The following is a 57671-nucleotide window of genomic DNA, read 5'->3' as shown; positions in this document are numbered from 1 at the left end:
GGCCGCGCTCGGCCCCGAGGTCGAGGTCGCCGCGCTGGCCCTGCCGGGCCGGGAGCGCCGCCTCGGTGAGCCCGCGGCCGTCGACGTGGAGCGGATCGCCGAGGCCGTCGCGGCCACCGCCGACCGCCCGTACGCGCTGTTCGGCCACTCGATGGGCGGCCTGCTGGCCTTCGAGGTGGTCCGGTGGCTGCGCCGGTCCGGGGCCGAACTGCCCGTCCACCTCTTCGTGTCGGGCTGCCCGCGGCCCGACCTGCCGCGGGGCGACGACATCTTCGACGGCCTGTCGGCACTGCCGGACGACGCCATGCTCCAGCGGCTGGTGCGCGGCGGTGGCCTGCCCGCCTTCGTGCTGGACGAGCCGGAACTGCTGGAACTCGTCCTGCCCGTCTGCCGGGCCGACTTCGGCTGGTTGGACGCCTACGACTGCGGTGACGAACCGCCGGTGCCGGTACCGATCACCGCCTTCGTCGGCAACGAGGACGCCTCGGCCCGGCCCGAGGACGCGGCCGGCTGGGCCGCGCACACCACCGGACCGTTCGCCCAACACGTCCTGCCGGGCGGTCACTTCTTCCTCGACGACAACCTGGACGCGATCAGCCGGGCCGTTCGTGCCGGGATCGGGAGCCCCGTGGCGTGATGCCGCGGGCCCCGGCAGGGGCCCCGAGACAGGCAGGCCCCAGTCCGCGACGGTTGGAACGACGAGGTCAGGAACTGCGATGGCGGATGGAACCACCGGGTCGGCCGGGCCCGGGGCGGAGGGGGCGCGGATCGCCCGGGCGGCCCACGGCCAGGAACTGGTCTGGCGGACCGGCCGGCGCTCCGGGGGCCTGCTGCTCCAGCACGTGGCCGACACCTTCCGGTTGGACGCCGCGGTCGACGGGGAGCAGGTCCGTTCGGCGCTGGCCGCGCTGACCGCCCGGCACACCGCGCTGCGGACCTCGGTACGGGTGCTGGACGGCGAGCTGCGGCAGGTGGTCCACCCGGGGATCGAGCTGCCGGTGGAGTTCACCGACCTCAGCGGTCCGGACGACGGCAAGCGCGCCGAGCGGCTCGCCGAGATCGCCGACCAGGCCGCCGTGCTGCCCTTCGACCCGGCCCGGGCGCCGCTGTGGCGGGCCGTCGCCGTCCGGCTCGGTGAGGCGGACTGGGCGGTGGTCCTGGTCGCCCACCAACTGGTCTGCGACCCGGCCTCGTTGTTCCTGCTGAACGCCGAACTCGCCGAACTGTGCGCCGCCGAGGAGCAGGGCCGGGCCCCGGTGCTGCCGGACCGGCTGCTGGACTTCGCCGACCACGCGGACCGGCAGCACGGGCGGGACCGGTACGAGCGGGCGCGCCGGCGCGGGCGGGACCGGCGGTACGAACAGGGCCGGCAGTACGACCAGGACCGGCCGGAACCCCACGCGGACACGGCCGAGTTCTGGCGCTCCCGGCTGGCCGGACGGCCGTCCGGGCACGGCCTCCCGCTGGACCGGCCCCGCCCGGCCGTCCGCGCCTTCGCGGGCGCCGAGGTCCGCGCCGAGTTCCCGTCCGGCCTGGCGGCCGCGCTGCGGGCGGGCGCCCGCCGGCTCGGCGGGTCGCCGGCCCCGGTGCTGCTGGCCGGTTACGCGGCGCTGCTGCACCACCGCTCCGGCCGGACCGACCACCTGATCGGCGTGCCCGTCTCGGGCCGGCGCGGCCCCGAGACGCTGTCGCTGGTCGGGGCGCTGGCCGGCCAGGTGGTGCTGCGGCTGGACACCTCCGGCGACCCGTCCTTCGCCGCGCTGGTGGAGCGCGTCCGGGACGTCGCCTCGGCCGCCTGGCAGCACCAGGAGCTGTCCGTCGCGGACCTGCAGGACGTGGCGGACCCGGCGGAGCCGTCCGCCGGGCAGCCGCCGGGCGCGCCCGTCCACCAGCTGGCGTTCACCCTCGCCGAGGGCGAGCTCGGCGCCCCCTGCGGGTACGCCGAGGACGACCTGCTGCTCGAAGTGGCCGACCGCGCCGCCCGGTTGGTGTACGACACCGAGCTGTTCGCCCCCGCCACCGCGCGCGCCCTGCTCGACGACTACCTGGCGCTGCTCGCCGCCGGTCTCGCCGAGCCGGCCGCCCCGCTGTCCGGCCTGCCCGCGGCCGCCGCCGACCGGACACCTGCTGCCCGCCCGGCACCCGCCATCGGCCCGGCACCCGCCACCGGTCGGACCCCCGCCGCCCGCCCGGCACCCGGCGCGGGCGGGGACGGCCGGGCCGAGAGTTTCCCCACCGGCAGCCCCGGACCGGCCGGGCCGGAGGGTCCGGGCGAGGGCCGGTCCGCCCCATCGGTTCTTCTGAGGAGCACGCAATGACGGTGACCGGTCGGATCGTCGGCATCCCGAGCGAGGTGTGGCACGAGGAGGTGCTGGCACCCCAGTTCGCCTACGAGGCCGAGCACCTGCTGCGGCACTACGTGGCGATCGAGAAGGTGCTGCTGCTGGAGTACCGGCGGATGGAGCTGGTCGACGGCCCCGGCACCGCCGCGATCGCCGCCCGCCTGGACACCGTCGACCAGGACGGCATCCGGGCGAACCCGAGCGAGAACATGTCGGACATCTCCTTCGCCCTGGAACGGCACGTCGCGGCCGGCCCGGTCCCGCCGTTCGCCGCCTGGCACGCCGACCGCAGCCGCAACGACCTCCAGGTCTGCGCCCAGCTGCTGTCCGCCCGCGAGCAGGTCCGGGCGCTGGCCGCCGACCTGCTGGCCTTCGACGCGGCCGTCCGGGCGCTCGCCGCGGGCGCCGTCGAGGTGCCGATGCCCGGCTACACCCACGCCCAGGCCGCCCAGGTGATCAGCCCCGGCTTCTACCTGGCCGCGCTGTCCAGCGAGACGCTGACCGCCGTGCGCCGACTGCTGGCCGCGTACGACGAGATCGACGCCTGCCCGCTGGGCGCGGGCAGCATGGCCGGGCAGGAACTCGACTGGGACCGCTCCCGGATGGCCGGGCTGCTCGGCTTCGCCCGGCCCCAGCCGCACGCCCTGGTCGCCGTCGCCTCGCGCGGCTGGGCGCTGGCGATCGCGGCCGAGGCGGCGAACTTCGCCGTCGCGCTGAGCCGCTTCACCACCGACCTGATGGCCTGGGGCGGCAGCGCCCACGGCTTCCTCGACCTCCCGGACGAGCTGTCCGGGATCTCCGCCGCGATGCCGCAGAAGAAGAACTTCCCCGTGCTGGAGCGGATCCGCGGCCGCTGCGCGCTGGTCGCGGGCAGCGCGGCCGAACTGGCGGCGGCCCAGCGCAACACCCCGTACACCAACACCGTCGAGGTGTCCAAGGAGGCCGGCGCCCACCTGCGGGTGCAGACCGAGGCGCTGCGCTCGACCCTGCGGCTGGCGCACGCCGTGGTCACCGGGCTGGTGTTCCGCACCGACCGGATGCGGGCGGCCTGCGAGGGCGAGTTCCTCGGCGGCTTCACCCTGGCCAACCGGCTGACCCTGGACGAGGGCGTGCCCTGGCGGACGGCGCAGATCATCGCCGGGCGCTACATCAAGGCCGCGCTGGACAAGGGCCTGGCCCCGGCCGACGGGGACGCGGCGCTGCTGGCGGCGGTCGCGGAGGAGGCCGGGCACCGGCTGGCCGGGCCGAAGGCGCTGCTGGCGGCCTCGCTGAGCGTCGAGGCGGGCCTGCGCGCCAAGACCTCGGTCGGCTCGACCCACCCCGACCAGGTCCGCGCCACCCTCGCCGAACTCGACGCCGAGCAGGAGCGGTTGACCGAGTGCTGGGCGGAGCGGACCGCGGTCGCGGGGGCGGCCGCGGACGAGGTCACGGCGCTGCTCGCGGCCCCGGCGGACTCCCCGGCGCAGCGGTGACCCCGCCCTCCGCCGCGCGCCCGGCCCCGGCGGCGGCCCCGTCCGCCGGCGCCGTCCCGCCGCCGCGCCGGCCGTCCTTCGCCTCCCCCCGCCCCGGCGTCGACCTGCGCACCGGTTCGGCCCGCGCCTTCGGCACCTTCGGCGAGCTGCTCCAGGGTGCCCTGCCCGGCGGCCAGGAGTTCCTGGTGACGCTGCCGGTGGACCGCTGGGCGCGGGCCCGCTTCCGGCTCGACCCGGGCGGCCCGCTGCGGGTGTTCCCCTCGCACAAGACCAAGACCCGGCGGGTGGCCGAGGCGATGCTCGCGGCCTGCGGGCGCCCGGCCGGCGGGGTGCTGCTGCTGGACGGCGACCTGCCGGTCGGCAAGGGCATGGCCAGCTCCTCGGCCGACCTGGTGGCCACCGTGCGGGCGGTCGGCGCCGCGGTGGGCCTGGACACCTCGCCCGCCGAGGTGGAGCGCTGGCTGCGCCCGATCGAGCCGACCGACGGGGTGATGCACCCCGAGGTGGTGGCCTTCGAGCACCGCGAGGTGCGGCTGCGCGAGCGCCTGGGCGGCCTGCCGGCGGCGACCGTGGTCGCGGTGGACGAGGGCGGGCTGCTGGACACGGTGGCGTTCAACCGGGTGCCGAAGGTGTTCTCCCCGGCGCAGCGCGCCGAGTACGCGGAGCTGCTGGCGGAGCTGGGTGCGGCGCTGCGGGCCGGGGACCTCGCGCGGGTGGGGGCGGTGACCACCCGCAGCGCGGTGCTGAACCAGCGCCTGGCGCCCAAGCGCAACCTGGACGCGGTGCTGGCGATCGCCGAACGGGTCGGCGCCGCCGGGGTGGTGTGCGCGCACAGCGGCACCCTGCTGGGCGTCCTGCTGGACGAGAACGACGCCGACCACGGGCCCCGGCTCGCCGCCGCCCTGGCGGCCTGTTCGACCCTGCCCGGCACCACCACCACGGTCCGGGCCCTCACCCTTCAGGACATGGAGCTTGCTGATGCGGCATGAATCGATCGTCGACGCCATCGGCCACACGCCACTGGTCCGGCTGCGGGTGCCCGCGCCGGAGGGCGTCGAGGTGTACGCGAAGCTGGAGCTGGCGAACACCTTCGCGATGAAGGACCGGGTGGCCCGGCAGGTCGTCACCGAGGCCCGCCGCTCCGGGGCCCTGCGGCCCGGGGCGCCGATCGTGGAGAGCTCCTCGGGGACGATGGCGCTCGGCCTGGCGCTGGTGGGCACCCACCTCGGGCACCCGGTGCACATCGTCACCGACCCGCGGATCGACCCGATCACCCTGGCCAAGCTGCGCACCCTGGGCTGCGAGGTGCACGTGGTGTCGGCGATGGGCGACCAGGGCTGGCAGTCGGCCCGGCTGGACCTGCTGGCCGAGCTGATGACCGGTCTGCCGGGCGCGTTCTGGCCGCAGCAGTACTCCAACCCGCAGAACCCGGCGGCCTACCGGGGCCTGGCCGAGGAGCTGGTGGCCGACCTCGGCACGGTGGACGTGGTGGTGGGCTCGGTGGGCAGCGGCGGTTCGCTGTGCGGGACGTCCCGGGCCCTGCTGGAACGTTTCCCCGAGCTGACGGTGGTCGGCGTGGACGCCGTCGGCAGCGTGCTGTTCGGCCAGCCCGACGTACCGACCCGGCGCCAGTCCGGCCTCGGCAACAGCCTCTACCCGGACAACATCGACTACCGGCTGATCGACGAGGTGCACTGGCTCTCCGACGACGAGGCCTTCGACGCGACCCGGGCGCTGGCCCGGGAGCAGAAGATCTTCGCCGGGAACACCTCCGGCTCGGTCTACCGGGTGCTGACCCACCTGGCGGCGCACGCCGAGCCCGGCACCAAGCTGGTCGGCATCATGCCGGACCGCGGCGACCGCTACGTGGAGACGGTGTACGCCGCCGACGCCGCGGTGTCCGGTTCCGCCGCGGAGGCCGGCGCCGACCGGACCCCCGTGATCGCCACCGAGCCCACCCCCGTCCGCTACGGCGAGCTGGTCAGCACCTGGTCGTACGCGCGGATATCCCGCCGGGAGCGCCCACTGCTGTTCTTCGTGGAGTCCAACACCACCGGCACCGGCATGCTCGCGCTGACCACGGCGGTGCGGCTCGGCCTGGAGCCGGTGCTGTTCGTGGTGGACCCGGCCCGCTACCAGGGCCTGGCCGAGACCGGCGCCCGGGTGGTGGTCTGCGACACCGACGACCCGGAGGCGCTGCGCAAGGCCGCCGAGGTGGCCGCCGGCGACCGCGAGGTGGCGGGCGTGACCACGACCAGCGAGTACTACCTGGTCCAGTCGGCCGCACTGGCCGAGGGGCTGGGCGTGGCGGCCAACCCGGCGGCGGCGCTGGCCGCCTGCCGGGACAAGTCGGCGACCCGGCGCACCCTGCTGGCGCACGGGGTGCGCCAGCCCCGGTTCGCCGAGGTGCGCGACCCGGCCGAGGTCGAGGCGGCGGTCGCGGCGGTGGGCCTGCCCTGCGTGGTGAAGCCGGTGGACGAGTCCGGCTCGCACGAGGTGCTCTGGTGCGAGGACGCCGCCACCGTCGCCGAGCAGGCCCGCAAGCTGCTGGCCGTCACCCGCAACGTGCGCGGCCAGGCCAGCGCCGGGACGGTGCTGGTGGAGGAGTACCTGACCGGGCCGGAGTTCAGCGCCGAGATGTTCCGGGCGGACGGCGGGACCTCCTGCGTCGGCATCACCCAGCGCACCGTCAGCGAGCTGCCGTACTTCGTGGAGACCGGGCACCTGTTCCCGGCGGTGCTGCCCGAGGAGACGGCGGCGGCGATGGCCGACACCGCCCGGCGCGCCCTGGAGGCGGTCGGCCTGGAGCGCGGCCCGGCGCACGTCGAACTGCGGCTGACCGCCGACGGGCCGGCCGTGATCGAGATCAACGCCCGGCTGGCCGGCGGCATGATCCCGGAGCTGATCCGGCCCGCGACCGGCATCGACCTGCTGGACCAGCAGATCCGGGCCGCCGCCGGGCTGCCGCTGAACCTGACCCCGGAACGGTCCCGTTCGGCCGGGATCCGCTTCCTGATCGCCGCCGGGGAGGGCCGGCTGACGGCCGTCGAGGGCGTCGAGCGGGCGGCCGCGGTCGCCGGGGTGGAGCGGGTCACCGTGACGGCGGCCGCCGGGCGCGCGGTGCGGCCGGTCCGCGAGGCGTACGACCGGCTGGGGCACGTGATCGCGGTCGGGGACGGCCCCGAGGAGGTGGGCGAGGCGCTGGACGCCGCGCTGGCCGAGCTGACGGTCGTGGTCGAGGCCGAGTAGCCGGAGTACGAGTAGCCGGAGTACGAGTAGCCGGAGTACGAGGAATCGGGGTACGAGGAATCGGAGTACGAGGGAGGGCCGGCGGACCGCTCAGCGGCCGCCGGCCCTCCCGTCGTGGTTCAGGCCCCGGGCGTGGGCCGCGGGCCCGGGCGGCGCCGGCGCACCACGGCCGGCTCCTCGGCGGCGTCCGGCTTCGGCGTCCGGTCGACCAGGGCCGCCAGCGCCGCGATCGTCGGGTGCTCGAAGCAGGCGCTCAGCGGCAGTTCGACCCCGAGGTCGCGGTGGATCTCGGCGAGCATCCGGATCGCCGCCAGCGAGTGGCCGCCGAGGACGAAGAAGTCGTCCTCGATCCCGATCCGCCCGGTCTCGAACAGCTGCTGCCAGATCGCGGCCAGCGCCCGTTCGGTGGCGGTGCCCGGCGGGGTGCGGTGGCCCTCGGCGCCCTCCTCCGGCGGGACCCGCAGCGCCTTGCGGTCGGTCTTGCCGGAGGGCAGCGTGGGCATCGCGCCGAGCACCACGAACCGGGCCGGCGTCAGGGCCCGGGGCAGCGAGCGGGTGCAGTGCGCCCGCAGTTCGGCCGGGGTGGGCCGGGCGGCCGGGTCGGCCGGGTCCGCCGGGGAGACGAAGGCGACCAGACGCGGCCCGGAGACCGCCGAACGGTCCACCACCACGGCCGCGTTGGCCACCTTGCGGTGCGCCCCGAGGACGGACTCGATCTCGCCGAGCTCGATCCGCACTCCGCGGATCTTCACCTGCCCGTCGCCGCGGCCCAGGTAGTGCAGCTCGCCGTCGGCCGTCCACCGGGCCAGGTCGCCGGTGCGGTACATCCGCTCGCCGGGCGCGCCGTACGGGCAGGGCAGGAAGCGGTCCGCGGTGAGGTCGGGGCGGCCCAGGTAGCCGCGGGCCAGGCTCGCCCCGGCGAGGTACAGCTCGCCGGTGACGCCCGGCGGGACGGGGCGCAGCTCCGCGTCCAGGACGAACAGCCGGGAGTCGGTGATCGGTTCGCCGAGCGGCGGCGCGGCCTCCGGGCGCAGCGGGCCGGACAGGGTGCCGAGCACGGTGGTCTCGGTCGGCCCGTAGGCGTTGTGCAGCCGGTGCTCGCGCCCCCACTGGGCCACCAGCTCGGGGCCGATCGCCTCGCCGCCGCTGACGATCGCGCGCAGCGCTGGGTAGTCGCGGGCGGGCAGGGCGGCCAGCGCCGTCGGGGTCAGCACGGCGTGGCTGATCCGCCGCTGTCCGAGCAGGACGGCCAGCTCCTCGCCGAGCACCGGGTGCGGGGGCGCCACCACCAGGACGGCCCGGGACCGGAAGGCCATCAGGAGTTCCATCACGTACATGTCGAAGGTGGGGGACACCTGCTGGAGCATCCGGGGCTGCTCGCCGCCCGCCGCCGCGGCGGCCGTCTCGGGCAGCAGGACGGCGCGGTGCAGCTGCTCGGCGAGCGGGGCCAGCCCGGCGTGGGTGACCACGACGCCCTTGGGCTGCCCGGTGGACCCGGAGGTGTACAGCACGTACGCGGCGTTCGCCGGGTGCACCGGAGCGGTGGCCGGGCGCCCGCCGGAGCGCTCGCCGAGCGCGTCCAGCAGGTCGGGGTCGTCCAGCAGCAGGGCCGGCGGGGCGTCGGCCGGCAGTGCGGCGGCGCCGTCCTCGTCGGTGACCACCAGCGCGGCCCCGGCGTTCGCGAGGATGAAGGACAGCCGCTCGACCGGGAACCGGACGTCCAGCGGCAGGAAGGCGCCGCCCGCCTTGGCGACCGCCAGCACGGCGAGCACCAGCTCCCCGCTGCGGGGCAGCGCGAGGGCGACGGTGCTCTCCGGTCCGACGCCGCGGGTGAGCAGTTCGGCGGCCAGCCGGTTGGCCTGCTCGTCCAGCTCGGCGTAGCTCAGGGTGAGGTCGTCGGTCTCCAACGCGGGGGCGTCCGGCGCGGCCGCCACCGCCTGCTCGAACAGCTCGGCGAAGGTGGCCGCGCCGGGCCCGGGCAGGCCGGTGCTCCAGCTGCCGAGGACGGCCTCGCGCTCGCCGGGGAGCAGCAGCTCCCAGTGCGAGAGCGGCAGGTCGGGCTGCGCGGTGGCGGTCTCCAGGGCGAGCAGCAGCCGCTGGGCCAGGGCGGCCCCGGCGGCCTCGTCGAAGAGGTCGGCGCTGACCGTGAGCACGCCGCCGATGGTCGCGCGGGCGCGGTCCTCGGTCAGTTCCACGGTGATGTCGAACGGGGTGGCAGGGGTGCCGAGGTCGAAGGGCTCGGTGGGCAGCCCGCCGAGCGCCGGGACCGGCTCGGGCTCGCCGTTGAGGCTGGCCATCACCTGGAACAGCGGGTTGCGGCCGTGCCGGCGGGGCGGGTTGAGGGCGGTGACGATCTCGTCGAAAGGCAGGTCCATGTGGTCGTGCGCGGCCAGGTTGGTCTCCCGCACCCGGGCGATCAGGGTGCGGAAGCTCGGGTCGCCGGAGGTGTCGGCGCGCAGCACGGCGGTGTTGATGAAGCAGCCGATCAGGTCGTCCAGCGCCTGGTCGGAGCGCCCCGCGGTGGGGGTGCCGAGCGGGATGTCGGTGCCGGCGCCGAGGTGGGTGAGCATCGCGGCGAGCGCGGCCTGGAGCACGATGAAGACGCTGGCGCCGTGCTCGTGGGCGGCGGCGGTGATCCGCCGGTACAGCTCGGGGCCGGCCTCCACCCGGGTGGGCAGGCCGCGGAAGGTCGGCGCGGCCGGGCGCGGGCGCGCCCCGGGCAGGGCGAGCTCCTCGGGGAGCCCGGCCAGGGTCTTGGTCCAGAACTCCAGGCTCCGGCCGAAGGGGCTGCCCGGATCCTCGGCCCGGCCCAGCTGCTGCGCCTGCCAGAGCGCGAAGTCCGCGTACTGGATCGGGAGTTCGTGCCAGCCGGGGGCCCGGCCGGCGGCCCGGGCGGTGTAGGCGGTGGCCAGGTCGCGGCAGAGCGGGGCGAGCGAGAGGCCGTCGCAGGCGATGTGGTGGACGTCCACCAGCAGCACGTGGGAGCGCGGGCCGGTGCTGAACACGTGCAGCCGCAGCGGGACTTCGGTGGTCAGGTCGAACGGGGTCTCCAGGGCGTCCCGCAGGGCCTGCTGGAGGCCGTTGGGGTGGATGGCGCTCGCCCGGACCACCTCGGCGACGGCCTCGGGCGGCTGCACCGACTGGCGCGGCGCGCCCGCGTCGGCGGGGAAGACCGTCCGCAGGATCTCGTGCCGGCGGCCGAGGTCCGCGGCGGCGGCGGCGAGCACGGCGAGGTCCAGCTCGCCCTCGATCCGCACCGCCAACGGCATGTGGTAGAAGGCCTGTTGCTGCCCCAGCCGGTTGACGATCCAGATCCCGCGCTGGGCCATCGACAGCGGCAGCAGCTCGGGCCGGGGCCCGGTGGCGGCCGGGATCGCACTGCGGGCGGAGGTCTCGGCGGGGGCGGCGGCGGCCTCGTCCAGCAGCTTGGCCAGGTCGGCGAGGACCGGGGTCTTGAGGACGTGGCGGACGGACAGCTTGACCGACCACTGCCGGCGGATCCGGGCGACCAGCCGGGTGGCCAGCAACGAGTCCCCGCCGTCGCGCAGGAAGTCGGTGTCCCGGCCGACCTGCTCGGTGCCCAGCAGTCGGGACCAGATCGCGGCCAGCGCCCGCTCGGTGGCGGTCGCGGGGGCGGCGGAGCCGTCGGTGGCCGGCCGGGCGCCCGCGGCCCGCTGCGGCGCCTCGACGGCGTCCTCGATCCGGCCGTCGGCCAGCACCCGGGCCCGGCGCCCGCTCGGCTCACCGGCCAGCAGCAGCTCGCCGTACACCCCGGTGGGCGCCCGGTTGCCGTAGCGGTCGCGGACCTCCGCCTCGGCGCCGTCCGCCTCGGCGGGGCCGTGGGCGCCCAGCGCCACCGCGCCGACGCTCGCCGCGCCCTCGGCCAGGAAGGCCTCCAGCAGGACCAGGTAGTCGGCGGCGAGCCGCTCCACCGTCTCCCGCTCGAACAGGTCGGTGGCGTAGTCGAAGGCGAAGCCGACCTCGTCCGCGGTGTAGCTCACCGCGAGCTCCAGGTCGAACTTGGCGGAGTCGTTGCGCATCTCGACGATCTCCACCGCCAGGCCCGGCAGCTGCGGCGGCGGCACCACCTGGTTGACGCTGCACATCACCTGGAACACCGGGTTGCGGGACGGGTCCCGGACCACGCCGAGCGCCTCCACCACCCGGTCGAACGGCACGTTCTGGTTCGACAGCGCCTCCGCCGCCACCGTCCGCACCTGGCCGAGCAGTTGGCGCAGGGTCGGATCGCCGGCGAGGTCCACCGGCACGGCCAGGGTGTTGGCGAAGTAGCCGATCACCGGCTCCCACTCGGCCTGCGGCCGGTTGGCCACCGGCACCCCGACGACCACCCGCTCCTCGCCGTTGTAGCGGTGCAGCAGCGCGGCGAGCACCGTCACCGCGGTGGCGAACAGCGAGGCCTCGTGCCCGGCGCCCCAGGCGGCCAGCCGCTGCTGGAGGTCGGCCGGGACGGGCACCGTGACGCTGGCGCCCTCGCCGCTGAGCAGCACCGGCCTCGGCAGGTCGGCCGGGATCCCGGCCTCCTCCGGCAGCCGGGCCAACTGCTCGCGCCAGAAGGCCAGCTGGCCGCGGTAGAGCTCCACCGTGGCCGGCTCGGCCTCCCAGGCCGAGTAGTCGGCGTAGCGCACCGGCAGCGGCGCCAGGCCGGCCGCCGGGCCGCCGACCCGTTCGGTGTAGCAGGCGCCCAGCTCCTGGAAGAACAGCCCCTCCGACCAGCCGTCGGTGATCGCGTGGTGCATGGTGACGGCGAGGTGGTGGACCGGCGCCGCCCCTTCCGTACCGGAGCGGATCAGCTTCGCCCGGAACAGCGGCCGGCCGGCCAGGGCGAACGGGAGCCGGCTCTCCTCCTCGATCAGCGCGACCACGGCCGGTTCGCCGAGCTCGGTCAGGTCCCGCTGCTCCCACGGCAGTTCGTCCGGATCGAGGAGCAGCTGGAAGACCTCGTCCTCGTCGCCGGCGAAGGTGGTGCGCAGCCCCTCGTGCCGGGCCACCAGGTCGCCGACGGCCAGCCGCAGCGCCCCGGTGTCGAGCTCGCCGACCAGCCGGAGCCGGAACGGGACGTTGTAGGTGCTGTTGGGGCCGTTCAGCTGCTCCAGGAACCAGAGCCGCTTCTGCGCCAGCGACGCGGGCTCCCGCCCGTCGCCCTGGCGGGGGGCCGGGACGGCGGCGGTCGCGGGGGCGGCGGCCGCGGAGCCCGCCTCCTCCGCCAGCGCCTGGGCGAAGACGGCGTCCAGCGTGGCGCGGCCGACCGCGTCGGTGTCGTTCACGAGACCTTCCTGGCCTTCCTGGTCGTGGGGGCGTACGGGTGCCGGGCACTGCGGTCCGACGGGGGGTCAGGCGGCGGCGGGGGCCGGGGCGGGGAGCTCGGTGGGGATGCCGGTGGCCCTGCGGACCGGGGAGAGCGCCAGCAGGACGGCGGCGATGCCGATGCCGCCGGCGCAGACCACGATCGCCCACTGGGTGCCCAGCCAGGTGCCGAGCCCGCCGCCGGCCATGGCGCCGAACGGCGTGCCGGCCATCACGATCATCCGGGTGGAGGCGTTCATCCGGCCCTGCATGGCGTCCGGGGTGATCGCCGAGCGGTAGCTGCGGATGTTGACGGCGCTGGCGATCACCAGCACGGCGTAGGCGACCTGGACGAACATCAGCATCGCGAAGGCGACGGCGGTGGGCATCACCGTCGCGGCGGGGATGACCAGTTCGACGCCGGTCATCGCCACGGTGCACCAGACCACCATCCGGCCGAAGGGCAGCAGCTTGCCCAGCCGGGCCGCGAACAGGGCGCCCATCAGCGAGCCCACGCCGGTGCCGGCCAGCAGTGCGCCGACCAGGATGCCGGGCAGGTCCAGGGTGCGGGTGATGAACACCAGGAACACCGGGTCGATCGCGATGGCGGAGAAGTTGATCAGGAAGGTGACCAGCACCAGGGTGCGCAGGGTCGCGTTGCCGAAGATGAAGGAGAGGCCCTCGCCGATCTCCTTCCACATCGAGGACGGCGGGCCGTCGGCCGGGCGCTCCGGCACCGGCTCCTTCTTGCGGATGCGCAGGGTGCAGGCCGCCGCCAGCCCGAAGGCGAAGACGTTGACCATGATGACCACCGGGCCGGTGAGCAGCTGCACCAGCAGGCCGCCGAAGGTCCGGCCGCCGATGTTGGAGACCGAACTGCTCATCTCCAGCTTGCTGTTGCCCTCGACCAGGTCCTCGCGCTCGACCAGGGCGGGCAGGATGGAGGCGTTGCCGATGTCCGAGACGGTGCTGCAGGCGCCGGTGCCGAACACCACCACCAGCAGCAGCGGGACGCTCAGCAGGTCCGCCCAGGACAGCAGCGGGACGGAGAGCAGGATCAGCGAGCGGACGGCGTCCGCCGCCACGATGATCATCTTCTTCGGCCGCCGGTCCAGCCAGACCCCGACGAACAGGCTGATCAGGAGGTAGGGCAGGAACTCGGTGGCCAGCAGCAGGCCCATCTGGAACACCGAGGCGCCCAGGCTGACCGCGGCGATCAGCGGGACGGCCACCGCCACCATGTTGGTGCCCAGCATGGAGAGCGTCTGGCCGGCCCAGAGTCTGCGGAAGTCCGCGTGGTCCCACAGTCCGTTGAGCTTCATGCCGCGGGTCCTTCCGAGGTCATCGCGCGGCCCATCAGGTCCAGCAGCGGTTGCGGGGCGGCGAGGAAGGCGTGGTGGCCGCCGTCCAGGAGGTGTGCGTGGTGCCGGGCCGCCGGGACGTACCGGCTCCAGCCGCCGAGCTGGTCCGGGCGGATCTCCACGTCGTGCTGCCAGCCGACCGCGTGCACGGCGCAGCCGAGCGGCTCGGGGGCGTCCAGCCGGTAGCGGCGCTGGGCGGCGAGGTCCTCCTCCAGCACGTCCAGGGCCACGTCGAGGAAGTCCGGGTCCATCCTGGTCCCGGCCGCCTCGGCGAGGACGTTCAGCTCGACCGCGAGGTCGTCCCGCTCCAGCCACAGCCAGCGGCCGAACGGGGCCTCGTCGGGGGCGAGTTGGGAGGACATGAAGAGCGCGGTCAGCTCCTTGCCGTGGACCCGCTCCAGTTCGAGCGCGGTGGCGAAGGCGGAGAGCGCGCCGCCGCAGTGCCCGAAGAAGCCGGTCGGGCGGTCCACCAGCGGGGCCAGCGCCGCGGCGGCGGCGGTGGCCAGGTTCTGGTAGGTGACCGGGTGCGGCTCGCGCAGGCGGTTCTCCCGCGCGGGCAGCTGCACCAGGCACACCTCGACCTCGCCGATCCGCTCGGGCCAGGCGCGGTACATCGACGCGCCGGTGCCCGAGTACGGGAAGAGGAAGATCCGTGCCGGGGCGTCCTCGGATGGGGGGCGGAACAGCCATTTGCCCGCGTCGGTCTGCATGGCGCCGTGAACTCCTTGTTCCCGTCGATTCGGTGGTGGGGCGGTGGTGCCGGGGGTGGTGCCGGTCAGCCGCCGAGCGCGGCGGCGCCGAGGACGTCCGCGACGGCCCGTACGTGCGGCTGCCGGACCAGGCCGTAGTGGTCGGTGTCGAGGCGGTGCAGCCGGAACCCGCCGGCCACCACCGCGCGCCAGGCCTCGGCGCTGCCCAGGGCCCGGCCGTCCCGGCTCTCCAGGTAGACCACGTCGCCGGGGTGGCGGCGCGGCCGGTAGGCGTGGTGCGCCCGCAGGTTGGCGGCGAAGACGCGGTGGCGCGCCTGCCAGGCCTCGCTGCCGGACTCGTCCGGCGGGGCGCCGGTGAGGGCCAGGGTGTCCTGGAGCAGCGCCTCGGTGGTCCGGTCGTCGTCCAGTGCGTCGAGCTGTCCGGGCGCGGGGAAGGCGGCGTCGACCATGCAGAGCGTCACCTCCCGCCCGGCCGCGGTCAGCAGGCCCGCGGCCTCGAAGGCCAGCACCGCGCCGAAGGACCAGCCCGCCAGGTGGACCGGCCCGGCCGGGTGGTCCCGGACGATCCGGGCCACGGCGGCCGCGGCCATCTCCTCGACGGTGCTCCCGACCGGCTCGGCGCAGTCCAGCCCGGACACGGCCAGCTGCGGGTCGAGGGCGCCGGCCAGGGCCAGGTAGCCCAGCGCGCTGCCGCCGACCGGGGGGAACAGCCACAGCGGCTCGGCGGGGCCGGGGCGCAGCGCCAGCACCTCCCAGCCGTTCCCGGCCGCGGCCGGTGCGGGCGCGGTCAGCAGGGCCGCCAGGCGTTCCACCGTGTCGTGGGTGAACAGCTCGGCGACGCCCAGCCGGCGGTCGAAGTCCCGGCGCAGCCGCCCGATCAGCCGGACGGCGGCCAGCGAGTGCCCGCCGACCTGGAAGAAGCCCTCGTCGGCGCCGAAGTCCGCGGTGCCCAGCACGTCCGTCCAGGCGGCCGCGACCAGGGCCTCGGCCGGGTCGAGCGGACGGGCGGGCGCGGCGCTGCGGGCGGCCCGGCCGGGGGCCGGCAGCCGCTTGCGGTCGACCTTGCCGCTGACGGTCAGCGGCAGCTCGGCGAGCGGCTCCCAGAGCGCGGGCACCATGTGCCCGGGCAGCAGGCGCTCGGCGTGCCGGCGCAGCTCCCCGGCCGGCAGCCCGGCGCCGGGCCGGGCGGTGTAGTAGCCGATCAGCCGCTCGCCGTCGAAGGTGACCGCGGCCGAGCCGCAGTCCGGGTGCGCGGACAGCACGGCCTCGACCTCGCCGGGCTCGACCCGCATGCCGCGGACCTTCACCTGGGCGTCGCCGCGCCCCAGGTACTCGATCGCGCCGTCCGGGCGGCGCCGGGCGAGGTCGCCGGTGCGGTAGAGGCGTTCGGCGGTGCCGTCCGGCCAGGTGTGCTCGACGAAGCGCTCGGCGGTGAGGTCCGGGCGGCCGTGGTAGCCGTCGGCCAGGCCGACACCGCCGATGTGCAGCTCGCCGGTGACGCCGACCGGGACGGGGTGGCCGGCCGGGTCGAGCAGGTGGATCCGGGTGTTGGCGATCGGCCGGCCGATCGGCACGGTGTCCGCGTCCTCGCGCACGCAGTGCCAGTACGTCACGTCGACGGCCGCCTCGGTGGGGCCGTACAGGTTCGCCAGGGCGGCCTTGGAGCGGTCCAGGAAGTCCCGCTGGAGCTCGGCCGGCAGCGCCTCGCCGCTGCACACGACCTGGCGCAGCGCGGTGGCGGCGGAGAGGTCGGCGGCGTCCAGGAAGGCCCGCAGCATCGAGGGGACGAAGTGCGCCACGGTGACGGACTGCCGGGCCAGCACCTGTTCGAGGTAGCCCGGGTCCCAGTGGCCGCCGGGCTCGGCGACGACCAGCGCGGCGCCCTCGCGCAGCGGCCAGAAGAACTCCCAGACCGAGACGTCGAAGGTGTACGGCGTCTTCTGCAGCACCCGGTCCTCGGCGGTGAGCCGGAACTCCTCCTGCATCCAGTCCAGCCGGTTGGCGATCGCCCGGTGGGAGACCACCACGGCCTTGGGGCGGCCGGTGGAGCCGGAGGTGTGGATGACGTACGCCGGGTCGCCGGGCCGCACCTCGACCTCGGGGGGAGCGGCGCCGGGCGCGAGGTCCTCCGGGACGAACTCGACCCGGACGTCGGGCAGTTCGAAGCCCTCGGTGCCGGCGGCGGTGAGCACCACCCGGCAGCCGGACCCGGCCAGCAGGGCCGCGGTGCGCCCGGCCGGGTCGGCCGGGTCCAGCGGGACGTAGGCCCCGCCGGCCTTGAGCACGGCGAGCAGCGAGACCACCAGCTCCGGGGAGCGCTCCTGGACGATCCCGACGTGGTCGCCGGGCCGGACGCCGAGGGCGGCCAGCCGGTGCGCCAGGGCGTCGGCCCGGCCGTCCAGTTCGGCGTAGTCCAGCACCCGGTCGCGGAACAGCACAGCGGGGGCCTCGGGCCGCTCGGCGGCCCGGCGGGTGATCGCCTCGTGCAGCAGGTGCGGGCCGGGGCGGTCGCGCTCCGTCCGGTTCCACCCGTCCAGTTCGGCGAGTTCGGCCGGGGCCAGCAGCGGGGCGGCGGTGGGGGAGGCGGCCGGGTCGGCCAGCATGGCCCGGAGCACGGCCACGTGGTAGCCGAAGTACCGGTCGGCGTCGGCCGCGGCGATCCGGTCGGCGTCGTAGCGCAGGCCGAGCCCGATCAGGTCGGTCGAGGTGTCGCGGTAGAACTCCGAGCCGAGCAGGAAGTCGGTGGGGGTGTGGCTGTACTCGTCCAGCACCTCCACCCCGTCGGTCGGGACGTCCGACTCGTTGCGGAAGTGGGTGTAGTTGAAGAAGGTCTCGAAGGAGGCCGCGCCGGCCACCCGGCCGCGCAGCTCCGGCATCGGGAAGCGGCGGTGCGGCTGGATCGCGAGGTCCGTCGCGGCGACCTGCCGGATCAGCGCGGACCAGCTCTCGGCGGCCACCCGGCAGCGCACCGGGAGGGTGTTCAGGAACAGCCCGACCACCCGGTCCCCGTCCGGCTCGGCGATCCGGCCGTTGTAGACCGCGCCGGAGACCACGTCCTCGGCGCCGGTCAGCAGCGCGATCACCCGCAGGTGCGCGGTGAGCAGCACGATCCGCACCGGGACCTGCAAGCGGGCGGCCAGCACGCCGAGCCCGGCGGACAGTTCGGCGGGCAGCTCGCGCGGCACCACCGTCATGTCCGGTACGCCGGTGCCCGGGGCGGCCGGCACGGAGCCGAGCGCCAGGCCGTCCAGCTGCGCCTGCCAGAAGGCGAGTTGCTGCAGGTCGCGGACGGCGGCGCGCTCCAGGGCGACGAAGGAGCGGTAGTGGGCGCGGGGCGGCGGCGGCAGGGCGGCCGGGCCGTCGGCGAGCGCGGCGAGGTAGAGCGAGAGCAGCTCGCCGAACAGGATCCGCTCGCTCCAGCCGTCGATCACGGCGTGGTGGACCACCGTCCACAGCTGGACCTCGTCCTCGGCCAGCCGGGCGAGGTGGTAGCGGATCAGCGGCGGGCGCTCCCAGTCGAAGAGGTCGCGGCCCTCCCAGTCGGTGCGCTGGTCGATCAGGGCCCGCTGCTCCGCCTCCGGCAGCCCGCGCAGGTCCTCGAAGCTGACCGGCGGGTGGGCGATCCGGGCGTGCACCACCTGGAGCGGTTCGGTGAAGCCGCCGGGCGCGAAGGAGGTGCGCAACAGCTCGTGGCGCTCCAGCAGTTGGGCGACGGCGGTACGCCAGGCCGCGGCGGAGAAGGCCACCCGCAGCCGGCTCACCAGCACGTCGTGGTACATCGCGGTGTGTGCCTGCTGGCCGCTGCGGTAGAGCATGCCGGACTGCAGGGCGGTCAGCGGGTACGCGGCGACGGCGTCGGCGGGCAGCCGGGGCCGGTCCTCGGCCGCCACCAGGTCGAACGGTCCGGTGGCGGGCGTGCCGGCGCCGGCGGGCTCGGTGGCCCGCACCAGCGGGGCCAGCTCGCGCACGGTCTGGTTGCGGAGCAGGTCGCGGACCCGGAAGCCGAGGCCGCGGGCGCCGGCCCGGGCGACGATCTGCACGCTGCTGATGGAGTCGCCGCCGAGCTCGAAGAAGTTGTCGTCGATGCCGACGGCGGGGCGGCCCAGCACCTCGGCCCAGACCTCGGTGAGCACCCGCTCGGTCTCGTCGCGCGGGGCGGTGTCGGCGGGGGCGGCCTCGGGCTGAGCGGAGGCGGCCTCGGCCTCGGTGTTGATCTCGGTGTTGGTCTCGGTGAAATCGCTTGCGGAAGAGGCGAGTTCGGCGGCAGTCGACGCGGTGTCGGAGCCGAGGAAGTCGGTCAGCGGGCGGTCCGGCTGCTCGGCGGCCAGCTCCAGCACCCGGGCGTAGCGGGCGCCGAAGTCGGCGATCCACCCGGGCGAGAAGCGGTCGGCCCGGTACTCGAACTCGGCGACCGCGCCGTCCGGGGTGCGGTTGACCTGGAGGGCGAGCTGGTACTTGGCGGTGACCGACGGCACCTCGACCGGCCGGAACTCCAACTCCCCGGCCCGGACCGGCTCGAAGAAGTCCTCGCCGACGGTGAAGGCGACCTGGAAGACCGGCGAGTGGTCCTGGTGCCGGGTCGGCCGGACGTCCTTGACCACCGTCTCGAAGGGCACCGCCTGGAGGTCCTGGGCGCGCAGCACGGCGGTGCGCACCCGTTCCACCAACTCGCGGAAGGTGCGCGGGCCGTCGAGGTCGGTGCGGACCGCGATCATGTTGACGAAGCAGCCGACGGTCCGCTGGAACTCGGTCCGGCTGCGGTTGAGCGCGGGGGTGCCCACGATGACGTCGCGCAGGCCGGTGCGGTCGGCGAGCAGCAGGTCGTAGGCCGCCAGCAGGACGGTGAACAGCGTGGTGCGCTGCTCGGTCGCGAGCGCGGCGAGCCGTTCGACGGCCGGGCCGGGCAGCGGGAGGTCGGCGGTGCCGCCGGGGGCGGTGGCGGCGGCCTCCGGGTCGGCGGCGGTGGTGCGGCCGGTGGTGCGGCCGGTGGCGCGGTGGGTCGGCCGGACGTCCCCCGGCAGTTCCAGCACGGGGAGTTCGCCGGCGAGCAGTTCGACCCAGGCGCGCCGGGCGCGTTCGCCGGCCGGGCTCTCCAGCCACTCGTCGTGCCAGAGCGAGTAGTCGCCGTACTGGTACTCGACCTCGGGCAGGTCGGGCTCGGTGCCGGTGGTGAACGCCCGGTAGTGGGCGATCAGTTCGTCGCGCACCAGCTTGGCCGACCAGCCGTCGAAGACGGCGTGGTGGCAGCAGAGCGCCACCACGTGGCTGCCGTCGGCGCAGCTGAGCACACCGGCCCGGACCAGCGGGCCGCGTTCCAGGTCGAAGGGGGCGCGGGCGGCGTGCGCCATCCGCTGTTCGCGCTCCTCCGCGTCCCGGCAGGTGGCCAGGCGCCATTCCAGCCTGGGTTCCGGATGGACGACCTGGAGGAGTCCCTGTTCGTGAATGCGGAAAGTGGTGCGCAGTGCCTCGTGCCGTGCGAGCACGGCGGTCACGGCATTCCGGAGTGCACGGATGTCGACCGGTCCCCGGACTTCCCAGAAGCACGGGATGTGAAAGGTCGGTGCGTCACCCACGGTCTGCTGTGCGAGGAAGAGTTGCTCCTGGACCTTCGACGCCGGGAACGGATCCTCGTCCGCGGCGTCCGATTGGGCGGGGAACTCGCTGTCCACGGCTCGTAGACGCCCTTTCCTCCTGGGTATGGAGACACCTCCGCGTCCCCCAGGAACGTCAGCATACAGGCGGGAAATGGCTCGGCAAGGGGCAAGATCTTGCCTCGCCCGTAAGGGATTTGACCTCTGTCATGATCGCATCGAGTAGGGTAGTCTCGCGGCATCTTGCAGTGATGAGAGCGGGGGATCAACCCATGCCCGAGCGTGTCGTTCCGATCTCGCCGCAACAGCGCAGGCTGTGGCTCCTGCACAGCCTGCATCCGCGGCTCCCGCTCTACAACGGCCCGGTGGCGCACGAGATCAGGGGGGGACTCGATGTCCCCGCACTGGAACAGTCAATCCGTGCACTGATATCCCGGCACGCCGCGCTGCGGACCGGATTTTCCGTGGTCGACGACCAGCCCGTGCAAGTGGTCGTGGACCACCTGGAGTTCAGCCTTCCCGTGCACGACCTGAGGGGGGATCCCGATTCCCTCCGGGCCCGGGTGCGGGAGGCCGCCGCGGAGCCGTTCGACCTGGAGCGCCCCGGAGTCTTCGACTTCCGGCTGTTCCGGTCGGCGGACGCGGAGTGGACGCTGCTCCTGAACCTGCATCACATCGTCACCGACGGCTGGTCGAACGCGGTGATCGCCGCCGAGATCGGCCGCGGCTACGCGGAGGTGCTGGCCGGGCGCCCGCCGGTCGCGGGGGAGGCCGGGCACGACTACGCCGAGTACGGCGCCGCGCTGGCCCGGCGGCTCGCCGACGGCCTGGCGGAGCGCCAACTCTCCTACTGGGCCGAGCACCTGGCCGGCGCCCCCGACCTGCTGCGACTCCCGCTGGACCGGCCCCGGCCGGCCCGCCAGCGGTTCCGCGGCGAACTGCTGGACTTCGCGCTGGACGCCGGCCTCGCCGAGCGGGTGCGGCAGACCGCGGCCCGGCACCGCACCACCGACTACGTGGTGCTGCTGGCCGCCTTCACCCTGCTGATGCACGCCTACAGCGGGGAGCGCGACGTGGTGGTGGGCGCGCCCGTCACCAACCGGGACGACTCCGACCTCGACGAGACGATCGGATTCTTCGTCAACATCCTTCCGTTGCGCAGCCGGAGCCGGCGCGGGGAGAGCTTCTCGGAGTATCTCCAGCGCTGCCGTGCCACCTTCATCGGGGGATTCCGCAACCAGTCGGTGCCTTTCGACGAAATCGTCAAGGTGACGGACAGTCAGGGTGCGGTCAGCCACTCGCCGCTGGTTCAGGCGGTATTCGGATACCACCAGGAGTCCCCGGCCCCCCTCCCGCTGGAGGGCCTGCGGACGAGCCGCTGGAACGTCCCGACCGGATTCGTCCAGACCGACCTGGAGTTCGACCTCGCACGAGCCGCGGACGGTTCCGTGGCCGGTGTCATCGCCTATGACAGCGACCTGTTCGACGAAGCGACCGTCGCCCGGCTCGGTGCGAATTACCGCGCCCTGCTGGAGGGGGCGTTGGCCGATCCGCAGGCACCGCTGGCCCGTATCGAACTGCGTTCCGCGGCGGAAATCCGGCTCGACCGGGAGGTGAACGGAACCACCGCCGAGTTCCCGGCCGACGTCTGCCTGCACGAGCTGTTCGAGGCGCAGGCGGCGCGCACCCCGGACGACGTCGCGGTGGTCTCCGAAACGGCCCGGCTCAGCTACCGCGAGCTGGACGAGCGGGCCGAGGCGCTCGCCCGGGAGCTGCGGGCGCGCGGCGTCGGCCCCGAGCACGCGGTCGGCATCTGCCTGGAGCGCTCGGCGGAGATGGTGGTGGGGCTGCTCGGCATCCTCAAGGCCGGCGGCGCCTACCTGCCGCTGGACCCGGCCAGCCCGCCGGCCCGGATCCGGCAGATCCTGGCCGACGCGGGCGCTCCGGTGCTGCTGGCGGCGCGGGCCCTGGCGGAGGAGGTCGACGCGGCCTCGGTCGGCGCGGTGACCGTCGACCCGGTGGACCTCGACCTCGCGGACCTCGACCCGGCGGACCTCGACCCCGCGGCGGTGCCCGGCGCCCCGGCCGGAGGCCCCCGTCCGCACCCCGAGAACCTGGTCTCCGTCTACTACACCTCCGGCTCCACCGGCATGCCCAAGGGCGTGGCCAGCCGGCACCGCGGCTGGGTCAACCGGATGGTCTGGATGCAGCGCAAGCACCGGCTGGCCCCGGGCGAGACGGTGCTCCACAAGACCACGCTGACCTTCGACGACGCCGCCCTGGAGATCTTCTGGCCGCTCTCGGTCGGCGGCCGGGTGGCCGTGCTCGAACCGGGCCGCCACCGGGACCCGGTGGCGGTGCTGGAGGCCGCCACCCGGTACGAGTCGGTGTACCTCCAGGTCGTCCCGAGCATGCTGAACGCGGTGCTCGACCTGGTGGAGCAGGTGCCCGAGCGGGTGCCGCCGCTGCTGCGCAACACCACCTCCAGCGGGGAGGCGCTCACCCCGTCGACGGTCGAGCGCTTCCACCGGCTGATGCCGGGCGCGCTGCACAACACCTGGGGCGCCACCGAGGTGTCCATCGACTCGACCTGCCACACCTGCGGCCCGGCCGACGGCAGCGCCACCGGAGCGGTCAACCTGGGCCGCCCGTTCGACAACAACACCGTGCACGTGCTGGACGACGAACTGCGGCCGGTACCGGTCGGCGTGGTCGGCGACCTCTACATCGGCGGCCTCGGCCTGGCCCGCGGCTACCTCAACGACCCGGCCCGCACCGCCGGCGCCTTCCTGCCCGACCCGTTCCGCCCCGGAGAGCGGCTCTACCGCACCGGCGACCAGGGCCTGCTGCACCCCGACGGCGGCTTCCGCTTCGTCGGGCGCAGCGACCACCAGGTCAAGATCCGCGGCATGCGGGTCGAACTCGGCGAGATCGAGACGGCGCTGCTCGGCCACCCGCAGGTGAAGGAGGCCGTGGTGGTGATCGCGGCGCAGGGCCCGGCGCAGCGGCTGGTGGCCTTCGTCACCGCCGTCGACCCGGCCGACCCGCCGACCCTCGACGCGGTCCGCGAACACGCCAAGGAGTGGCTGCCGCAGTACATGATCCCCGCTCAGTTGGTGGTCGAGCGGGCCTTCCCGCTGAACGCCAACGGCAAGGTGGACCGCAAGGCGCTCACGGTGCCCGAGCCGCCGGCCGGTTCGCAGGCCTCCGGCGGCGAGGCGCCGCGCACGCCCTCCGAGCAGTTCGTCGCCGGGGTGTGGCGGGAACTGCTCGGGGTGGAGCGGATCGGCGCCGAGGACGGCTTCTTCATGCTCGGCGGGCACTCGCTGATCGCCACCCGGTTCACCGCGCGGGTGCGCCAACGGCTCGGCGTGGAGTTCCCGCTGGTCACGCTCTACTCGGAGCCGACGGTCCGGGCCACGGCGCGGACGCTGGAGGAGCTGGTCGCGGAGAAGCTGGCCGCCGCCCAGGCGCAGCCGCCCACGGAGGCGCAGGCGCAGTCCGCCGGGGCCGAGCGGTGAGCGGCGGCTGGGACGCCGTGGTGGTGGGCGCCCGGGTCGCGGGCGCCGCCACCGCCCTGCTGCTGGCCCGGGCCGGCCGCAAGGTGCTGCTGATCGACCGGGCCGCCTTCCCCTCGGACACCATGTCCACCCTGTTCATCCACCAGCCGGGCGTGGCCAAGCTCTCCGAATGGGGCGTCCTCCCGGCACTGCTGGACTCCGGCTGCCCGGTGCTGGACACCATCAGCTACGAGGTCGGCGGCGTCCGGCTGGCCGCCCCGGCGCCGGTGATGCCGGGCGCCCCGGCCGCCTTCGCCCCGCGCCGCCAGGTGCTGGACCAGCTGCTGGTCGACGCGGCCGTCAAGGCGGGCGTCGAGTTCGTCGACCGGGCCAACCTCCAGGAGCTGGTGCACTCCGACGGCCGGGTCACCGGCGTCCGCTTCCGTACCGCCACCGGTGTGCGCACCGAGTACGCCCGGCTGGTGGTCGGGGCCGACGGGATGCGCTCCCGGGTGGCCCAACTCGTGGACGCGCCACTGGAGGTGAGCGACCCGCGGGCCAGCTGCGTCTACTACACCGCCTGGACGGGCATCACCACCGGCTTCGGCTTCCACGAGAGCCCCGGCAACTGGATCGTCCGGATCCCCACCCACGACGACATCACCCTGATCTCCACCTACTTCCCGCAGGACCGCTTCGCCGAGGTCAAGCAGGACCCGTTCCGCCACCACCTGGCGGCCGTCCGCTCCACCGCGCCCGAGCTGTACCAGCAGGTCGCCGAGGCCGACCAGGTCGAGGCGATCATCGGCACCGGCGACCAGCAGAACTACTTCCGCCGCGGGCACGGCCCCGGCTGGGTGCTGGTCGGCGACGCCGGGCACCACCTGGACACCATCAGCGCCCGCGGCATCACCAACGCCCTGCTCCAGGCCGCCTTCCTGGCCGAGGAGCTGGCGGTGGGGACGGCCGACCCGGTCCGGCTGGACGCCGCGCTCGCCCGGTTCACCCGCCGCCGGGACGAGGAGCTGACCGAGCCGTACCAGAGCACCCTGGAGCTGGCCAGGCTCACCGTGACGCCGTCCCGGCTGGAGATGCTGCGCACCATCGCGGCCTCGCCCGAGCTGACCGGGCGCTACTTCACCGTCGTCGCGGGCATGCTCGGCATCGACGAACTCTTCGACGACGACGCGCTGTTCGACGACCTCGACGACCTCGACGACCTCGACGACGAAGACCAGTTCTGACCCCCTTTATCAGGAGGAACCGCATGAGTCCCGCTCCACTCTCGCTCTGGGGCGGCGAGTCCCACCCGCCCTGCCTGCTGGCCGCGTTCGAGGAGCAGGCCCTCGCCACGCCCGGCGCGACCGCCGTGGTCGACGGCGAGCTCAGCCTCACCTACGGCGAGCTGCTGGCCCGGGTCAAGGGCATCGCCGACGGCCTGGCCGCCGCCGGGATCGGCCCGGAGGACCGGGTCGCCGTCACCGGCCGGCGCAGCGCCGCCGTGGTGGCCGCGCTGCTGGGCACCATGTGGGCGGGCGCCACCTACCTCCCGCTGGACAGCGAGTACCCGGCGGCGCGGCTGGCCCACATGCTCAAGGACAGCGGCGCCGGCCTGGTGCTGTACGCGGACGCGCCGCCGGAGTTCGAGGTGCCGGTGCCCGCCCTGCCGATCGCCGGCCTGCCGACCGCCGGCACGGCCGCGAAGGTGGACTGCCGCCCCGAGCTGTGGACGTACATCATCTACACCTCCGGCTCCACCGGCCTGCCCAAGGGCGTGTCCGTGCCGCACAGCTGCCTGGACGTGATGGCCGACTGGCAGCGCAGCCACTCCGTCCGCCGGGACCTGCGCACCGGCCAGTTCGCCCCGCTCAACTTCGACGTCTCCTTCCAGGAGGTGCTCGGCACCCTGTGCGGCGGCGGCACGCTCGTGGTGGTGCCGGAGGAGCTGCGGCAGGACCCCTTCGAGCTGCTGGAGTGGCTGGGGGAGAACCGGATCGAGCGGCTCTTCCTGCCGTACGTCGCCCTGCAGATGCTCGCCGTGGCGGCGGCCGAGGAGGAGTCGCTGGAGCACCTGGCGCTCGCCGAGGTCAACGCGGCCGGCGAGCAGCTGGTCTGCACCCCGGACATCCGCGAGCTGTTCGCCCGGCTGCCGGGGTGCCGGCTGAACAACCACTACGGGCAGAGCGAGTCCGCGATGGTGACGGCCCACACCCTGACCGGCCCCAGCGCCTCCTGGCCCGCGCTGCCGCCGATCGGCGTGCCGCTGCCGGGCTGCGAGCTGCTGATCGACCCGCTGGACGCGGCCGAGCCGAACGTCGGCGAACTGCTGGTGGCCGGCGCGCCCTTGTCGCCCGGCTACCTCAACCAGCCGGAGCTGAACGCCAAGCGCTTCGTCACCGTCGACCCGACCCCGCAGGGGCACACCGCGGCCTTCCGCACCGGCGACCTGGTCCGGCTGGAGGACGGCGCCGTGACCTTCCTGGCCCGCCGGGACAAGGACGTCAAGATCCGCGGCTACCGGGTCAACCTGCTGGAGATCGAGGTACGCCTGCTGGACCTGCCGACCGTCTCCGCCGCAGTCTGCGTCGCCCTGGACGACGGCCAGGGCTCCCGCTCCCTCCACTGCGCGGTGACTGTCGACGCGGGCGCCGCCCCGCTGGACCCGGCCCTGGCGGCGGACGAACTCCGCCGCCACCTCCCGGACCCGTACATCCCCCGCACCTTCACCACCGTCGCCACCCTGCCCCGCACCCACAGCGGCAAGGTCGACCGCGACGCGGTGGCCCGCACGCTCGCCGAGCGGCACTGAACGTCCGACCGAAAGGAGGGGCCGTCCTGCCCTGGACGGCCCCTCCCCGGTGCCGTGACACGAGTTCCCTCAGCGGCGGGGTCTCAGCCCGCGCACCTCGGCCACGTGATGGCCTGGCCCTCCGGCGTGACGAGGATCCCGAAGGCCTCCAGCCCCGGGGACCCGTCGGTCAGCCACCGTGTCAGGTGCTCCTCGATGTCGTCCCAGAGCCGGGCCGGCCCTCCCTGGCGGACGGTCCACCGGTTCCCCTCCCGGGTGAGAGCGGCCCATGCACCGGCCTCGACATCGATGATGACGGGCCGCTCCTGGCCGCCGCCGACGCCGAGCATGACCCTCTGAGCTCGGGGAGCCGCGATCTGGGAGACGAAGCGGGCCGTCCAGTCGCCCAGGACGTCGGGCCCGTGGACGGCGGCGCGCTCGTCCCCGGCGTCCAGGTCGGGCAGCATGCCGAGTCGCGGCGGCAGTTGGGGGCGGGCGAGCATGAACGAGATCTGCCCCCCGAGGAAGCCGCCGTGTGCGGTGCCGTCCTCGCTCACGGTGAGCCGGGCGAGCTCCGAGGAGTACATCCAGCCGCACACGGTGGCCAGGATGATCCCGCCCGGTCGGGTCTGCTCGATCCAGGCGGGCGGGATCGTGAGGACACCGCAGGTGGAGATGACCCGGTCGAACCGATGGCCTCCGGCGACGCCGGCCAGGGCGTCGCCGACGACGAGCTCGGGGAAGAACCCGCAAGCTCCCAACGACACGCCGGCCCGTGCGGACACCTCCGGATCGACCTCGACGGAGACGATCTTCTCCTCGCCCAGCCGGTGGCAGCCCAGCGCGGTCGAGTAGCCGGTGCCGGTGCCCGCTTCGAGAACCCGGTGGCCGTCCTCGACCCGGAGCTCCTCCCACATGCGCACCACCAGGTTCGGCATGGTGCTGGAGGACGTCGGGGTCCGCATGATCTCGCCCCGCAGGTCGCCGGGCACGATCGTCCCGGCGACCTGGGTGACCAGGGACTCGTCCCGGTAGCACTGTTCGAGCCAGCCCGGTGCGTCCGGCATGACGGGACGCCAGGCGGTCGGCGCGGAGCCGGGGACGGCGTCGAACCATCCGCCGCGCAGGAACGCCTCACGGGGCACGGCCTCCACGGCCTCGCGCCACGGCCCGGTCCTCAGGGCCCCGAGCTCGGCCAGGCTGTCGGCGAGCGCCCGGCGCAAGGGGGCGCTGTCGCCGGCGGTCCGGGTCATCCGGTCCTCCTCTCCAACAGGTCGGCCATCGCCGCGAGCATCGGCAGGCCGGTCTCGGGCTCCAGCCAGTACCACTGGCCGGACGGATTGCACTCCAGGAACCACCATCGACCCTGCCGGTCCACCGCGAAGTCGAAAGCACCGAAGACCAGCCCGAAGCGAGCGAGGTAGGCGTGCAGGGCCTCGCCGATACCGGAAGGCAGCGCGACGACGGAGTAGGTGAGCCTGCTGTAGTCGGTCCGCCAGTCCAGCAGGTCACAGTCGATCCGCACGGGAAAGACCTGGTCGCCGATGACGGTGACGCGGACGTCCGCCTGCTTGTCGATGCGCTGCTGGAACAGATGGGCGGTGCCGGCCACCGAGCCGTCGATCTCGTCCGCGGCGACCTCCGCCACCTCGACGGTGCACGAGACACCACCGACGCGGTAGAGCGGCGCGGACAACGGCTTGTGGATCACCGCACCGTGGCGCCTGATGAACTCCCTCGCGGCATCGGGCTCCGAGGTGACCAGCGTCGGTGGGACCCGGAAGTCTGCGGCGGCTGCTGCGGCGAGCCCGGAGGGCTTGAACTCGGCGTCGCCGATCCGGTGGGGGTGGTTGACGTACAGACAGCCGGGCAGGGACGCCAGGACACCGCCAAGGCCGTATCGGGCCTGGGCGACGGCGAAGCGGGCGTCCTGCCCGTCCAGCGGGAACGTGAATCCGGACGGACGCCTGTAGTACAGCGACCGGACCGCCGACAGGTCGGCGGTCCGGGAGGGCGTCGTGATCGAGCCCTCGACGCCGGCGGAGGTGATCGTGGCCGCGACCGACAAGGCATGGGGGAAGTCCCCGGAGTCGAGCCGCACGACCGGGACACCCCGGTCGTGCAGCTCGACGATCACCAAGTCGGCCGTGGGGTCGTCCTTGACGGTGACGACCAACACCGGGCCGACGGCGGTCACTGGTCTCCGTCGTTCCCCGTGTCCTGGTCGCCACCACCGGCTCCGCCGCCGCTGGAACCGTCGGACGGGTTGCCGGTGTTGGTGGGCGGGTTGGTGCCGGTGCTGGTGCCGTGGCCGGGCATGTCCATCACGGCCCCGGTGGCGTCGAAGTAGCGGCCGGCCTGGGTGGCCGGGTCGATCTCGACCCGGGCGTACCCGGGCGAGAACGCCGGGTACGGTGCCATCCTGCGCACGCCCCACGGCACGGGGGTGGCGACGCCGACAGGCAGCGGACGTCCGGTGGGAAGCCGGTCGGAGTGAGCGAACATCAGGCTGTACCTCCTCGTAGATGATGCTGATGGCCGTGCTGGTGGCGCCGGGCCTCCCGACCGGCTCCGGAACGATCACCTCGGCGGGCTCCGTCGTCATGGTCACAGTCCCGGTGGGTATCGAAGCGGTGACGTTGTGTCATTTCGACTGTAGGGCGGACCAGACGGAGGTAGGACTGACTGGCAGTACGTATTGGGTGCCGTCCGGAAGGAGTGCACGCTGTGACCGGAACCCTCGCCGGGTTCGTGCTGCGCCTCTGCCGGGAGTCCGCCGGGCACACACAGAGTGGGATGGCTGAGATTCTGGGCGTGGATCTGGCGACAGTTCAGGGCTGGGAGTCGGGCCGTCGGCCGCTGGCGAACATGAAGGCGGGGGCCCTTCTGGAACTGCGGCGCAAACTGCCCGTACTCGGTGCGGATACCGTGCTGGTGGCGCTGCTGGACCCGGCGATGGACGCGGACCGGATCATCGCCGCTGCGCTCGATCCCCCGCGTGACGCTCTGCTTCACCCGCTCGCCGGATGGGTGCACGATCGGGCCGTGGCACACATGATCGGCTGGGCGATACAGGGAACACCACCTCCGGTGGTTTCTGCTCGGCCGCTTGCTTCTCGGCGCGGCGCGGCGCCGAAGTCCCCGATGCTGACGGCCGTGGATCGGCAGCAGCTTTTCGCTCACCTGCGTCAGGTTGCCGAGGAGTCACATCGGGCCGGGACGGCAGCGCCCCTGCTACGGCGCCAGGCCCTCTACCTCACCAGCTACGACCGGACGCCGGAGGCCCGGGCCTGGACCGCGCACACCCTCTACCGGGGTCGGGGAGTGCTGGGACTACGGGGTTGGTCGGAACGGTGGGCGGAGGCCCGGTCCATGGCGACCGCGCTGGCGAGGCAGGGCGACCAGCAACCACTGATCGACTTCATCGAACGAGCGCTCGTCGACGACGACGAGGGCGAGGTCGCGAACCTCAACTACTGGGCGCACTGGCTCGGCGCGGGCAGCGGACAGCAGGCGGACGACCGGTTCATGGCCGATCGCAACCTGTCCGGTCTGGACCCGGTGCGCCTGTTCCGGCTGCTGGTGCGCGGCGTTGACGAGGCCCCGACCTACGCCGAGCTGTATGCGCACACCCTGTGGGCGCTGTTGCGCCTCCATCCGTGGCTGCCGCTGGCGGCTCCGGACACCGCCGGTTTGCTGGCCTCGCAGTCGGAAAGGCTGCTCGATGGCGCCGGCCCGGTCCTATCCTCAAGATCTCGGCGGGAGTTCGCCGCTGTGCACGAGCAATCCGTACGAAGGAGTACCTGATGGCAGAGGACATCACCGCCGAGGCCGCGGCCGGTACGGCGACCTTTGTGGCGGAGATGGGGGTGCTCAAGCGGGTGCGCCGTACTGGCTGGTGGCACGCGGGGGTGCGGGATCCGGAGTCGATCGCTGAGCACTCCTGGCGCACGTCGGTGATCGCGGCGGTGCTGGCGATGATGGAGGGCGCCGACCCGGCGAAGGCATCACTGCTTGCGACGTTCCACGACAGCCAGGAGACCCGGATCGGGGACATTCCGCACATCGGTCGGCGGTATCTCTCGGCCTCCCCCAACGAGACGGTCACCGCGGACCAGGTGGCGACCGCGCATCCGGCGGTGCGGGCAGGTGTGCAGCGGATCGTGGAGGAGTACGAGCAGGGTGACAGCCTGGAGGTGATCTGCGCCCACGACGCGGACAAGCTGGAGTGCCTGGTGCAGGCCGTGGAGTACCGGGAGTCCGGGTACCCCCATGTTCAGCCGTGGATCGACTCCAGCCTGGCCAAGTTGAAGACGGCGTCCGCGCAGGCCTTGGCGGAGGCGGCGTTGACCATGACGACGCTGGAGTGGCGGGAGACCTACCTGCGCTGATTCAGACAGGAGGGAGGCCCGCCCCGGCGAGGCGGGCCTCCGTCATCAGCGCAGGGAGGGGCGCTTGCTGGTGCCGCGGCGTTGGGTGACGATGGCGGCGACTGCGGCTACGGTGTCCGCCGTGATCAGGTCGGCGACCTTCAGTGCGGTGCCGAAGCGGCGGTTCAACCGGCCGACGACCTGGATGGCGGCGAGGGAGTTGCCGCCGAGGTCGATGAACGAGGCTGTGGCGCCGGGGAGTTCGGGCAGGCCCAGTACCTCGTGCCAGGTTTCGCCGACGGCGGTGCGGATGGCCGGGTCGGATTCGGGGACCGGGGCGGCGGCCTCGGCGGCGAGGCGTTCGAGCTCCGGGCGGGCGATCTTGCCGTTCTGGTTGACCGGGAGCTCGGCGAGGGCGAAGACCCGGGCCGGGACCATGCTTTCCGGCAGCCGCTCGCGCAGGTGGGCGCGGAGCTGCTCGACGGAGGCCTCGCCGGTCACGGACACGTAGGCGGCCAGCGACTGGGCGATGCCCGCCGAGTCGCGCACCGGCACCACGACGGCGTCCGCCACCGCCGGGTGCTCGCGCAGGCAGGACTGGATCTCGCCGAGCTCGATCCGTACCCCGCCGATCTTCACCTGGTGGTCGACCCGGCCGATCAGCTCCAGTTCGCCGTCCGCGCGCAGCCGGGCCAGGTCGCCGGTGCGGTAGAGCCGGGCGCCGGGGACGGTGGAGAACGGGTCGGGCAGGAAGCGCTCGGCGGTGAAGGCGGGCCGGTCCTGGTAGCCCCAGCCGACGCCGAGCCCGCCGAGGAACAGTTCGCCGAGCTGGTCCACGGCCGCCGGTGCGCCGAAGGCGTCCAGCACGTGGGCGCTCTGGTTGGTCATCGGCCGCCCGTACGGGACGGAGCGCCAGCGCGGGTCGACGGCGGCCACGTCGTAGTAGGTGCTGTCCACGGAGACCTCGGTGGCGCCGCCCAGGCTGATGAACCGGGCCTGCGGGAAGGCCGCGCGGACGGTGTCGGGCTGGGCCAGCGGGATCCAGTCCCCGCCCAGCAGGAAGGCCCGCAGTGCGCCGGTGCGGCCGGTGCCCCAGGTGCGCAGGAACTGGGCCAGCGAGGACGGGACGGAGTGCCAGACGGTGATCCCGGCGTGCTCGACCAGCTCGGCCCAGTGTTCGACGTCGTTCTCCCGGCCGCGTTCCGGCAGGACGAGCGTGGCGCCGGTCATCAGCGCGGCGAACACGTCGTACACCGTCATGTCGAAGCTCGGCGAGGAGACGCCGAGGATCCGGTCGCCGGGGCCCAGCTCGTAGCGGGCGCTGAGGTCCAGGATCATGCTGGTCCGGCCGACGTGGTCGAGCAGGGCGCCCTTGGGCTCGCCGGAGGAGCCGGAGGTGAAGATCACGTAGGCGAGGTCGCGGCCGGTCACCGGCACCGACGGCAGCGAACCGGCCGGGGCGGCCGGCAGTTCCTCGACCGGCCCGAGGACGATCAGCGGCACCCCCGTGCTGCTGTCGGCGCCGTTCGCGGCGCCCAGGGCGTCGGCGACCACCACGTCGACCCGGCCGAGGCGGTGCAGCACCTCGCGGCGGTGGGCGGGCAGCATCGGGTCCAGCGGGACGAAGGCGGCTCCGGTCTTCAAGGCCGCGTACGCCGCCACCACCAGCTCCGCGCTGCGGGTCGCGGCCACCCCGACCCGCCCGCCGACCCCCACGCCGAGGGCGGCGATCCGGGCGGCCAGGGCCTCGGCCTTGGCGTCCAGTTCGCCGTAGGTCAGGCTGAGCCCGCCCTGCACCACGGCGATCCGCTCGGGGGCCTCGGCGACCCGCCGGGCCACCCGCTGGTGCAGGCAGACCGGTTCGGCCAGCGGCGGCCCGGGCCGGTTGACCTCGGCGACCAGCTCGCGCTCGGCGGGGGTGAGGTGGTCGACCAGGTCGATCCGCTGCCCGTCGGGGGCGGTCAGGAAGGCGGCCAGGTGCGCGGCGACCCGGTCCAGGGCGTGCGCGTCGTCCGGCCGGGCGGTGGCCCGCACGCGCAGCGTCCAGCCGCCGTCAGGGGCCGGGGTGAGGGCGAACACGGCGGGGGAGGAGTCCGGGTGGACGGACAGCTCCAGCGGGCGCCCCTCGGGGAACCCCTCGCAGTGCCGGGCCAGGGCAGCCCGGCAGGCCGCCAGGGTGGGCGCGGATGATCCGGTTCCGGCCAGTTCGGCGGGCTCGATCCGCCAGGCCGTCCACTCCTGCTGCCCCTCGGCGCGGCCCCACACGGTGACCGGCCGCAGGCCGCCGTAGCGCAGCACCAGCGCGCCCAGTCCGGCGGCGAGGTCCGCGGGCGCGGCGGCCGGCAGGCCGGTCAGCGGCCCGGACTCGACGGCCTCGGGCCGGTCACCCCACAGCACCGGGAGGACGGGGTCGGCGTGCTCGGTCATGAGGAGGCTCCCTGGTGGGGTTCGTGACGGGTGTACGGGGCCGCGGCCAGCAGGTCGGAGCCGCGGGCGCCCGGGCGCTCCAGCGCGGCCCGGAGCAGGGCCTGCAGCTGTTCGGCCAGGCCGGCCGCCCAGGCCGGGTCGAAGGCCTCGGTGGAGTACTCGATGCTGAGCAGGAAGTCCGGGCCGTCCTCGATGAAGGTCACCGTGGCGTCGAAGGCGTGCCGCCCGGGGTAGAGGTCGACGTCCTCGCAGCTGACACCGGGCAGCTCCGGGCGGCCGGGGGCGCTGCCGCCGGTGCGCAGCTGGAGGGTGACCTGCGCGAGCGGGTTGCGGCCCGGGCGGCGGGCCGGGGCGAGCCGGCGCACCACGGCGCCGAACGGCACCTCGTGGTCGATGGCGGCCAGGGTCGCGGCGTTCAGCCGGGCGGCGAGCTGCTCGACCGTGGGGTCGTCGGCGAGGTCCGCCCGCAGTACCACCATGTTGACGAAGTAGCCGATCAGTGGTTCGAGTTCCGGCTCGCCGCGGCCGGCGAACAGGGTGGCGAAGGCGGTGTCGGGGCGGCCGGTGCGCTCGGTCAGGGCGAGCGAGAACGCCGCGCCGAGCAGCGGGAACAGCGAGAGCCGGGCGGCCCGGGCCCGTTCGGTCAGCGCCCGGTGCAGCTCCGGGTCGAGCCGGACCACCAGCCGGTCGGCGGCGAAGGACGGCCGCCGGGGGCGGCTGCGCCCCGCCGCCAGGTCGACGGCCGGGAGGTCGCGCAGGGCGGCCTCCCAGTGGCCGAGCAGCTCCTCCAGCTCCGGCCCCTGGAAGCACTCCCGCTGCCACCGGGCGTACCGCCGGTACGGCACCGGGAGTTCGGGCAGCACCGCCTCCGGGTCCTTGCCGGCCAGCAGTGCCGCGTACCCGGCGGACAGTTCGTCGGTGAGCACCCGCAAGGACCAGCCGTCGGTGGCGATGTGATGCATCACCAGGCTGAGCACGTGCTCCTCGGGGCCGAGCCGGAACAGCCGGAGCCGGAACGGCCGACCCGCCGCCAGGTCGAAGGGCTCACGCGCCTCCCGGTGCAGGGCGTCCGCCAGCTCGGCCCCGTCGGCGACCTCGCACAGCGGCAACTCGGCCTCGCCGGGCGGCAGCACCAGCTGGTACGGGTCGCCGTCGTCCGCGCGGAAGGCGGTGCGCAGCACCTCCTGCCGGCGCACCACCAGGGTCAGCGCCCCCCGCAGCAGTTCGGGCCGCAGCGGGCCGCGCAGCCGGAAGGCCAGCGGGACGTGGTAGGCGGCGGTGCCGGGCACCAGTTGCTCGAACATCCACAGCGCCTCCTGGCCGGAGGACAGTTCGTACCGCTCGGCCGGGTCGGCCGCGCCGACGGAACCGGGCATCGTGCTCCCATCGAAGTGTCGGAACGTCGGGGGCGAGGTCGGAAGGTGGCGAGATCGGAAGGCGGCGAGGTCGGAAGGGGGCGAGGGTGGGGCGGAGCCGCCCGCAATGCCTCGGCCGCGCCGGGAGGGAGTGCGCCGGCGGGCGGGCGATCATCGGTCCAGTCTGTCAGCCGTACGCACTCTGCGGAAGATCCTCCCCGGGGGTGGGCCGGAAAGTCCCCGGAAAAGTCCAACGGGAAAGGCAGTTGGTTGTCATACCTCGGCCGGTGCGGTATCCCTTGATCTCGAACCTGTCCGGTGCATGCTCACTTCCGGGAGTCGCGAATGACCGGCACACACGTGGCCGGCGGCCTCGTCACGACGGCGGCCGTGGGCCTGGTGCGGTTGCCGTGCGACCGGTGGCTCGCCAATCACCCGACCGAACGCGGCAGTTCGCGTACGCATCCGGTTCCGGAACCGGTCCTGGAGCGATTCCTGGGCCTGGCGGAGGAACCCGGCGGCGGCGCGGACGCGGTGCTCGCGGCCGTGCTCGCGGTCCTGCTGCACCACTACGCGGGCCAGCAGGACGTCGAGTTGACGCTGGACGGGCCCGGGTCGGTGCGGATCTCGGTCGACGAGGACGCCGACCTGCGCGGGATCCGGCAGCAGGTGGAGCGTCAAGTCGCCGGAGTGAGCGGCCCGGTGGACGGGGCCGAGGCCCCGCTGACCGTCAGGCTGGGCCAGGCCGGCCCCGGCGCCCTGCTGGAGGCCGCGTACGACCCGGCGCTGCTCGACGAGGCCACCGCCGCCCGGGTGCTGGAGCACACGGCCCGGCTGCTGGCCGCGCTGGTCGCCGACCCCGACGGAGCGGTCCGCCGGGCCCGGTTCGGCTCGCCGCAGGAGCGCGAGCGGATCCTCACCGAGTGGAACGGCGACGGCACCCGGACGCCGTACCCGGACTCGACCGTGGTGGCGGCCTTCGAGGAGCAGGCGCGGGCGACCCCGGCCGCGCCCGCAGTGGAGTTCGAGGACGAGGTGCTCAGCTACGCCGAACTCGACCGGCGCGCCGCCCTGGTGAGCCGCCGGCTGACCGCGGGCGCGGGCTCCGGCTTCGTCGGGATCCACCTGGAGCGCTCGGTCGAGCTGGTGGTGGCGATCCTCGGGGTGCTCAAGGCCGGGCTCGCCTACGTGCCGCTCGATCCCGAACTCCCCGCCGACCGGGTGCGGTACATGGTCGAGGACTCCGGCGCCGCCACCGTGCTGGGCCGCCCCGAGGACGTCGAGGCGCTCGCCGGGCCCGGTGTCACCGTCCTGACCGTCCAGGAGGCCGTCCGGGAGGGCGCGCAGGCGCCGGAGGCCGGACGCCCGGAGATCACCGGCGACACCCCCGTCTACCTGATCTACACCTCGGGCTCCACCGGCCGCCCCAAGGGCGTGCTGAACCGCCACGCGGGCGTGTTCAACACCGTCCACTGGCGGCGCCGGCGCTTCCCGCTCGGCCCGGACGACCGGGTGCTGCAGAAGACCCCGTTCGGATTCGACGTCTCGGCCTGGGAGTTCCTCTGGCCGCTGGTATCCGGCGCCTGCCTGGTGGTCGCCCGCCCGGGCGGGCACCGGGACACCCGCTACCTCAAGCGGACCGTCCGGGACCGGGGCGTCACCGTGATCCACTTCGTGCCCTCCATGCTGGACGCCTTCCTGGAGGAGGACGACCTGGCCGGGCACTGCGCCGGCCTGCGGCTGGTCTTCGCCAGCGGCGAGGCGCTCACCCCGACCACCGTCCGGGCCTTCTTCCGGCAGCTGGACTGCGAACTGCACAACCTCTACGGGCCCACCGAGGCCTCCATCGAGGTCTCGCACTGGCAGGCCGCGCCGGACTTCGCCGGGCGGGACGTGCCGATCGGCCGCCCGATCGCCAACACCGGCCTGTACGTCGTGGACGAGCGGCTCGAACCGGTGCCGGTCGGCGTCGCGGGCGAGCTGTGCATCGGCGGCGTCCAGGTCGCCCTCGGCTACCACCGGCAGCCGGAACTGACCCGGGAGCGGTTCGTCGCCGACCCCTTCGCCCCGGGCGGGCGGCTGTACCGCACCGGCGACCTCGCCCGGTACCGCACCGACGGGCAGATCGAATACCTCGGGCGGCTGGACGACCAGGTCAAGATCAGCGGCTTCCGGATCGAACTCGGCGAGATCGAGACCGTGTTGCGCGCCCAGCCGGGTGTCGGGCAGGCCGCGGTGCTCCCGGTCGGCGAGGACGATGCCCGGCGGCTGGCCGCCTTCGTGGTGCCCACCGGGCCGGGCGCCTTCGACCCGGAGAAGTGCCGCTCCGCGCTGTCCGAGGTGCTGCCCGCCTACATGGTGCCCAAGCAGTTCACCGAGCTGGCGGCGCTGCCCACCTCGACCAACGGCAAGCTCGACCGCCGTGCGCTGGCCGGCCCGGCCCAGGCCGCCCCCGCTGCCGCCGCCGTTCCCGTCCCCGCCGCTGGCCCTGCTCCCGCTCCGACCCCCGCTCCCGCCCCCGCCGACGGCGCCGGGGACGCGAAGGGCGCCGAGGACACCGGGTCCGACCTGGAGAGCACCCTGCGCGCGCTGTTCGCCCAGTCGCTGGGCATCGCCGAGGTCGGCCCGCACGAGGACTACTTCGAGCTGGGCGGCCACTCGCTGGCCGCCGTCAAGCTGGCGACCCGGATCCGGGCCGCCCTCGGGGTGGACCTCGACGTCTGGACCCTGTTCGACTTTCCCACCGTGGCCGAGTTGGCACGCGAACTCGCCCGGCCGCTCTGACGAAGGACGGTCCCATGTCAGTTTCACCCGCCCCCGGCCGCGCCCCGGAGGACGCGGACGAGACCGAGGACACCGTGCGCGACCTGCTGGTCGCCGGTGCCGAGAAGCTCGCCGCCGACGACCCGGAGCTCCACCGGGTGCTGGCCCGTGAGCAGGCCCGGCAGAACGCCACCCTGTCGCTGGTGGCCTCCTCCAGCGTGGTCGACCCCTCGGTGCTGGCCGCCCAGGCCTCGACCGCGGTCAACGTGACCGCGGAGGGCTACCCGGGCCGCCGCTACCACGCCGGCTGCGGCGTCATCGACGACATCGAGAGCCTGGCGATCGAGCGCGCCAAGAGCGTCTTCGGCGCCCGCTACGCCAACGTCCAGGCGCACTCGGCGACCACCGCCAACTACGCGGTGCTGTCCGCCCTGTTGAACCCCGGGGACACCCTGCTGGGGATGAACCTGGCCGAGGGCGGCCACCTCACCCACGGCAGCCCCGCCGCGTACGCCGGACAGTACTTCGACGCCGTCGGGTACGGGCTGGACGCGGACGGGCTGATCGACTACGGCCAGGTGGCCGAGCTGGCCCGGGAGCACCGACCCCGGGTGATCATCTGCGGGGCCACCGCCTACAGCCGGATCGTCGACTTCGCCCGCTTCCGGGCCATCGCCGACGAGGTCGGCGCCTACCTGATGGCCGACATCTCGCACGTCGCCGGACTGGTCGCGACCGGCCTGCACCCGAGCCCGGTCGACCACGCCCACATCACCACCGCCTGCACCCACAAGCAGCTGTTCGGCCCGCGCGGCGGCCTGATCCTGGTCGGCCGGGACCACGACGCCCCGGCGCCCAAGGGCAACGGCGACCTCGGCACCTTCCTGAACCGCGCGATCTTCCCGTACTACCAGGGCGCCCCCGCGCTCAACAGCATCGCGGCCAAGGCCCGCGCCCTCGCGATCGTGGCGACCCCGGCCTTCGCGGTCACCACCGAGCGGATCGTCTCCTTCTCCCGCGGCATGGCGGCCGAACTCGGCCGGCGCGGCTACCCGATCGTCTCCGGCGGGACGGACAACCACACCGTCCTGGTCGACCTGCGGACCCGCGGCCTCAGCGGCCTGGTGGCCGAGGAGGCGCTGGAGGAGTGCGGGATGGTGGTCAACAAGAACCGGGTGCCCGGCGACACCACCCCGCCGCTGGTCGGCGGCGGCGTGCGGCTGGGCTCCAACAGCGCCGCGCACCGCGGGATGTCCGGGGCCGAGGCGGGGCGCTGCGCCGAGCTGATCGACACCGTGCTGTCCGCCGTCACGCCGCTCGGGCCGCGCAGCTACGAACTGCCCGACGACGTCCGCTACTCGGTCGCCTCCCAGGTCGCCGAACTGGCGGCCAAGTTCCCCCTGCCCGGCTACGCCACCGCCTAGGCCCGGCCCAGGCTCTGCCCAGGCCCGGCCCAGGTCCCACCCAGGCCCCAACGGAAGGACGAACATGAGCGAGCCCGACGACGACCGCCGGTACCTGGTGGTCCTCAACGACGAGGAGCAGTACTCCGTCTGGCCGGCCGACCGGGAGGTCCCGGCCGGCTGGCGGGCGGAGGGCTTCGAGGGGACCCGCCAGGCGTGCCTGGAGCACGTCTCCGAGGTGTGGACCGACATGCGCCCGCGCAGCCTGCGGCGGGCCATGGAGGGCAGCCAGGGCAGCAAGGGCTGACCTGCGGCCCGGCCGCGAACGCCGGAGGCCCGGGGTGGTGAACCACCCCGGGCCTCCGGCGTTCCCGTTCCCGTTCCCGGCGCGTCAGCGCTCGTCGGCGCCCAGCCGCAGCGCCCGCATGGTGTCGGCCACCTCGCGGTGCAGCCCGGAGTCGCTGCCGGCGAAGCGGTCGAGCACCCGCTGCTGGACCTCCGGGTCCTTCTCCTGGCTCAGCTTGAACATCACCTCGACCTTGGTCACGGTGAAGTGGATGCCGCCGACCGCGCCGACGATCTGCCGGTGGTACTCCAGCGAGGGGGCGAGCGGCATGCCGTCCCCGAACCGGTCCTCCAGCGTCTGGGCGGTGGTGTGGACGATCGTCAGGGTCTCGTCGTCCGCGGCCAGTTCGATCGTGCCCTCCAGGTGGACGGCCACGTAGTTCCAGGTCGGCGCGACCATCGGGGCGGAGTAGAGGGTCGGGGTGACGTAGCCGTTCGGCCCGTGGAAGACGAGCTTCGCCGGGCCGCCGCCGTCGGCGACGAGCTGCTGCCAGTGCGGGTTCACCCGGGTCATGTGGGTCCACAGGCGCATGCCCTGCAGCGGGTCGCCCGGGGCGGCGTCGGGCGGCACGATCACCGGCACGTGGGTGGCGTTGGGCGTCGGGTTCCCGTTGCCGGTCAGCACGGCGAGCGGGTGCCGCTCGATGACCCGCAGCGGCCAGTCGTCCCCGTCCACCTGGTAGAGCTTCGGCGTGAACACTCGTACTCCTCGGTCTCAGTGTTTCGGCGCTGCCGGATCCGCCCCGGGCGGCCGGCCGCCCGGCCCACCCGGTCGGTGCGGGGGTCAGCCGGTCGGTGCGGGGGTCAGCCGGTCGGTGCGAGGGTCAGCCGGACAGTGCCTTGACGAGCATGTCGCCGATCTCCCCGGCGCGGACGGCGGAGAGGGACAGCAGGGTCTCGGAGAGCCCGTGGCTGTGCTCGCCGAAGCCCTGGACGTAGATGCCGCAGTGCACGCTCTCGTCGGTCACCACCCGGTGCTCCCGGTCGAGCCGCAGCCGGCCCTGGTCGTCCAGCCCGCAGTGCGGCAGCAGGCCGTCCAGGAAGACCGCCGGGTCGGTGCGGGTGTAGCCGGTGGCGCAGACCAGCGCCTCGGCCTCCAGGATGGTGCTGGTGCCGGAGGACAGCGATTCCACGTCGATCCGCAGGCCGTCCGGAGTTTCCGTCACTTCGCGTACCCGGGAGACGTTGTGGAAATTCAGCCGGGGATTTCCGGCCACCTTTTCCAGGTACGCCTGCTGGAACAGCGACTGCAGCAGATCGGCGTCCACCACCGAGTAGTTGGTGCCGGCGTGATATTCGATGAGGCGCTGCCGGACGTCGTCCGGGGCGGTGTGGAAACGGTCCACCGCCTCGGGGTTGAACACCTGGTTGGCGAACGGGCTGTCGTCGGCGACGCTGAACCCGTACCGGGAGTGCACCGAGTGCACCTGCGCCCGCGGGAAGCGCGCGTGCAGGTGCTCGATCGCCTCCGCCGCGCTCTGGCCCGAGCCCAGGACCACGAAGGAGCGCGGGTCCTGCGGTGCGATCCGCTCCACCTCCGGCAGGAACCGGGAGGTGTGCCAGATCCGCGGGGAGTGCGGCAGGTCGGCGGGCAGCTTGGGCTCGATCCCGGCGGCGATCACCAGGTTGCGGGCGCGCTGCACCTGGCGGGTGCCGTCGGCCGCGACGAAGACCACGTCGAGGAATTCGACGCCCTGTTCGCCGGCGACCGGCTCGACCGCCACCACCCGCGAGCCGTAGGAGACGAGGTCCGCGAAGCCCTCCGCGACCCACTCCAGGTAGTCGTGGAACTCCACCCGCAGTGGGTAGAAGGACTTGGTGTTGATGAAGTCCGCCAGCCGGCCCTTGGCCTGCAGGTAGCACAGGAACGAGTACGGACTGGTCGGATTGCGCATGGTCACGAGGTCCTTGAGGTACGAGACCTGCATGGTGGCGCCCTCGATCAGCATGCCCCGGTGCCAGCCGAAGCGCTGCTGCGCCTCGAAGAAGCGCGCGGTGACCGGGGCCCCGTCGGCGATCTCCGAAATGGCGGCCGCGAGGGCCAGGTTCGAGGGGCCGAAGCCGATTCCGGCCACGTCGACGATGTCGGTTCCGGCGACCACGCCGGAACGTTGCCGCTCACCCACGGACTTCCCTGCTCTCTCCCTTTTGGGGATGGCCTGTCTGGGTCGACGTCGAGTCCGGTCGACCGATGACGGTGCTCAGGGCAGCACACTGCCGCGACTCCTGATCACTCCATGACAGTAGGAGCTGCCCCACGTGCTGTGCAAGCAAAAGGGGAAAATCCCGATCACCCGTGGTGAGTTGGCGTTGCGGGGGCGGAGAGATCCGGTCCGCTCTTGACGGCGCATCGTCACGCTGAATAGCATCCGAAGCGTTCGAGGTGGGGGCATAGCCGGACCCCAAGTCCACGACTCGGCAAAAGAGTTCGTTACCCACTATCCGAACTCCATTCACTGACTTCTCGTCAAGAACTGACAGGGCAAGGGTTTCGCGCGAAGGGATCCGCGACCGCACCATGTTGGAATCACCGGGCACGACCGAGTCAGTTCCCCGGCAGGGGTGGACCCTTGCGAGCCGCTTCGCCGCCGTCGCGGCGGCCGCGCCGACCGCCACCGCGGTCCGCAGCGAGGCCGGCGACCTCGACTACGGCGCCCTCGACGCCGCCGCCGGGGCGCTCGCCGCCCGGCTGCGCGACCGGGGCGTACGCCGCGGCGACCGGGTCGGCGTCCTGCTGGAGCGCTCGCCCCGGCTGGTCGTCGCCCTGCTCGGCATCCTCAAGGCGGGCGCCGCCTACGTCGCCGTCGACCCGGGCGACCCGCCCGCCCGGCTGCACACCATCCTGGGCGACGCCGAGGTGTCGCTGGTGGTCACCGACGCGGACCGACGGGCGAAGCTCGACGGCGCGTTCGAGCACCTCGACGTGGCCGCCGAACACTTCGACGTGACGGCCGACCGGCTCGACGCGACGGCCGGGCACCACGACGTGGCCGCCGCACCGGCGACGGACGACCCCGGCACCCAGGGCGGACAGACCCCCGAGGACCTCGCCTACGTCGCCTACACCTCCGGCTCCACCGGCCGCCCCAAGGGCGTCTGCGTGCCGCACCGCGCCGTGCTGCGCCTGGTGCTGGACGCCGGCTACCTCGACGCCCGGCCCGACGACGTCTTCCTCCAGCTCGCCCCGGTCGCCTTCGACGCCTCCACCCTGGAGATCTGGGGCCCGCTGCTGAACGGCGGCTGCCTGGCGCTCGCCCCGGCCGGCCGGCTCGGCCCGGCGGAGGTGGTCAAGGCCGCCCGGGACACCGGCACCACCGTGCTGTTCCTCACCACCGCCCTGTTCCACCAGGCGGTCGAGGCGGGCCTGACCGACCTGCCCGCCCTGCGCCGGCTGTTCACCGGCGGCGAGGTGCTCTCCGCCGAACACGTCGACCGGGCCGCCGCCGCCCTGCCCGACACCCTCGTCTCGGCCGCCTACGGCCCCACCGAGAACACCACCTTCACCAGCACCCACCCCGTCCGCGCACCGCTCGGCGACCGCGGCGTCCCGATCGGCGGGCCGATCGACGGCACCGGCATGGTCGTCCTCGACGAGCGGCTGGACCCGGTGCCCGACGGCACCGTCGGCCGGCTCTTCGTCAACGGCGCCGGCCTCGCCCACGGCTACCTCGGACTGCCCGGCCTCACCGCCGACCGCTTCCTCCCCGACCCGTACGCGAGCGCCCCCGGCACCCGGATGTACGACACCGGCGACCTCGCCCGGCGCGGCCCCGACGGCGCCTACGAGTTCGCCGGCCGGGCCGACGGCCAGCTCAAGGTCAACGGCATCCGGATCGAGTCCGACGACATCGAGGCCCGGCTGCGCCGCCACCCCGACGTCCAGGACGCCGCCGTCGTCCTCCAGGACCACGGCCCCGGCGACCGCCGACTGGTCGGCTTCTACAGCGGCCCCTACGCCGTCTCCTCGGTGGAACTGCGCCGCACCCTGGCCGAGGAGCTCCCGGCCGGCATGATCCCCACCGCCCTGGTCTGGGTGGACCGGCTGCCGCTCAAGCCCAACGGCAAGGTCGACCGGGACGCCCTGGCCGCCCGGCGCGGCCGGACCCGCCCGGACGGCGACGTGCCCTACCGGGCGCCCGCCGACCCGGTCGAGCACCGGCTCACCGTGCTCTGGCAGGAGGTCCTCGACGTCGAACCGGTCGGTGTCGACGACGACTTCTTCGACCTCGGCGGGCACTCGCTGACCGCCAGCCGGATCACCCGGGAGGTCACCGCCGAGTTCGAGGCGGTGATCCGGGCCCGGGCCTTCTACCTCAACCCCACCGTGGCCGGACTGGCGGACCACATCAGGACGCAGCGGCCGGAACTCGCCTCCGACGCCCCGACCGGGGCAGACCGGTGAGGATCACCGGCCCCGGCGACGACGGGCAGCGGGACGGGGCACCGGACCCGGAACTCGTCGACCTGAGCGACCCGCATTTCTACGCCACCGGCGACCCCCACGCGGTCTGGCGCCACTACCGCCACAAGGCCCCCGTCACCCGGCTCACCGTCCCGAGCGGCCGCGGCTACGTCTCCGTCACCGCCCACGCCGAGACCAGCACCGTGCTGCGCGACCACGCGCTCTACACCTCGCGGCGCGGCAACATGCTCTCCGTCCTCGGCGAACAGGACCCGGCCGCCGACCGGATGATGGTCGCCAGCGACCCGCCGATCCACGGCTACCTGCGCCGCCCCGTCGCCCAGGCGCTCTCCGCCCGCGAACTCGCCGCCCGCCGCCCGGCCATCCGCCGGATGGCCCGGCAGCTGCTGGCACCGCTGGCGAGCGGCGAACCCTGGGACCTGGCGGCCGCGATGACCGCCTTCCCGATGATGTTCACCGGCGCCCTGATGGGCCTGCCCGAGGCCGACTGGCCCGAACTGACCAGGCTCACCACCGTCGCGATCGCCCCCGCCGACCCCGCCTCCCGGGACGACTCCGGCGGCCACCAGCTGGTCTCCGCGCACCACGAACTCTTCGACTACTTCGCCGAGGTGGCCGCCGACCGCACCCCGCGCGAGGACCTGGTCGGGCTGCTCCAGCAGCTCACCGTCGGCGACCGCACGATCCGGCTCGACGAGGTCATCTACAACTGCTACAACGTGCTGCTCGGCGCCAACGTCACCGCGCCGCACGTCATCGCGACCACCGTCAACGCCCTGCTGGAGCACCCGGACCAGTACCGGCGGCTGCTCGACGGCGGGGCCACCGTCGCCTCCGCCGTCGAGGAGGGCCTGCGCTGGGCCTCCCCGGCCACCCACGCCATGCGCTACGCCACCGAGGACACCGTCCTCGGCGGCGAACCGGTGCGGGCCGGCGAGGCCGTGGTCGCCTGGCTGGGCTCGGCCAACCGCGACGAGACGGTCTTCGACGACCCGTACGTCTTCGACGTGGCGCGCACCCCCAACCGGCACGTCGCCTTCGGGTTCGGCGCGCACTACTGCGTCGGCGCCCCGCTCGCCCGGATCGCCCTCGGCGAGTTCTTCACCGAGGTCACCGAACTGGTCGAGCGCTTCGAACCGGCCGGCCCGGTCGCGCACCTGGCCTCCAACTTCATCGCCGGGATCAAGCACCTCCCGGTGACCGCCAGGCTGCGCCCCGGCGCCGCCCGGCAGCTCGCCGAGCCCGTCCCGGCGAGCTGATCCACCCCGCACCGTGCCGGAACGAGAGGACCTTCCCGCCGTGATCGAGATGCGCAGTGACACCTTCACACTGCCGACGCCCGAGATGCTCACCGCGATCACCGAGGCGGAGCTCGGCGACGACGTCTACGGCGAGGACCCGACGGTCAACGAGCTCGAACGCCGCACCGCCGAGCTGACCGGCAAGGAGGCCGCCTGCTTCTTCCCGAGCGGCACCATGGCCAACCTCGCCTCGATCATGGCCCACGCCCCGCGCGGCACCAAGGCCGTGGTCGGCGCCGAGAGCGACATCTGGCTGTACGAGGCGGGCGGCGCCGCGGTCTGCGGCGGGGTCGTCTACGAGCCGGTGCCCAACCAGGCCGACGGCACCATCGCGCTGGCCGACCTGGCCGCCGCCTTCCCGAAGGACCCGGACGACCCGCAGTTCGCGCTGCCCTCGCTGATCTGCCTGGAGAACACCCACAACCGCTGCGGCGGCGTGGTGCTGCCGCTCGACTACCTGGCCGAGGTGCGCCGCTTCGCCGACGAGCGCGGCGTCGCCGTGCACCTGGACGGCGCCCGGGTGGTCAACGCCGCGATCGCCGCCGGGGTGGAGGTCGCGGACATCACCGCGCACGTCGACTCGGTGCAGTTCTGCCTCTCCAAGGGCCTGGGCGCGCCGGTCGGTTCGATGGTGGCCGGCAGCGCGGAGTTCGTGGAGCGGGTCCGTCGGCTGCGCAAGATGCTCGGCGGCGGGATGCGCCAGGTCGGGCTGCTGGCGGCGGCCGCGCTGGTGGCACTGGACACCCGGGGCCGGCTGGCCGAGGACCACGCCAACGCCCGGCGGCTGGCCGAGGGCCTGGCGCTGCTGCCCGGCGTGGAGCTGGACGTGGACACCGTCGAGACCAACATCGTGATCTTCAAGGTCACCGACGAGCGCTTCGACTGGCGCAGCTTCGTCACCTCGGTGGCCCGGCACGGCCTGGCGGTCACCGAGTTCGGCCACGGCCGGATCCGCGCGGTCGTCCACAACGGGGTGAGCGCCGAGGACGTCACCGCCGCCGTCGCCGTGGTGGCCCGGGTCCTCAAGGACGGCCCGACGACCGACTGACCCCGTACGGCCCCGCTGGACGACGATGGCACCGCCCCGGAACGGGGGCGGTGCCATCGTGCGTCGCGGTCCGGTCAGAGCCGGTCAGAGCCGGTCAGCCGGTCGTGGGGCGGTGGTCGCGCAGGGCCGCGCCCAACTCGGCCGCCAGCCCGGCCACGTACGGCTCCTGGAGCAGGGTGAGGTGGCTGCCCCGGGCCGGCCGGACGGTGAGGGAGCCGACGAAGGCCGCCCAGCCCTCGGCCGGCGGGACCGGCCAGTCCGACTCCGCCGCCTGGAAGAGCAGCGCCGGGCAGCGCACCGGGCGCGGCCGGTGGGCGACCAGGGCGGCGAGGTTGTGCCGGAGCGTCGCCAGGTGGCTGAGCAGGTCCTCGCGGTCGAGCGTCAACAGCTCCACCGGCAGGTCCAGTTCGGGCAGCAGGGCCTCGACCTCGGCCGTCCACGGGGTGTCCGGGAAGCCGGGCCCGGCGGCCCGGAGCTTCTCGTCCAGCTCCCGGGCGATCTCGGCGCGCCCCGCCAGGTGCTCCCGGTACTCCGGCGTCGGCAGGCAGCTGTCGAACAGCGTCAGCAGCGCGGTCCGTTCGCCGGACTCCTCGATCAGCCGGGCGACCTCGGCCGCCACCACGCCGCCCATCGACCACCCGGCGAGCAGGTACGGGCCGGCGGGCCGGACGTCGCGGACCGCCCGCCGGAACGCCCGGGCCAGTTCGGGCAGGCCCTCGCCCGCCCGCGGCCGCCCGGCGGCCAGTGCGACCACCGAGACCTCCGGGCCGAGCGCGGCCGCCAGCCGGGCGTAGCCGTGGACGGTGTTGGAGATCTCCGGGAAGCAGAACAGGACGGGCGCCGGGGCCGGGCCCCGGCTCAGCCAGGTGACGGACACCTCGGGACCGTCGGCCCCGCGCTCGGTGCGGCCGCCCGCCGCCGCGGCCCGGGCGGCCGCCGCCGTCCGCGCCACGGTGGGGTTGCGCAGGATGTCGCCCGGGCCGACCGCGAGGTCGAGCCGGCGCAGCCTCCCGGCGATCCGCAGGCTCTTCACCGAGTCCCCGCCGAGGTCGAAGAAGTCGTCGTGGACGCCGATGGCGGCGAGGCCGAGGACCTCCGCCCAGACCGCGGCGACGGACTCCTCGACGGCCGTGCGGGGCGCGGCGTAGTCGGCGGCCAGCTCCGGCCGGGCCCGGCCGGGGGCCGGGAGGGCCCGGCGGTCGGTCTTGCCGTTGGGGGTGAGCGGCAGCCGGTCGAGGGTGACGAAGGCGGCGGGGAGCATGTGGGCGGGCAGGAAGGCGCCCAGGTGCTCGCGGAGCTCGGTGGTGGTGGGGGCCGTCCCGGCCTCGGTGGTCAGGTAGCTGACGAGCTGCCGGTCGCCGGGGTCGTCCTCGCGGACGACGGTGGTGCTGGCGGTGACGGCCGGGTGCTCCTGGAGGCGGGCGTCGATCTCGCCGGGCTCGATCCGGTGGCCGCGGATCTTGACCTGGTCGTCGCTACGGCCGAGGTACTCCAGGTCGCCGTCGGCACGGCGGCGGGCGAGGTCGCCGGTGCGGTAGAGCCGGGCACCCGGGGTGAAGGGGTCGGGGACGAACCGCTCGGCCGTCAGCGCCGGCCGGCCGAGGTAGCCGCGGGCCAGGCCCTCGCCGCCGATGTACAGCTCGCCCGGGACACCGATCGGGACGGGCCGTCCGGCCGGGTCCAGGAGGTACGCCCGGGTGTTGCCGAGCGGACGGCCGACGGGCGAGCCCGGGTCCGCCGCCAGGATGTCGGCGGGCCGGACGTCCCGCAGGGTGGCGTGCACGGTGACCTCGGTGATGCCGTACATGTTGGCGAGCCGGGTGCGGCCCTCGCCCATGAGCGCGTGCCAGCGGCCCAGTCGCGCGGGCCGGAGCGCCTCTCCGCCGAACACCACCAGGCGCAGTCGCAGCCGGGCGGCGCTCGCCGGGTCGAGCGCCTGCTGGAGCATCGCGAAGGCGGACGGGGTCTGGTTGAGCACCGTCACCTCCTGCCGGGCCAGCAGGTCGAGGAGCTCGGCCGGACTGGTGGCGGTCGCCCGGTCGACCACGACCACCCGGCCGCCGGTGGTCAGCGGGCACCACAGCTCCCAGACGGAGAAGTCGAAGGCGAAGGAGTGGAAGAACGTCCAGGTGTCCTGCGGCCCGAAGCCGAACTCCGGGGCGGTCGCGGCGAACAGTCCGAGGACGTTGCGGTGGGTGATCTGGACGCCCTTGGGGGTGCCGGTGGATCCGGAGGTGTGGATCACGTAGGCGAGGTGGTCGGGCCGGGCGACGGGGTCGGGGTCGGTGCCGGGGTGGTCGGCCGTGGCGGGGTCGTCCAGCGCGAGGAGGGTGCCGTCGTACGGGCCCAGGCGGTCCGCGAGGTGGGCGTCGTGGAGCACGACGGCGGTGCCGGTGGAGAGGAGCAGGTGGGTGAGGCGTTCGGTGGGGTGGGCCGGGTCCAGCGGGAGGTAGGCGGCGCCGGACTTGAGGACGGCGAGCAGGGCGACGACCAGCTCGGGCCCGCGCTCGGCGCAGACCCCGACGGTGGTGTCCGGCCGGGCGCCGAGGCCCCGGAGGCGGTGGGCGAGCCGGTTGGCCCGCTCGTTGAGCTCGCGGTAGCGCAGCCGCCGGTCGCCGTGCACCAGCGCGACGGCGTCCGGCCGCGCGCGGGCCTGCTCCTCGACCAGCTGGTGGACGGTGCGGCCCTGTGGGCGTGGTGCGGCGGTGTCGTTGCCGTCCCGCAGGAGCCGGTGGCGCTCCTCGGGGCCGAGCAGGTCGAGGTCGTCCAGCCGGGCGTCCGGGGCGGCGACCAGGGCGTCGAGCAGGTTCTCGAAGTGCCCCGCCATCCGTTCGACCGCGGCCCGGTCGAACACGCCGCGGTCGTACGAGAACCGGACCCCCAGCTCCCGGCCCGCGTAGGCGACCAGGGTGAGCGGATAGCCCGTGTTCTCCACGCTGAGGAGGGTCTCGACGGCCAGCTCGTCCGGCCGCCCCGGCTCCGCGGCGGCCGGGTAGTTCTCGAACACCAGGATCGACCGGAACAGCGGCGAGCCCTTCGGCAGCCCGCTCCGGCCCTGGATCTCCGACAGCGCCCCGAACTCGTACTGCCGGTACTCGGCCTGCTGCCGCTGCACCTGGCGCAGCCACGCCGACACCCGTTCCCCGCCGGGCACCCGGAGCCGGACCGGCAGGGTGTTGATGAACATCCCCACCATCGACTCCGCGCCGGCCAGGGTCGGCGGCCGCCCGGCCACGGTGGTGCCGAACAGCACGTCCTCGCCGTTGCCGTACCGGCTGAGCAGCAGCGCCCAGGCGGCCTGCACCAGGACGTTCACCGTCACCCGGCTGCGCTGGGCGAACTCGCGCACCCGCGCGCACCGCGCCTGGTCCAGCACCAGCTCGTGGGCGGCGAAGCCGGTCCGCCCGGTCGGCCCGTCCACCCCGAGCCGGGTAGGCTCCGCGAAGCCCGCCAGGTACGACTGCCAGAACTCCCGGGCCGCCGCCTTCGGTTGGGCGTCCAGCCAGGCGATGTAGCGGGAGTACGGCACGGGCGCGGGGAGCCGGGCCGGGACGCCGCGCAGCGCCGCCCGGTACAGCTCGGCGAACTCCCGTCGGAGCAGCGGGAGGCTCCAGCCGTCGAGCAGCAGGTGGTGGAAGGTCCACAGCAGCCAGTGCCGGCCGGGGGCGACCGCGACCAGGGTCAGCCGGAACAGCGGGGCCGCGGTGAGGTCGAGGCCCGCCGCGCGGTTCTCCCGCAGCAGCCCGTCCAGGCGGGCGCGCTGCTCGGTGTCCGGGTGGGCCCGCCAGTCGAGTTCGGCGAGCGGCAGCTCGACCCGCCGCTGCACGACCTGCAGCGGCTCGGGCAGGTCCTCCCAGAGGAAGACGCTGCGCAGCGCCGTGTGGCGGTCCAGGAGCTGCTGCCAGGCCTGCCGGAACGCCGAGCGGTCCAGCGGTCCCGACAGCTCGTCCACCGTCTGCACCAGGTACGGCTGTTCGCCGCCGGAGTCGTCGACGGAGTGGAAGAGCATCCCGGCCTGGAGCGGGGAGAGCCGGTGGATGTCCTCGACGTTGTGCTGGGTCATCAGGAGAACCTCTTGAGGATGGCGGCCAGATCCGATGCTTCGAGGTCGGCCAGGGGGAAGTCGTGGACGGTGGGGGCGGCGGGGCCGGCGCCCTCGGAGGCGGCGGCGACCAGCGCGGTGAGCGTGCGCTCCATCGCGTCCACCAGGCCCTGGGCGGTCTCCCGGTGGTGGACGGCGGGCGCGTAGCCGATGTCGATCCGCAGCCGCCCGTCGAGCACGCTGCCGGTCACCTGGAGCAGGTGGCCGCGCCGCATCGACGGGTCGAGTTCGCCGGCCCGCAGCAGGTCCGGGTCGGCGTAGCCGCCCAGACCGGGCAGCTCGCGGTCGAACTGGCCGAGGTAGTTGAAGCTGATCTCCGGTGCCGGGCGGCCCAGCGCCTCCCGCGCCCCGGGGGCACCCAGGTGGCGCAGGATCCCGTACCCGACGCCGCGTCGGGGCACCCGGGCGAGCTGGTCGCGGACGGCACCCGCCTGCCGGGCGGGCCCGGCGCCGGGCTCCCGGTGCAGGGTGACCGGGAAGACGCTGGTGAACCAGCCGACCGTGCGGGAGAGGTCGACCTCGGGGAAGAGGTCCTCCCGGCCGTGGCCTTCGAGGTCGACGTGCACGGTGTCGCGGCCGGTCCAGCCGGCCACGGCCTCGGTGAGGGCGGTGAGCAGCACGTCGTTGATCTGGGTGCCGAGGGCGCGGGGCACCTGGCGCAGCAGCGCCTCGGTGGACTCCTCGGTCAGCCGGAGGGTGACGGACTCCTCGGCGGCGACGGTGTTGCCGTCGTCGTCGGTTCGGCCGTCGGCGTCGGCGTCGGCGTCGTCGGCTCGTGCGGTGCGGTCGCGGGGCAGCGGGACGGGCGGCGGGGCGGCGGTCCAGTACGCCAGCTCGTCCGTGGCGGCCGGGGAGAGGGCGTACTCGGTCAGCCTCCGTGACCAGGCGCGGAAGGAGGTCGTCTTGGCGGGCAGCAGCACCTCCCGGCCCGCGGCCAGCGCGGCGTACGCAGTGCCGAGGTCCTCCAGCAGGATCCGCCAGGAGACGCCGTCCACGACCAGGTGGTGGACGACGACCAGCAGCAGCCGGCCGCGGGCCCCGCCGAGGTCGAACAGCGCGCCGCGGGCCAGCGGGCCTTCGGCGATGTCCAGTCCGCGCTGCAGTGCGTCGGCCGACCGCTGGAGCCGGTCGGTCAGTTCGGCGTCCGGGACGGCCGAGAGGTCCACGTCGCTCAGCAGCTGCTCGGGGTCGGCCGGGAGGCCGTGCCGGGCGGGCCCGGCGCCGTCCCGCGGGAAGCGCAGGCGCAGCGCGTCGTGGTGGTCGACCACCGCTGCCAGCGCGGGCCGCAGCAGTTCCGGGGCGAGGTCTGCTACGTCGAGCAGGACCGACTGGTTGAAGTGGTCCGGTCGGACGGGGCGCTGGTCGAACAGCCAGTGCTGGACGGGCGTCAGCGGGACGTCCCCGGCCACCCGGCCCTGCTCGGCGTCGACCGCGCCGGCCTGGTGCTGGTGGGCGGCGATCTCGGCCACCGTCTCGTACTGGAAGATCATCCGGGGGGTCAGCCGCAGACCGAAGCGCTTGGCCTTGGCGATCACCTGCATGCCCAGGATCGAGTCGCCGCCGAGCTCGAAGAAGTTGTCGTGGATGCCGACGGTGGCGAGGCCGAGGACTTCTTCCCAGATCCGGGCGAGCGCCTGTTCGGCGGGGGTGGTGGGTGCGGCGAAGGCGGTGTCGAGGTCGGGGCGGGTGTGGTCGGGGGCGGGCAGGGCCCGGCGGTCGATCTTGCCGTTGGGGGTGAGCGGGAGGCGGTCGAGGGTGAGGAAGGCGGCGGGGAGCATGTAGTCGGGCAGGTGGCGGCGCAGGTGCTCGCGGAGTTCGGTGGTGGTGGGCGGGGTGGGTGAGCTGGTGGTGAGGTAGGCGACGAGCCGCTTGTCGCCGGGGGTGTCCTCGCGGACGACGGTGGTGCCGGCGGTCACGGCCGGATGCTGCTGGAGGCGGGCGTCGATCTCGCCGAGCTCGATCCGGTGGCCGCGGATCTTGACCTGGTCGTCGGTGCGGCCGAGGAAGTCGAGGGTGCCGTCGGGGCGGTAGCGGGCGAGGTCGCCGGTGCGGTAGAGCCGGGCGCCCGGGGACGTCGCGTACGGGTCGGGGAGGAAGCGGTCGGCGGTGAGGGCGGGTTGGTGGTGGTAGCCGCGGGCCAGGCCGTCGCCGCCGATGTGGAGCTCGCCGGTGACGCCGATGGGGACGGGGCGTCCGGCCGGGTCGAGGACGTGGATGCGGGTGTTGTCGATCGGCCGCCCGATCGTGACGGTGCTCCCCTGGCGGGTCGACAGCAGGGCGGTGGAGGTGATGGTCGCGCTCTCGCTCGGCCCGTAGACGTTGACCAGGCTCTTGTCCGGGTGCAGCCCCTGGAAGGCGTTGACGTGGGTGGGGGAGAGCGCCTCGCCGCCGACCAGGACGTGGCGGGCCGTGGCGAAGGCCTGCGGAGCGTTGTCCATCAGGGCGTTGAACAGGGCGGTGGTGAGGAGGAGGACGGTGGGTCGGTGGGTGTGGATGTCGTGGGTGGCGGTTTCGGTGGTGGTGCGGCCCGGGGCGGCGATGGCGAGGGTGGCGCCGGTGGTGAGGGGGGTCCAGATCTCGTAGCTGGAGGCGTCGAAGGCGATGGAGTTGAGGTGGAGGAAGACGTCGTCGGGGGTGGTGTCGGCGATGCGGGTGTTGTGGGTGAGGCGTAGGACGGCCTGGTGGGTGATCTGGACGCCCTTGGGGGTGCCGGTGGAGCCGGAGGTGTAGATCACGTAGGCGAGGTTCTGCGGACTGACGGGGTGGCCGGGATCGGTGGCCGGCCGGTCGGCCGTGGCCGGATCGTCCAGCGGGATCAGGGTGCCGCCGAAGGAGGCCGACAGACCGGCCTGGTGGGGGTGGTGGAGGACGACGGCGGTGCGGGTGGAGGTCAGGAGGTGGGTGAGGCGTTCGGTGGGGTGGGTGGGGTCGAGGGGGAGGTAGGCGGCGCCGGCTTTGAGGACGGCGAGCAGGCCGATGACGAGTTCGGGGCTGCGTTCGGCGCAGATGCCGACGGTGGTGTCGGGGTGGACGCCGGATTCCCGGAGTCGGTGGGCGAGTTGGTTGGCACGTTCGTTGAGCTCGCGGTAGCTGAACCGTCGTTCGCCCTGGACGAGGGCGGTGGCGTCGGGGCGTTCGGCGGCGTGCTGTTCGACGAGTTGGTGGACGGTGCGGTCGTGGGGGTAGGGCGCGGTGGTGTTGTTCCAGTCCTGGAGGATGCGACGGCGCTCGTCGGGGCTCAGAAGGTCGAGGTCGTCGAGGCGGGCGTCGGGGTCGGTGGTGACGGCGGTGAGCAGGTGCTGGAAGTGGGTGGCCAGTCGCTCGATGGTCGACGCGTCGAACAGGTCGGTGTTGTAGGTGAAGTCGACGGTCAGGCCGGTGTCGGACTCGGTGGCCGTGACCGTGAGGTCGAACTTGGCGACGTCGTCGCCGAGCGGGAGGGTGCGGACGTCCAGGCCGGGGAGCTGCCAGCTGTCGAGGGTGGCGTCCTGGACGGTGAGCATGGTCTGGAAGAGGGGGGTGCGGCTGAGGTCGCGTTGGGGGGCGAGTTCGGAGACCAGGCGTTCGAAGGGGAGGTCCTGGTGGGCGTAGGCGTTGAGGGCGGTGTCGCGGGTGTGGCGCAGGACTTCGCGGAGGGTGGGGTTGCCGGTGAGGTCGGCGCGGAGGACGAGGGTGTTGACGAAGAAGCCGATGAGGTCTTCGGTTTCGGAGCGGTTGCGGTTGGCGACGGGGGTGCCGACGGCGATGTCGTGGTGGCCGGTGTAGGTGCGGAGGAGGATCTGGTAGGTGGCCATCAGGGTCATGAAGGTGGTGACGCCGTGGTCCTGGCCGAGTTTGTGCAGGGCGGTGGTGAGGGTGCCGGGCAGGGTGAGGGTGTGGGTGGCGCCTCGGCTGCTGCGGACGGCGGGGCGGGGGCGGTCGGTGGGCAGCTCCAGCGGTTCCAGCCCGGCGAGTTGCTCCCGCCAGTAGGCCGCCTGTCCCTCCAGTACCTCGCCCTGGAGCCACCGGCGCTGCCAGAGCGCGAAGTCGGCGTACTGCACCGGGAGTTCGGGCAGCCCCTTCGCCCGGTCGGCTCCGTCAGGGCGGTCGGGGTGGTCAGGGCGGTCGGGATAGTCGGCCAGGAGGGCGCCGTACAGCTCCTCCAGCTCCCGGATGACGATGCGGTAGGACCAGCCGTCGGTGACGATGTGGTGCATCGCTAGCAGGAGCACGTGTTCCTGCGGGGCGAGACGGAACAGGCGCGCGCGGGCGAGCGGACCGTGTTCGAGGTCGAACGGCAGGGCCGCCTCGTCCGCCAGGGCCTGGGCGAGGCGGGCGTCGTCCCAGTCGCCCGCCTCGATGCCGACCAGCGGCAGCTTGCCGGTCCGGTCGATGACCTGGACGGGGGTGGCGTCGGCGCCCAACGGGAAGCGAGTGCGCAGGACTTCGTGGCGGGCGACGAGCTGCCGAAGGGCGGTGCCGAGCGCGGGCCGGTCCAGGTCGCCGAGCAGGTGCAGGGCGACGGGGACGGTGTAGGCGTTGCTGTCCGGCTCCATCTGGTCGAGGAACCAGAGGCGTTCCTGGGCGTACGAGAGCGGGATGGCGGCGGGGCGTTCGGCTGCTTCGACGGGCGGTGCGCCGGCGGCCTGCGGTTCGCCGAGCGTGGTGGCGAGTTGGGCGATGGTGGGGGTCTCGAAGAGGGCGCGGACGGGGAGTTCGTGGCCGAGTTCGGTGCGCAGGCGGGAGGTGACGCGGGTGGCGAGGAGGGAGTGTCCGCCGAGGTCGAAGAAGTTGTCGTGGATGCCGACGGTGGTGAGGCCGAGGATGTCGGTCCAGATCCGGGCGAGGGCTTGTTCGTTGGGGGTGGTGGGTGCGGTGAAGGCGGTGTCGAGGTCGGGGCGGGTGTGGTCGGGTGCTGGGAGGGCCCGGCGGTCGATCTTGCCGTTGGGGGTCAACGGCAGTTCGTCGAGGGTGAGGAAGGCGGCGGGGAGCATGTAGTCGGGCAGGTGGCGGCGCAGGTGCTCGCGGAGCTCCGAAGTGCTCAATGGGGTAATGGAGTTACTGGTCAGGTAGGCGACGAGTCGCTTGTCGCCGGGGGTGTCCTCGCGGACGACGGTGGTGCCGGCGGTGACGGCGGGGTGCTCCAGCAGCCGGGCGTCGATCTCACCGAGCTCGATCCGGTGGCCGCGGATCTTGACCTGGTCGTCGGTGCGGCCGAGGAAGTCGAGGGTGCCGTCGGGGCGGTAGCGGGCGAGGTCGCCGGTGCGGTAGAGGCGGGCGCCCGGGGACGTCGCGTACGGGTCGGGGACGAACCGGTCCGCGGTCAGGGCGGGTTGGTGGTGGTAGCCGCGGGCCAGGCCGTCGCCGCCGAGGTACAGCTCGCCGGTGACGCCGATCGGGACGGGACGCCCGGCCCGGTCCAGGACGTACGCCCGGGTGTTGTCGAGCGGTCGTCCGATCGGCACCGGTTCCTCCCGTGACCCCGAACGGCAGTCGTAGGAGGTGGCGTTGATCGTCGCCTCGCTCGGACCGTAGAGGTTGCGGAACTCCGCGCCGCCGAGGGATTCCCGGACCTTCCGGGCGACGGTGGCCGGCAGCACCTCGCCGCCGCACAGCACGACGCGCAGGGAGGCGGACAGGCGCTGGACGTCGGGGACTTCGAGGTAGCGCTGGAGCAGGCTCGGGACGAAGTTGAGCACGGTCGTCCCGGTCTCGTGCACCGTGCGGGCGAGCAGCGCCGGATCCCGCTCCGCGCCGGGCGGGGCGATCACCAGGGTCGCCCCGCTGATCAGGGTGGTGACGAACTCCCAGGCCGAGACGTCGAAGGCGAAGGGCGTCTTCAGGAGCACCCGGTCCTCGGCCGACACGGCGAGCGACTCGGCCATGCCCGCGCAGGTGTTGAGCGCGGAGCGGTGGGTGATCTGGACGCCCTTGGGGGTGCCGGTGGATCCGGAGGTGTGGATCACGTAGGCGAGGTTGTCGGGCCGGACGTCGACGGCCGGGTCGGTGGCCGGGCGGGTGGCGGTGGCGGGGTCGCCGAGTGCGATGAGGGTGCCGTCGTACGGGCCCAGGCGGTCCGCGAGGTGGGCGTCGTGGAGGACGACGGCGGTGCGGGCGGTGGCGAGGATCCGGGTGAGGCGTTCGGTGGGGTGGGTGGGGTCGAGCGGGAGGTAGGCGGCGCCGGCCTTGAGGACGGCGAGCAGGCCGATGACGAGTTCGGGGCCGCGCTCGGCGCAGACGCCCACCGCGGAGTCCGTGCGGACCCCGGACTCCCGCAGCCGGTGGGCGAGTCGGTTGGCGCGCTCGTCGAGTTCGCGGTAGCCGATCTCCTGGTCGCCGTGGACGAGGGCGATCGCGTCCGGCCGCACCCGGGCCTGTTCCTGGACCAGCTGGTGCACGGTGCGGTCGTGGGGGTGGGGCGCGGCGGTGTCGTTCCACTCGTGCAGGATGCGGTGGCGTTCCTCGGGGCCCAGGAGGTCGAGGTCGTCCACCCGGGCGTCGGGGTCGGTGGTGAGGACCCGCAGGACGTTCTGGAAGTGGACGGCCAGCCGCTCGATCGTCGCCGGGTCGAACAGCTCGGTGCTGTAGGTGAATTCGACGGTCAGGCCGGTGTCGGACTCGGTGGCGTTGATCGTGAGGTCGAACTTGGCGGCGGTGTCGTCCAGCGGAAGGGTGCGGACGTCGAGGCCGGGGAGCTGCCAGGTGCCGGTGGCGGCGCTCTGGACGCCGAGCATGGTCTGGAAGAGCGGGGTGCGGCTGAGGTCGCGGTGGGGGGCTAGTTCGGCGACCAGGCGCTCGAAGGGGAGGTCCTGGTGGGCGTGGGCGCCGAGGGTGCTCTCACGGGTCCGGTCCAGGACCTCGCGGACGGTCGGGTTGCCGCTGAGGTCGGTCCGGACCACCACGGTGTTGACGAAGAACCCGACCAGGTCCTCGATCTCGGAGCGGTTGCGGCCGGCGAAGGGGGTGCCCACGGCGATGTCCCGGCGGCCGGTGTAGGCGGCCAGCAGGATCTGGTGGGTGGCCAGCAGAGCGATGTAGGTGGTGGTCCCCGGAGTCCGGGTGAGTGCGTGGAGCGCGGTGGCGAGGTCCTCCGGCAGGGTGATGCTGTGGGAGGCGCCGCGGGTGCCGCGGACGGCGGGACGGGGGCGGTCGGTGGGCAGGTCCAGTGGCTCCAGCCCGGCCAGCCGGTCACGCCAGTAGGCGAGGTGTTCCGCCGCCGGCTCCCCTTGCCGTCGGCGGCGCTGCCAGATCGCGAAGTCCGCGTACTGCACCGGGAGTTCGGGCAGTGGATCGCCTTCGCCGAGCCGGAAGGCGCCGTACAGCTCCTCCAGCTCCTGGGAGAGGACCCAGGACGACCAGCCGTCGGTGACGATGTGGTGCATGGTCAGCAGCAGCACGTGCTCCTGCGGCCCGCGCCGGAGGAGGGAGGCCCGGGCGAGCGGGCCGCGGGTGAGGTCGAAGGGCCGGTAGGCCTCGCGGTGCAGCGCTTCGGAGAGCCGGGCGTCGTCCCAGCCGGCCGCGTCGACGGGGGTGAGCGGGAGCTCGCCGCGCGGGTCGACGACCTGGACGGGTGCGCCGTCCGGGCCTTCGGTGAACCGGGTGCGCAGGATCTCGTGCCGGTCCACGAGCCGGTCCAGGGCCCGGGCCAGGGCCGCCCGGTCGAGCTCGCCGCGCAGGTGCAGGGCGACGGGGACGGTGTAGGCGGTGTTGCCGGGGTCCATCCGGTCGAGGAACCAGAGGCGTTCCTGGGCGTACGAGAGCGGTGCCGAGCCGGTCCGCTCCTCCCGCCGAACCGTGGAGACGTCCACGTCCGCGTCCGCGTCCACGTCCGCGTCCAC

At 74.1% G+C, this 57671-nt stretch carries 29 protein-coding genes (2 of these 29 cut by a window edge); 16 read left to right on the top strand and 13 right to left on the bottom strand.

Annotation, left to right across the window (positions count from 1 at the left end):
- The 5 genes from ACFC1T_RS20590 to ACFC1T_RS20570 form a co-directional block, all read left to right on the top strand.
- Positions 1–637 carry the 3' portion of a thioesterase II family protein gene (locus ACFC1T_RS20590; RefSeq protein WP_375890542.1) on the top strand. The gene continues 77 nt to the left of window position 1, outside the view, so only the last 637 of its 714 coding nucleotides appear in the window; its start codon lies off the left edge, out of view; it ends in the stop codon at positions 635–637.
- Positions 638–716: 79 nt separating this feature from the next.
- Positions 717–2318 (top strand): condensation domain-containing protein, encoded by a 1602-nt coding sequence (locus ACFC1T_RS20585; RefSeq protein ID WP_375890541.1) that lies wholly within the window; start codon positions 717–719, stop codon positions 2316–2318.
- On the top strand, positions 2315–3814 hold the full coding sequence (locus ACFC1T_RS20580) for a lyase family protein (RefSeq protein ID WP_375890539.1): 1500 nt from the start codon (positions 2315–2317) through the stop codon (positions 3812–3814). The genes ACFC1T_RS20585 and ACFC1T_RS20580 overlap by 4 nt, the downstream gene beginning before the upstream one ends.
- Positions 3811–4803, top strand: coding sequence for a kinase (locus tag ACFC1T_RS20575; protein ID WP_375890538.1), 993 nt, complete (start codon positions 3811–3813; stop codon positions 4801–4803). Before ACFC1T_RS20580 ends, ACFC1T_RS20575 begins: the two co-directional genes overlap by 4 nt.
- Positions 4793–7063 carry a pyridoxal-phosphate dependent enzyme gene (locus ACFC1T_RS20570; protein ID WP_375890536.1) on the top strand — a complete coding sequence of 757 codons (2271 nt, stop codon included), beginning with the start codon at positions 4793–4795 and terminating at the stop codon, positions 7061–7063. Before ACFC1T_RS20575 ends, ACFC1T_RS20570 begins: the two co-directional genes overlap by 11 nt.
- A gap of 119 nt (positions 7064–7182) precedes the next feature.
- On the opposite strand, the gene ACFC1T_RS20565 is transcribed toward ACFC1T_RS20570, so the two are convergent.
- The 4 genes from ACFC1T_RS20565 to ACFC1T_RS20550 form a co-directional block, all read right to left on the bottom strand.
- The gene (locus ACFC1T_RS20565; RefSeq protein ID WP_375890535.1) at positions 7183–12348 is read right to left on the bottom strand and encodes an amino acid adenylation domain-containing protein; all 5166 of its coding nucleotides are present in this window, start codon (positions 12346–12348) and stop codon (positions 7183–7185) included.
- 66 nt (positions 12349–12414) lie between these two features.
- Positions 12415–13689 carry an MFS transporter gene (locus ACFC1T_RS20560; RefSeq protein ID WP_375890533.1) on the bottom strand — a complete coding sequence of 425 codons (1275 nt, stop codon included), beginning with the start codon at positions 13687–13689 and terminating at the stop codon, positions 12415–12417.
- Positions 13686–14438 (bottom strand): thioesterase II family protein, encoded by a 753-nt coding sequence (locus ACFC1T_RS20555; protein ID WP_375890531.1) that lies wholly within the window; start codon positions 14436–14438, stop codon positions 13686–13688. The genes ACFC1T_RS20560 and ACFC1T_RS20555 overlap by 4 nt, the downstream gene beginning before the upstream one ends.
- A gap of 65 nt (positions 14439–14503) precedes the next feature.
- Positions 14504–20107 (bottom strand): amino acid adenylation domain-containing protein, encoded by a 5604-nt coding sequence (locus tag ACFC1T_RS20550; RefSeq protein ID WP_375890529.1) that lies wholly within the window; start codon positions 20105–20107, stop codon positions 14504–14506.
- Between the two features lie 131 nt (positions 20108–20238).
- On the opposite strand from ACFC1T_RS20550, the gene ACFC1T_RS20545 reads away from it, so the two are divergent.
- From ACFC1T_RS20545 to ACFC1T_RS20535, 3 genes are read left to right on the top strand one after another with little or no spacing between them, the layout of a single operon-like run.
- The gene (locus tag ACFC1T_RS20545; protein ID WP_375890527.1) at positions 20239–23550 is read left to right on the top strand and encodes an amino acid adenylation domain-containing protein; all 3312 of its coding nucleotides are present in this window, start codon (positions 20239–20241) and stop codon (positions 23548–23550) included.
- Positions 23547–24773 carry an NAD(P)/FAD-dependent oxidoreductase gene (locus ACFC1T_RS20540; protein ID WP_375890526.1) on the top strand — a complete coding sequence of 409 codons (1227 nt, stop codon included), beginning with the start codon at positions 23547–23549 and terminating at the stop codon, positions 24771–24773. Before ACFC1T_RS20545 ends, ACFC1T_RS20540 begins: the two co-directional genes overlap by 4 nt.
- Positions 24774–24796: 23 nt before the next feature.
- Positions 24797–26338, top strand: a complete 1542-nt coding sequence (locus tag ACFC1T_RS20535; protein ID WP_375890524.1) for an AMP-binding protein — start codon at positions 24797–24799, stop codon at positions 26336–26338.
- 83 nt (positions 26339–26421) lie between these two features.
- Here the strand turns inward: ACFC1T_RS20535 and tgmC are convergent, their stop codons facing one another.
- Genes tgmC through tgmA form a run of 3 tightly spaced genes read right to left on the bottom strand, consistent with a single transcriptional unit; the run spans position 26422 to position 28822 of the window.
- Positions 26422–27570: an ATP-grasp peptide maturase system methyltransferase gene (gene tgmC, locus ACFC1T_RS20530; protein WP_375890522.1), complete on the bottom strand. Its 1149-nt coding sequence runs from the start codon at positions 27568–27570 to the stop codon at positions 26422–26424.
- Positions 27567–28514: an ATP-grasp ribosomal peptide maturase gene (tgmB, locus tag ACFC1T_RS20525; RefSeq protein WP_375890520.1), complete on the bottom strand. Its 948-nt coding sequence runs from the start codon at positions 28512–28514 to the stop codon at positions 27567–27569. The genes tgmC and tgmB overlap by 4 nt, the downstream gene beginning before the upstream one ends.
- A complete protein-coding gene (gene tgmA / locus ACFC1T_RS20520; protein WP_375890518.1) occupies positions 28511–28822 on the bottom strand; it encodes a putative ATP-grasp-modified RiPP in 312 nt (103 codons plus the stop codon). The genes tgmB and tgmA overlap by 4 nt, the downstream gene beginning before the upstream one ends.
- A gap of 222 nt (positions 28823–29044) precedes the next feature.
- On the opposite strand from tgmA, the gene ACFC1T_RS20515 reads away from it, so the two are divergent.
- Both ACFC1T_RS20515 and ACFC1T_RS20510 read left to right on the top strand, forming a co-directional pair.
- Positions 29045–30124, top strand: coding sequence for a helix-turn-helix domain-containing protein (locus ACFC1T_RS20515; RefSeq protein ID WP_375890517.1), 1080 nt, complete (start codon positions 29045–29047; stop codon positions 30122–30124).
- Positions 30124–30708, top strand: a complete 585-nt coding sequence (locus ACFC1T_RS20510) for an HD family hydrolase (RefSeq protein ID WP_375890515.1) — start codon at positions 30124–30126, stop codon at positions 30706–30708. The genes ACFC1T_RS20515 and ACFC1T_RS20510 overlap by 1 nt, the downstream gene beginning before the upstream one ends.
- Positions 30709–30753: 45 nt before the next feature.
- Here the strand turns inward: ACFC1T_RS20510 and ACFC1T_RS20505 are convergent, their stop codons facing one another.
- Positions 30754–33114, bottom strand: a complete 2361-nt coding sequence (locus ACFC1T_RS20505) for a non-ribosomal peptide synthetase (RefSeq protein WP_375890513.1) — start codon at positions 33112–33114, stop codon at positions 30754–30756.
- Positions 33111–34490, bottom strand: coding sequence for a condensation domain-containing protein (locus ACFC1T_RS20500; protein WP_375890511.1), 1380 nt, complete (start codon positions 34488–34490; stop codon positions 33111–33113). The genes ACFC1T_RS20505 and ACFC1T_RS20500 overlap by 4 nt, the downstream gene beginning before the upstream one ends.
- Positions 34491–34814: 324 nt before the next feature.
- On the opposite strand from ACFC1T_RS20500, the gene ACFC1T_RS20495 reads away from it, so the two are divergent.
- The 3 genes from ACFC1T_RS20495 to ACFC1T_RS20485 all read left to right on the top strand — a co-directional run bounded on the left by ACFC1T_RS20495 (position 34815) and on the right by ACFC1T_RS20485 (position 38942).
- Complete coding sequence (locus ACFC1T_RS20495) at positions 34815–37253, top strand: amino acid adenylation domain-containing protein (protein WP_375890509.1); 2439 nt, start codon at positions 34815–34817, stop codon at positions 37251–37253.
- Positions 37254–37267: 14 nt separating this feature from the next.
- A complete protein-coding gene (gene glyA, locus ACFC1T_RS20490) occupies positions 37268–38656 on the top strand; it encodes a serine hydroxymethyltransferase (protein WP_375890507.1) in 1389 nt (462 codons plus the stop codon).
- Between the two features lie 64 nt (positions 38657–38720).
- On the top strand, positions 38721–38942 hold the full coding sequence (locus tag ACFC1T_RS20485) for an MbtH family protein (protein WP_375890505.1): 222 nt from the start codon (positions 38721–38723) through the stop codon (positions 38940–38942).
- 84 nt (positions 38943–39026) lie between these two features.
- Here the strand turns inward: ACFC1T_RS20485 and ACFC1T_RS20480 are convergent, their stop codons facing one another.
- Both ACFC1T_RS20480 and ACFC1T_RS20475 read right to left on the bottom strand, forming a co-directional pair.
- Complete coding sequence (locus ACFC1T_RS20480) at positions 39027–39680, bottom strand: FMN-binding negative transcriptional regulator (protein ID WP_375890504.1); 654 nt, start codon at positions 39678–39680, stop codon at positions 39027–39029.
- 124 nt (positions 39681–39804) lie between these two features.
- Complete coding sequence (locus ACFC1T_RS20475) at positions 39805–41082, bottom strand: lysine N(6)-hydroxylase/L-ornithine N(5)-oxygenase family protein (RefSeq protein ID WP_375890502.1); 1278 nt, start codon at positions 41080–41082, stop codon at positions 39805–39807.
- Between the two features lie 416 nt (positions 41083–41498).
- Here ACFC1T_RS20475 and ACFC1T_RS20470 point away from each other — a divergent pair, with 416 nt between their 5' ends.
- The 3 genes from ACFC1T_RS20470 to ACFC1T_RS20460 are packed head-to-tail and all read left to right on the top strand — an operon-like array spanning position 41499 to position 45752.
- Positions 41499–43382, top strand: coding sequence for an amino acid adenylation domain-containing protein (locus tag ACFC1T_RS20470; RefSeq protein ID WP_375890500.1), 1884 nt, complete (start codon positions 41499–41501; stop codon positions 43380–43382).
- Positions 43379–44662 carry a cytochrome P450 gene (locus ACFC1T_RS20465; protein ID WP_375890498.1) on the top strand — a complete coding sequence of 428 codons (1284 nt, stop codon included), beginning with the start codon at positions 43379–43381 and terminating at the stop codon, positions 44660–44662. Before ACFC1T_RS20470 ends, ACFC1T_RS20465 begins: the two co-directional genes overlap by 4 nt.
- A 49-nt stretch (positions 44663–44711) precedes the next feature.
- Entirely contained in the window at positions 44712–45752 is a 1041-nt protein-coding gene (locus tag ACFC1T_RS20460; RefSeq protein WP_375890557.1) for a GntG family PLP-dependent aldolase, read from the top strand.
- 94 nt (positions 45753–45846) lie between these two features.
- On the opposite strand, the gene ACFC1T_RS20455 is transcribed toward ACFC1T_RS20460, so the two are convergent.
- Positions 45847–49815 (bottom strand): amino acid adenylation domain-containing protein, encoded by a 3969-nt coding sequence (locus tag ACFC1T_RS20455; protein WP_375890496.1) that lies wholly within the window; start codon positions 49813–49815, stop codon positions 45847–45849.
- Positions 49815–57671: the 3' portion of an amino acid adenylation domain-containing protein gene (locus ACFC1T_RS20450; protein WP_375890494.1), read on the bottom strand. Its footprint extends 69 nt past the window's final position; 7857 of the gene's 7926 nt are visible here — the last part of the coding sequence; the start codon falls outside the window, past its right edge — the gene reads right to left on this strand; it ends in the stop codon at positions 49815–49817. Before ACFC1T_RS20450 ends, ACFC1T_RS20455 begins: the two co-directional genes overlap by 1 nt.

Source organism: Kitasatospora sp. NPDC056076 (assembly GCF_042266305.1).
In the GTDB taxonomy this organism is placed as follows: domain Bacteria; phylum Actinomycetota; class Actinomycetes; order Streptomycetales; family Streptomycetaceae; genus Kitasatospora.
This window is presented reverse-complemented; position numbering and strand designations above follow the sequence as displayed.

Bases quoted from the DNA above. Each gene is read 5' to 3' on its own strand.
- ACFC1T_RS20460 (WP_375890557.1), top strand. From the start codon at position 44,712: ATGCGCAGTGACACCTTCACACTGCCGACGCCCGAGATGCTCACCGCG.
- ACFC1T_RS20495 (WP_375890509.1), top strand. From the start codon at position 34,815: ATGACCGGCACACACGTGGCCGGCGGCCTCGTCACGACGGCGGCCGTG.
- ACFC1T_RS20545 (WP_375890527.1), top strand. From the start codon at position 20,239: ATGATCGCATCGAGTAGGGTAGTCTCGCGGCATCTTGCAGTGATGAGA.
- ACFC1T_RS20580 (WP_375890539.1), top strand. From the start codon at position 2,315: ATGACGGTGACCGGTCGGATCGTCGGCATCCCGAGCGAGGTGTGGCAC.
- ACFC1T_RS20585 (WP_375890541.1), top strand. From the start codon at position 717: ATGGCGGATGGAACCACCGGGTCGGCCGGGCCCGGGGCGGAGGGGGCG.
- tgmC (WP_375890522.1), bottom strand. From the start codon at position 27,570: ATGACCCGGACCGCCGGCGACAGCGCCCCCTTGCGCCGGGCGCTCGCC.
- ACFC1T_RS20555 (WP_375890531.1), bottom strand. From the start codon at position 14,438: ATGCAGACCGACGCGGGCAAATGGCTGTTCCGCCCCCCATCCGAGGAC.
- ACFC1T_RS20500 (WP_375890511.1), bottom strand. From the start codon at position 34,490: ATGCCCGGTTCCGTCGGCGCGGCCGACCCGGCCGAGCGGTACGAACTG.
- ACFC1T_RS20535 (WP_375890524.1), top strand. From the start codon at position 24,797: ATGAGTCCCGCTCCACTCTCGCTCTGGGGCGGCGAGTCCCACCCGCCC.
- ACFC1T_RS20485 (WP_375890505.1), top strand. From the start codon at position 38,721: ATGAGCGAGCCCGACGACGACCGCCGGTACCTGGTGGTCCTCAACGAC.
- ACFC1T_RS20560 (WP_375890533.1), bottom strand. From the start codon at position 13,689: ATGAAGCTCAACGGACTGTGGGACCACGCGGACTTCCGCAGACTCTGG.
- ACFC1T_RS20470 (WP_375890500.1), top strand. From the start codon at position 41,499: ATGTTGGAATCACCGGGCACGACCGAGTCAGTTCCCCGGCAGGGGTGG.
- ACFC1T_RS20455 (WP_375890496.1), bottom strand. From the start codon at position 49,815: ATGACCCAGCACAACGTCGAGGACATCCACCGGCTCTCCCCGCTCCAG.
- ACFC1T_RS20510 (WP_375890515.1), top strand. From the start codon at position 30,124: ATGGCAGAGGACATCACCGCCGAGGCCGCGGCCGGTACGGCGACCTTT.
- glyA (WP_375890507.1), top strand. From the start codon at position 37,268: ATGTCAGTTTCACCCGCCCCCGGCCGCGCCCCGGAGGACGCGGACGAG.
- tgmA (WP_375890518.1), bottom strand. From the start codon at position 28,822: ATGTTCGCTCACTCCGACCGGCTTCCCACCGGACGTCCGCTGCCTGTC.
- ACFC1T_RS20505 (WP_375890513.1), bottom strand. From the start codon at position 33,114: ATGACCGAGCACGCCGACCCCGTCCTCCCGGTGCTGTGGGGTGACCGG.
- ACFC1T_RS20570 (WP_375890536.1), top strand. From the start codon at position 4,793: ATGCGGCATGAATCGATCGTCGACGCCATCGGCCACACGCCACTGGTC.